This is a genomic window from Cobetia sp. PDI-23MA (assembly GCF_059507735.1).
In genome coordinates, this window is record NZ_CM183352.1 from 1 (window position 1) to 56603 (window position 56603).

At 63.6% G+C, this 56603-nt stretch carries 48 protein-coding genes, 1 other RNA gene and 1 pseudogene; 32 read left to right on the forward strand and 18 right to left on the reverse strand.

Features of this window, described 5'->3' with window-relative positions; all coding sequences use genetic code 11:
* The 4 genes from dnaA (at position 1) to gyrB (ending at position 6435) form a co-directional block, all read left to right on the forward strand.
* A complete protein-coding gene (dnaA, locus tag AC5WNJ_RS00005; RefSeq protein WP_253063486.1) occupies positions 1 to 1488 on the forward strand; it encodes a chromosomal replication initiator protein DnaA in 1488 nt (495 codons plus the stop codon).
* Positions 1489 to 1633: 145 nt separating this feature from the next.
* Entirely contained in the window at positions 1634 to 2737 is a 1104-nt protein-coding gene (gene dnaN / locus AC5WNJ_RS00010) for a DNA polymerase III subunit beta (RefSeq protein ID WP_495930284.1), read from the forward strand.
* 175 nt (positions 2738 to 2912) lie between these two features.
* On the forward strand, positions 2913 to 3998 hold the full coding sequence (gene recF, locus AC5WNJ_RS00015) for a DNA replication/repair protein RecF (RefSeq protein WP_495931070.1): 1086 nt from the start codon (positions 2913 to 2915) through the stop codon (positions 3996 to 3998).
* Positions 3999 to 4017: 19 nt separating this feature from the next.
* Positions 4018 to 6435, forward strand: a complete 2418-nt coding sequence (gene gyrB, locus AC5WNJ_RS00020) for a DNA topoisomerase (ATP-hydrolyzing) subunit B (protein WP_495930286.1) — start codon at positions 4018 to 4020, stop codon at positions 6433 to 6435.
* A 153-nt stretch (positions 6436 to 6588) separates the two neighbouring features.
* Here gyrB and AC5WNJ_RS00025 read toward each other — a convergent pair whose 3' ends face one another.
* The 5 genes from AC5WNJ_RS00025 to glyQ form a co-directional block, all read right to left on the reverse strand.
* A complete protein-coding gene (locus tag AC5WNJ_RS00025) occupies positions 6589 to 7536 on the reverse strand; it encodes an alpha/beta fold hydrolase (protein ID WP_495930287.1) in 948 nt (315 codons plus the stop codon).
* 124 nt (positions 7537 to 7660) lie between these two features.
* On the reverse strand, positions 7661 to 8173 hold the full coding sequence (gene luxS / locus AC5WNJ_RS00030; protein WP_043331647.1) for an S-ribosylhomocysteine lyase: 513 nt from the start codon (positions 8171 to 8173) through the stop codon (positions 7661 to 7663).
* 137 nt (positions 8174 to 8310) lie between these two features.
* Positions 8311 to 8940: a D-glycero-beta-D-manno-heptose 1,7-bisphosphate 7-phosphatase gene (gene gmhB / locus AC5WNJ_RS00035; RefSeq protein ID WP_495930288.1), complete on the reverse strand. Its 630-nt coding sequence runs from the start codon at positions 8938 to 8940 to the stop codon at positions 8311 to 8313.
* 376 nt (positions 8941 to 9316) lie between these two features.
* On the reverse strand, positions 9317 to 11386 hold the full coding sequence (glyS, locus tag AC5WNJ_RS00040) for a glycine--tRNA ligase subunit beta (RefSeq protein WP_495930289.1): 2070 nt from the start codon (positions 11384 to 11386) through the stop codon (positions 9317 to 9319).
* A 2-nt stretch (positions 11387 to 11388) separates the two neighbouring features.
* A complete protein-coding gene (gene glyQ, locus AC5WNJ_RS00045; protein ID WP_107335756.1) occupies positions 11389 to 12345 on the reverse strand; it encodes a glycine--tRNA ligase subunit alpha in 957 nt (318 codons plus the stop codon).
* Between the two features lie 169 nt (positions 12346 to 12514).
* On the opposite strand from glyQ, the gene rfaD reads away from it, so the two are divergent.
* From rfaD to AC5WNJ_RS00060, 3 genes are all read left to right on the forward strand, one after another.
* The gene (gene rfaD, locus AC5WNJ_RS00050; RefSeq protein WP_175088931.1) at positions 12515 to 13471 is read left to right on the forward strand and encodes an ADP-glyceromanno-heptose 6-epimerase; all 957 of its coding nucleotides are present in this window, start codon (positions 12515 to 12517) and stop codon (positions 13469 to 13471) included.
* A 146-nt stretch (positions 13472 to 13617) separates the two neighbouring features.
* Positions 13618 to 14637, forward strand: coding sequence for a lipopolysaccharide heptosyltransferase II (gene waaF / locus AC5WNJ_RS00055; protein ID WP_495930290.1), 1020 nt, complete (start codon positions 13618 to 13620; stop codon positions 14635 to 14637).
* Positions 14634 to 15551, forward strand: a complete 918-nt coding sequence (locus AC5WNJ_RS00060) for a hypothetical protein (RefSeq protein WP_495930291.1) — start codon at positions 14634 to 14636, stop codon at positions 15549 to 15551. The genes waaF and AC5WNJ_RS00060 overlap by 4 nt, the downstream gene beginning before the upstream one ends.
* 140 nt (positions 15552 to 15691) lie before the next feature.
* On the opposite strand, the gene AC5WNJ_RS00065 is transcribed toward AC5WNJ_RS00060, so the two are convergent.
* The 3 genes from AC5WNJ_RS00065 to AC5WNJ_RS00075 form a co-directional block, all read right to left on the reverse strand.
* Entirely contained in the window at positions 15692 to 16789 is a 1098-nt protein-coding gene (locus tag AC5WNJ_RS00065) for a glycosyltransferase family 4 protein (RefSeq protein WP_495930292.1), read from the reverse strand.
* 38 nt (positions 16790 to 16827) lie between these two features.
* On the reverse strand, positions 16828 to 17673 hold the full coding sequence (locus tag AC5WNJ_RS00070; RefSeq protein ID WP_495930294.1) for a glycosyltransferase family 2 protein: 846 nt from the start codon (positions 17671 to 17673) through the stop codon (positions 16828 to 16830).
* A 160-nt stretch (positions 17674 to 17833) separates the two neighbouring features.
* Positions 17834 to 18622, reverse strand: coding sequence for a 3-deoxy-D-manno-octulosonic acid kinase (locus AC5WNJ_RS00075; RefSeq protein ID WP_495930295.1), 789 nt, complete (start codon positions 18620 to 18622; stop codon positions 17834 to 17836).
* On the opposite strand from AC5WNJ_RS00075, the gene AC5WNJ_RS00080 reads away from it, so the two are divergent.
* From AC5WNJ_RS00080 to waaA, 3 genes are read left to right on the forward strand one after another with little or no spacing between them, the layout of a single operon-like run.
* Entirely contained in the window at positions 18621 to 19784 is a 1164-nt protein-coding gene (locus AC5WNJ_RS00080; RefSeq protein ID WP_084589231.1) for a glycosyltransferase family 9 protein, read from the forward strand. The genes AC5WNJ_RS00075 and AC5WNJ_RS00080 overlap by 2 nt on opposite strands.
* The gene (gene hldE, locus AC5WNJ_RS00085; protein WP_495930296.1) at positions 19784 to 21214 is read left to right on the forward strand and encodes a bifunctional D-glycero-beta-D-manno-heptose-7-phosphate kinase/D-glycero-beta-D-manno-heptose 1-phosphate adenylyltransferase HldE; all 1431 of its coding nucleotides are present in this window, start codon (positions 19784 to 19786) and stop codon (positions 21212 to 21214) included. Before AC5WNJ_RS00080 ends, hldE begins: the two co-directional genes overlap by 1 nt.
* A gap of 2 nt (positions 21215 to 21216) precedes the next feature.
* Positions 21217 to 22539, forward strand: coding sequence for a lipid IV(A) 3-deoxy-D-manno-octulosonic acid transferase (waaA, locus tag AC5WNJ_RS00090; protein WP_495930297.1), 1323 nt, complete (start codon positions 21217 to 21219; stop codon positions 22537 to 22539).
* Positions 22540 to 22688: 149 nt separating this feature from the next.
* Here waaA and AC5WNJ_RS00095 read toward each other — a convergent pair whose 3' ends face one another.
* The gene (locus tag AC5WNJ_RS00095) at positions 22689 to 23465 is read right to left on the reverse strand and encodes a DeoR/GlpR family DNA-binding transcription regulator (protein ID WP_495930298.1); all 777 of its coding nucleotides are present in this window, start codon (positions 23463 to 23465) and stop codon (positions 22689 to 22691) included.
* A gap of 319 nt (positions 23466 to 23784) precedes the next feature.
* Between AC5WNJ_RS00095 and AC5WNJ_RS00100 the strand changes: the two are divergent.
* Positions 23785 to 25053: pseudogene (locus tag AC5WNJ_RS00100) on the forward strand (NupC/NupG family nucleoside CNT transporter).
* Positions 25054 to 25403: 350 nt separating this feature from the next.
* Positions 25404 to 26258, forward strand: a complete 855-nt coding sequence (locus AC5WNJ_RS00105) for an outer membrane protein OmpK (protein ID WP_176675841.1) — start codon at positions 25404 to 25406, stop codon at positions 26256 to 26258.
* A 125-nt stretch (positions 26259 to 26383) separates the two neighbouring features.
* Here the strand turns inward: AC5WNJ_RS00105 and AC5WNJ_RS00110 are convergent, their stop codons facing one another.
* Entirely contained in the window at positions 26384 to 27109 is a 726-nt protein-coding gene (locus AC5WNJ_RS00110) for a DUF3157 family protein (protein ID WP_495930299.1), read from the reverse strand.
* 9 nt (positions 27110 to 27118) lie between these two features.
* Complete coding sequence (gene rpiA / locus AC5WNJ_RS00115; protein WP_054556388.1) at positions 27119 to 27790, reverse strand: ribose-5-phosphate isomerase RpiA; 672 nt, start codon at positions 27788 to 27790, stop codon at positions 27119 to 27121.
* 237 nt (positions 27791 to 28027) lie between these two features.
* Here rpiA and ilvA point away from each other — a divergent pair, with 237 nt between their 5' ends.
* A complete protein-coding gene (gene ilvA / locus AC5WNJ_RS00120) occupies positions 28028 to 29551 on the forward strand; it encodes a threonine ammonia-lyase, biosynthetic (RefSeq protein WP_495931071.1) in 1524 nt (507 codons plus the stop codon).
* Between the two features lie 766 nt (positions 29552 to 30317).
* Here the strand turns inward: ilvA and AC5WNJ_RS00125 are convergent.
* From AC5WNJ_RS00125 to AC5WNJ_RS00135, 3 genes are all read right to left on the reverse strand, one after another.
* The gene (locus tag AC5WNJ_RS00125; RefSeq protein WP_495930300.1) at positions 30318 to 31034 is read right to left on the reverse strand and encodes a 5-formyltetrahydrofolate cyclo-ligase; all 717 of its coding nucleotides are present in this window, start codon (positions 31032 to 31034) and stop codon (positions 30318 to 30320) included.
* A 22-nt stretch (positions 31035 to 31056) separates the two neighbouring features.
* Positions 31057 to 31239: non-coding RNA, 6S RNA (ssrS, locus tag AC5WNJ_RS00130), on the reverse strand.
* A gap of 73 nt (positions 31240 to 31312) precedes the next feature.
* Positions 31313 to 31690: a cell division protein ZapA gene (locus tag AC5WNJ_RS00135; RefSeq protein ID WP_064503224.1), complete on the reverse strand. Its 378-nt coding sequence runs from the start codon at positions 31688 to 31690 to the stop codon at positions 31313 to 31315.
* A gap of 259 nt (positions 31691 to 31949) precedes the next feature.
* Here AC5WNJ_RS00135 and AC5WNJ_RS00140 point away from each other — a divergent pair, with 259 nt between their 5' ends.
* The 4 genes from AC5WNJ_RS00140 to AC5WNJ_RS00155 all read left to right on the forward strand — a co-directional run bounded on the left by AC5WNJ_RS00140 (position 31950) and on the right by AC5WNJ_RS00155 (position 36886).
* A complete protein-coding gene (locus tag AC5WNJ_RS00140; protein ID WP_495930301.1) occupies positions 31950 to 32591 on the forward strand; it encodes a UPF0149 family protein in 642 nt (213 codons plus the stop codon).
* A 179-nt stretch (positions 32592 to 32770) separates the two neighbouring features.
* The gene (gene pepP / locus AC5WNJ_RS00145; protein ID WP_495930302.1) at positions 32771 to 34114 is read left to right on the forward strand and encodes a Xaa-Pro aminopeptidase; all 1344 of its coding nucleotides are present in this window, start codon (positions 32771 to 32773) and stop codon (positions 34112 to 34114) included.
* Between the two features lie 4 nt (positions 34115 to 34118).
* Positions 34119 to 35381 (forward strand): 2-octaprenyl-6-methoxyphenyl hydroxylase, encoded by a 1263-nt coding sequence (ubiH, locus tag AC5WNJ_RS00150; RefSeq protein ID WP_495930303.1) that lies wholly within the window; start codon positions 34119 to 34121, stop codon positions 35379 to 35381.
* A 191-nt stretch (positions 35382 to 35572) separates the two neighbouring features.
* Complete coding sequence (locus tag AC5WNJ_RS00155; RefSeq protein ID WP_495930304.1) at positions 35573 to 36886, forward strand: UbiH/UbiF/VisC/COQ6 family ubiquinone biosynthesis hydroxylase; 1314 nt, start codon at positions 35573 to 35575, stop codon at positions 36884 to 36886.
* Positions 36887 to 37105: 219 nt separating this feature from the next.
* Here the strand turns inward: AC5WNJ_RS00155 and AC5WNJ_RS00160 are convergent, their stop codons facing one another.
* From AC5WNJ_RS00160 to gpmI, 3 genes are all read right to left on the reverse strand, one after another.
* A complete protein-coding gene (locus AC5WNJ_RS00160; RefSeq protein ID WP_495931016.1) occupies positions 37106 to 38491 on the reverse strand; it encodes a S41 family peptidase in 1386 nt (461 codons plus the stop codon).
* A 235-nt stretch (positions 38492 to 38726) separates the two neighbouring features.
* Entirely contained in the window at positions 38727 to 39896 is a 1170-nt protein-coding gene (locus AC5WNJ_RS00165; RefSeq protein WP_043331626.1) for a murein hydrolase activator EnvC family protein, read from the reverse strand.
* 118 nt (positions 39897 to 40014) lie between these two features.
* Positions 40015 to 41577 carry a 2,3-bisphosphoglycerate-independent phosphoglycerate mutase gene (gpmI, locus tag AC5WNJ_RS00170; protein ID WP_176675851.1) on the reverse strand — a complete coding sequence of 521 codons (1563 nt, stop codon included), beginning with the start codon at positions 41575 to 41577 and terminating at the stop codon, positions 40015 to 40017.
* Between the two features lie 437 nt (positions 41578 to 42014).
* Here gpmI and AC5WNJ_RS00175 point away from each other — a divergent pair, with 437 nt between their 5' ends.
* From AC5WNJ_RS00175 to AC5WNJ_RS00225, 11 genes are all read left to right on the forward strand, one after another.
* Positions 42015 to 42434 (forward strand): rhodanese-like domain-containing protein, encoded by a 420-nt coding sequence (locus AC5WNJ_RS00175; protein ID WP_176675852.1) that lies wholly within the window; start codon positions 42015 to 42017, stop codon positions 42432 to 42434.
* Positions 42435 to 42560: 126 nt separating this feature from the next.
* The gene (gene secB / locus AC5WNJ_RS00180) at positions 42561 to 43064 is read left to right on the forward strand and encodes a protein-export chaperone SecB (protein ID WP_176675853.1); all 504 of its coding nucleotides are present in this window, start codon (positions 42561 to 42563) and stop codon (positions 43062 to 43064) included.
* Between the two features lie 165 nt (positions 43065 to 43229).
* Positions 43230 to 43976, forward strand: coding sequence for a 16S rRNA (uracil(1498)-N(3))-methyltransferase (locus tag AC5WNJ_RS00185; RefSeq protein WP_253063422.1), 747 nt, complete (start codon positions 43230 to 43232; stop codon positions 43974 to 43976).
* Between the two features lie 212 nt (positions 43977 to 44188).
* Positions 44189 to 45160, forward strand: a complete 972-nt coding sequence (gshB, locus tag AC5WNJ_RS00190) for a glutathione synthase (RefSeq protein WP_495930305.1) — start codon at positions 44189 to 44191, stop codon at positions 45158 to 45160.
* Positions 45161 to 45267: 107 nt separating this feature from the next.
* Positions 45268 to 46182 carry an energy transducer TonB gene (locus AC5WNJ_RS00195; RefSeq protein WP_495930306.1) on the forward strand — a complete coding sequence of 305 codons (915 nt, stop codon included), beginning with the start codon at positions 45268 to 45270 and terminating at the stop codon, positions 46180 to 46182.
* Between the two features lie 15 nt (positions 46183 to 46197).
* A complete protein-coding gene (locus AC5WNJ_RS00200; protein WP_043331610.1) occupies positions 46198 to 46755 on the forward strand; it encodes a YqgE/AlgH family protein in 558 nt (185 codons plus the stop codon).
* Positions 46748 to 47203, forward strand: a complete 456-nt coding sequence (gene ruvX, locus AC5WNJ_RS00205) for a Holliday junction resolvase RuvX (RefSeq protein ID WP_054556397.1) — start codon at positions 46748 to 46750, stop codon at positions 47201 to 47203. The genes AC5WNJ_RS00200 and ruvX overlap by 8 nt, the downstream gene beginning before the upstream one ends.
* Before the next feature lie 83 nt (positions 47204 to 47286).
* Entirely contained in the window at positions 47287 to 47835 is a 549-nt protein-coding gene (gene pyrR / locus AC5WNJ_RS00210; RefSeq protein WP_495930307.1) for a bifunctional pyr operon transcriptional regulator/uracil phosphoribosyltransferase PyrR, read from the forward strand.
* Positions 47832 to 48884: an aspartate carbamoyltransferase catalytic subunit gene (locus AC5WNJ_RS00215; RefSeq protein ID WP_176675858.1), complete on the forward strand. Its 1053-nt coding sequence runs from the start codon at positions 47832 to 47834 to the stop codon at positions 48882 to 48884. The genes pyrR and AC5WNJ_RS00215 overlap by 4 nt, the downstream gene beginning before the upstream one ends.
* Positions 48881 to 50146 (forward strand): dihydroorotase, encoded by a 1266-nt coding sequence (locus AC5WNJ_RS00220; protein WP_495930308.1) that lies wholly within the window; start codon positions 48881 to 48883, stop codon positions 50144 to 50146. Before AC5WNJ_RS00215 ends, AC5WNJ_RS00220 begins: the two co-directional genes overlap by 4 nt.
* 295 nt (positions 50147 to 50441) lie before the next feature.
* The gene (locus tag AC5WNJ_RS00225; protein ID WP_043331603.1) at positions 50442 to 50627 is read left to right on the forward strand and encodes a tautomerase family protein; all 186 of its coding nucleotides are present in this window, start codon (positions 50442 to 50444) and stop codon (positions 50625 to 50627) included.
* Between the two features lie 290 nt (positions 50628 to 50917).
* Here the strand turns inward: AC5WNJ_RS00225 and serA are convergent, their stop codons facing one another.
* Positions 50918 to 52168 carry a phosphoglycerate dehydrogenase gene (serA, locus tag AC5WNJ_RS00230; protein ID WP_253063416.1) on the reverse strand — a complete coding sequence of 417 codons (1251 nt, stop codon included), beginning with the start codon at positions 52166 to 52168 and terminating at the stop codon, positions 50918 to 50920.
* Positions 52169 to 52489: 321 nt separating this feature from the next.
* Here serA and xseB point away from each other — a divergent pair, with 321 nt between their 5' ends.
* From xseB to AC5WNJ_RS00250, 4 genes are all read left to right on the forward strand, one after another.
* A complete protein-coding gene (gene xseB / locus AC5WNJ_RS00235) occupies positions 52490 to 52774 on the forward strand; it encodes an exodeoxyribonuclease VII small subunit (protein WP_043331600.1) in 285 nt (94 codons plus the stop codon).
* Positions 52774 to 53706, forward strand: coding sequence for a polyprenyl synthetase family protein (locus tag AC5WNJ_RS00240; RefSeq protein ID WP_495930309.1), 933 nt, complete (start codon positions 52774 to 52776; stop codon positions 53704 to 53706). Before xseB ends, AC5WNJ_RS00240 begins: the two co-directional genes overlap by 1 nt.
* Before the next feature lie 12 nt (positions 53707 to 53718).
* Complete coding sequence (dxs, locus tag AC5WNJ_RS00245) at positions 53719 to 55641, forward strand: 1-deoxy-D-xylulose-5-phosphate synthase (RefSeq protein ID WP_176675862.1); 1923 nt, start codon at positions 53719 to 53721, stop codon at positions 55639 to 55641.
* A 238-nt stretch (positions 55642 to 55879) separates the two neighbouring features.
* Positions 55880 to 56509 carry a glutathione S-transferase family protein gene (locus AC5WNJ_RS00250; RefSeq protein WP_285460669.1) on the forward strand — a complete coding sequence of 210 codons (630 nt, stop codon included), beginning with the start codon at positions 55880 to 55882 and terminating at the stop codon, positions 56507 to 56509.
* Positions 56510 to 56603: the final 94 nt, after the last annotated feature.

The window sequence follows — 56603 nt, forward strand, 5'->3', positions numbered from 1 at the left end:
GTGTCGCTCGCACTTTGGCAACAATGTCTTGACGCCCTGCAAGACGAGCTGAATTCACAGCAGTTCAATACCTGGGTTCGTCCCCTGCAGGCCGAGGAAGGCGACAGCGGAGAGCTGTGCCTGCTCGCCCCCAACCGCTTCGTGCGTGATTGGGTCAATGACAAGTACCTCAAACGAATCCACGAGCTGCTGCGTGAGTTGGCACCGGGCAAGCCGCCCAAGGTCGAGCTGAGCGTCGGTAGCCGTCGGACCGTCTCGAACCCGCGTCCGGAAGGTGCGGCTGCGTCGCCGGTATCCGCCCAGGCGCCGGCGCCGGGTCAGATGCCGAGCCCGCGTGCCCCTTCCGTGCATACGCCACCGCGGGGCAATTTTGCGGAAGAGCGTGAGATGGCCGGCGATGGCGCCCAGGAACAGGTACCGCGTCGCAACACGCGCCAGGTGCAGGTAGAAGGTAGCCTCAAGCATTCCAGTGGCCTGAATCCGAACTTCACCTTCGAAACCTTTGTCGAAGGCAAGTCCAACCAGCTGGCTCGCGCGGCTTCGCGCCAGGTCTCCGAGAACCCCGGCGGCGCCTACAACCCGCTGTTCCTGTATGGCGGCGTGGGTCTGGGCAAGACTCACCTGATGCACGCGGTGGGCAATCATCTGGCCAAGCAGGGCGGCGAGAATGCCAAGGTGGTCTACCTGCACTCCGAGCGCTTCGTGGCGGACATGGTCAAGGCGCTGCAGCTCAATGCCATCAATGACTTCAAGCGTTTCTACCGTTCGGTGGATGCGCTGCTGATCGATGACATCCAGTTCTTCGCTGGCAAGGAGCGCTCCCAGGAGGAGTTCTTCCACACCTTCAATGCGTTGCTTGAGGGCGGGCAGCAGATGATCCTGACCTCGGACCGCTATCCGAAGGAGATCAATGGGGTCGAGGAGCGCCTCAAGTCGCGCTTCGGCTGGGGACTGACCGTCGCCATCGAGCCGCCGGAGCTCGAGACGCGCGTCGCGATCCTGATGAAGAAGGCCGATCAGGCCAAGGTCGATCTGCCTCACGATGCCGCCTTCTTCATCGCGCAGAAGATCCGCTCCAACGTGCGCGAGCTCGAGGGCGCCTTGAAGAAGGTCATCGCCGACTCCCACTTCATGGGGCGCGCGATCAATCAGGACTTCATCCGTGAATCCCTGAAGGACCTGCTGGCACTGCAGGACAAGCAGGTGGGTGTGGACAATATCCAGCGCACCGTGGCCGAGTACTACAAGATCAAGATTTCCGATCTTCACTCCAAGCGCCGCTCGCGCTCCGTCGCCCGTCCGCGTCAGGTCGCTATGGCGCTCGCCAAGGAGCTGACCAACCACAGCCTGCCTGAAATCGGCGATGCCTTCGGCGGGCGAGACCACACCACGGTACTGCATGCCTGTCGCAAGGTGGCCTCGCTGCGCGAAGAGAACGCCGATATCCGCGAGGACTACAAGAATCTGCTGCGTCTGTTGACCAGCTGATCGAATTGCAGCGGTAGGTCGGGTTGGAGACAATCACGCCATCGGCCTGCTGTGCTCCGGGCTTGCCTGTTGCGGCCCCGAATTTCTTTTGCGTGCGCGCTGCCTGTCAGCGAGCATTGCCCCGTTTCCAGAGAGTGGAGTCTCCATGAAATTTGCCATTTCGCGTGAAGCCCTGCTGCGCCCGCTGTCCCTGGTGGCGGGTGTCGTCGAGCGTCGCCAGACACTGCCGGTGCTGTCCAATGTGCTGCTTGAAGTGTCCGATCAGCAGCTGTCGCTGACCGGGACTGACCTTGAGGTCGAGCTGATCGGGCGCGTCGAGCCCAGCCGTGTCGACGAGCCGGGTTCCGCGACGGTACCGGCGCGCAAGCTGATGGATATCTGCAAGTCACTGCCCGAAGGCAGCGAGATCATTCTCGCGCTGGAAGAAGGCCGCGCCATTCTGCGCAGCGGCCGTTCACGCTTCACCCTGTCGACCTTGCCGGTGGCCGAGTTCCCGAACATCGATGATGGTCAGGGCGATATCACCGTCAGCCTGCCGCGCGGTACCCTCAAGCATCTGATCGACGCGACCTCCTTCGCGATGGCACAACAGGATGTGCGGTATTACCTCAACGGCATGCTGCTGGAACTGACCAGCAACCTGGTGCGTACCGTGGCGACCGATGGTCACCGCCTGGCCGTCTGCGAGCAGGCCGCTGACATCAGCGTGCCGGAAGCGCAGAAGCTGATCATCCCGCGCAAGGGTATCCTCGAGCTGACGCGCCTGCTCGACGGCAGCAACGAGCTGATGACATTGACGGTCAGCGGGACGCACGTGCGTGCCCAGACCGGCGACTTCACCTTCACCTCCAAGCTGGTGGACGGCAAGTTCCCGGATTACGAGCGCGTTGTCCCGCGTGGCGGTGACAAGGTCATCGTGGCTGAGCGTGCCGAGTTGCGTCAGGTACTGTCGCGTACCGCGATTCTCTCCAACGAGAAGTACCGTGGCGTGCGCCTCTATCTGGAGGCAGGCAACCTGCGCGTGCTGGCCAACAACCCCGAGCAGGAAGAGGCCGAAGAGAATATTGTCCTTGATTATCAAGGGGCTGGCCTCGAGATTGGCTTCAATGTCGGTTATCTGATCGATGTGCTGGGAGTGCTGGATGCCGATCGCGTGCAGTTGACGCTGTCCGATGCCAACAGCTCAGCGCTGCTGGAAGAGCCGGGCGGCGGCGATGCGCGCTACGTAGTGATGCCTATGCGCCTGTAATATCGTAATTGCTTTTAAATCAGTATCTTGAATCGTAATTGTGCCGCAATTGACGCGCGCAATCGCAGAATGAGCCTCGACAACACCCGCCATTTTCACTCCTGAATGGCGGGTGTTGTCGTATGTGAGCCCCGAAGGCGGCCATGGCTCTTTTTCTCTATCGAATGAGGCCGTCATGGCGCTTGAACGACTCCAATTCCAGAATCTGCGCAACCTGGCGACAGTCGATATGGCGCCGGGAAAAGGGGTGAATCTGGTCAGTGGTGCCAATGGCAGTGGCAAGTCGAGTCTGCTGGAAGGTATCCATGTGCTGGGGCTGGCGCGCTCTTTCCGCACGCACAAGCTCAAGCATGCCATTGCGCATGACACGGCAGGAATGACGCTGTTTGGCCGCCTGGCAGGCGATCCGCCGCGCCCCCTGGGGGTAAAACGTGATCAGGCCGCAGATGGGTTGGAGATGCGTCTGGATGGCGAGAGGGTCGAGCGGGTCGCCCAACTGGCTCAGGCCTTGCCGTTGCAGCTGATCAACCCTGATGCCTTCCGGTTGCTGGAGGGTTCGCCCTCTGCCCGACGTGAGTTCCTCGATTGGGGTGTGTTTCACGTGAAACACGACTTCTTCGACGTCTGGCGCCGCGTGCGTCGGGCGCTCAAACATCGGAACGCACTGCTCAGGCATGGTAAGATGGACGTTCAGGCACTTAACGTCTGGGATCGAGAGTTTGCTCACTGGAGCGAACGTCTTGATGCCCTGCGCATGGAATATATGCAGACGCTGGCACCTCTGTTTCAAGCCACGCTTGCCGAGCTGATTGATTTGCCCGAGCTGACTCTGCGCTATCAGCGCGGTTGGGATGCCAAGCGCCCTCTGGGCGACGTGCTGGCAGCAGGGCGCGACAGTGATAGCCATATGGGCTTTACCCAGACTGGCCCACAACGCGCCGACTTGCGTATTCGCCTGGGGCGACGCCCTGCAGTCGAGGTGTTGTCTCGCGGCCAGCAGAAGCTGGTGGTCAGCGCTCTCAAGCTGGCTCAGGGTCGCTTGCTCGAAGAAATGAACGGACGTACCTGTGTCTACCTGATCGACGATCTGCCGGCGGAACTGGATGGCGAGCATCGCCGTCTGTTCTGCCAGCTGTTGGCAGGCCTCGAGTGCCAGGTCTTCGTGACCTGCGTCGAACCCGAAACATTGGATCGGGTATGGTTGCCGAACACTGATGTCAGGATGTTTCACGTGGAACACGGGCGACTGCACACGGAATGATTTCACGACGGAGAAGCCAATGAGCGAACAGGCTTACGACTCATCAAGCATCAAGGTCCTCAAGGGTCTGGATGCCGTACGCAAGCGCCCCGGCATGTATATCGGTGATACCGATGACGGCACGGGGCTGCATCATATGGTGTTCGAGCTGGTGGATAACTCCATCGACGAGGCGCTGGCCGGTCACTGTAGCGAAGTCCGGGTCGTTATCCATGCCGACGAGTCAGTTTCCGTCAGCGACAACGGTCGTGGTGTGCCGACCGAGATCCATGAAGAGGAAGGCGTCAGCGCAGCGGAAGTCATCATGACCGTGCTGCACGCCGGCGGTAAGTTCGATGACAACTCCTACAAGGTCTCCGGCGGTCTGCACGGGGTAGGGGTCTCGGTCGTCAACGCGCTATCCGAAGAGCTCAAGCTGACCATCTGGCGTCAGGGCAATGTCCACGAGCAGATCTATCACCATGGCGAGCCGCAGTCGCCGCTGGCCATCGTGGGCCAGACCGAGAAGACCGGCACCCTGGTGCGCTTCAAGCCTTCCCCACAGACCTTTGCCAATATCGAATTCCATTACGATATTCTGGCCAAGCGTCTGCGGGAGCTGTCCTTCCTGAACTCTGGTGTCGCCATCCGTCTGATCGATGAGCGCTCCGCAAAGGAAGAGCTGTTCCATTATGAGGGCGGCCTCAAAGCCTTCGTTGACCATATCAACACCAACAAGGCGCCCTTGAATCCGGTGTTCCATTTCGAGATGGAGCGCGAGGATGGCATAGCCGTCGAAGTGGCGATGCAATGGAATGAAGGCTTCGCCGAGAACATCTTCTGCTACACCAACAATATTCCCCAGCGCGATGGCGGCACGCACCTGGCCGGTTTCCGTGCAGCATTGACGCGCACGCTCAATAGCTATATCGAGGCGGAAGGCCTGCTCAAGAAATCCAAGGTCGGCACGACCGGGGATGATGCCCGTGAAGGTTTGACCGCGATCATCTCGGTCAAGGTGCCGGACCCGAAGTTCTCCTCCCAGACCAAGGACAAGCTGGTCTCTTCCGAGGTCAAGACGGCGGTGGAGCAGGAAATGGGGCGTCTGTTCTCGGATTATCTGATCGAGAAGCCCAACGAAGCCAAGGCCATCGTCAACAAGATGCTGGATGCGGCTCGCGCACGTGAAGCCGCGCGCAAGGCTCGTGATATGACGCGGCGCAAGGGCGCGCTGGATATCGCCGGTCTGCCGGGCAAGCTTGCCGACTGCCAGGAGAAGGACCCGAGCCTCTCGGAACTTTACCTGGTCGAGGGTGATTCCGCTGGTGGCTCCGCCAAGCAGGGGCGTGATCGTCGCACTCAGGCGATCCTGCCGCTGAAGGGCAAGATCCTCAACGTCGAGAAGGCGCGCTTCGACAAGATGCTGTCGTCCGCCGAGGTCGGCACACTGATCACCGCATTGGGTTGTGGTATCGGTCGCGAGGAGTTCAACCCCGACAAGCTGCGCTATCACTCTGTCATCATCATGACGGATGCCGACGTCGATGGTTCGCACATCCGTACCTTGCTGCTGACCTTCTTCTTCCGTCAGATGCCGGAGCTGATCGAGCGCGGTCATATCTTCATTGCCCAGCCACCGCTCTACAAGATCAAGCGTGGCAAGCATGAGCAGTATCTGAAGGACGAGCAGGCGCTGCAGGACTATCTGACCGCCACGGCGCTGGACGGCGGCAAGCTGCACGTCAACGCCGATGCCCCGGGTATCGCCGGCGCTCAGCTGGAAGCACTGGTCAACCAGTATCGTGGCGTGATGAAGCGCATCGATCGTCTGGCGCGTGTCTACCCGTCTGCCGTGCTGCGCAAGATCGTGCACGCTCCGCATCTGGATGAGGCCGCTCTCACGGACAAGTCTCAGGTGCAAGGCTGGATCGACGGTCTCCAGAAGGAAATGGATGACCTGATCGCCTATGAGGGTGGCCCGCACTACAGCTTCACTCTCAGCCACGACAGCGAGCGCAATCTCTATCTCCCAGCAGTAACGCTGACGGCACATGGTGTCAGCAGCGATTACCTGTGGGATGTCGACTTCTTCAAGTCCGCCGACTACCGCGAGATGAGTGAGCTGGGCAACATGCTGGAAGGCCTGCTGGAGGCTGGCAGCTACGTCTCGCGCGGTGAGCGCAAGAAGGAAGTCGCCACCTTCTACGAAGCCCTCGACTGGCTGATGAAGGAAGCAGCACGTGGCTTCAGCATCCAGCGCTACAAGGGGCTGGGTGAGATGAACCCGGATCAGCTCTGGGAAACCACCATGGATCCGGAGTCCCGTCGCATGCTGCGTGTGACCGTCGAGGATGCGATCGGTGCCGATCAGATGTTCAACACCCTGATGGGTGACGAAGTCGAACCGCGCCGTGACTTCATCGAGCGCTTCGCGCTGGTGGCCAATCTCGACGTCTGATGGCGTTGAGCTAGCGTTTGGCGGATGTCTTGCCAAGTCAAGCCAGAAAAACGGCCCCTGATCGAAGATCAGGGGCCGTTTTTGCATGTGCGTGTTGCCGCAGTCTAGAGCAAGGACAACAGCGAGGGGCTCGGTCACGACCGTGGGGCAGTCTCAGCCGAGCGTGTCGTCCTGATCGGTGCGCTGCTCGCCCAGCCAGGCGGTGATCCGCTCTGCCGTGATAAAGGCTGTCGCAAGCCCCAGGTGATCGATCGTCTCGAGGATTTCCACCTGCGCCACGGAATGGTGGGGTTGCAGACATTGAGCAAGGCGCTCGGCATGAAACGCCTCGTCATGCTCGCCGATCAGCGCCAGCACTGGCAGCTGACGATGGGCGAGCGCCTTGAGGTCACCTTGGTAGTCGCGAGGATTGAGGCCCGTCATCAAGCGCCACGAGTAGGCGTCGGTGGTATGTGCATCGCGGTACTCTGGCGGGATATTGAAGCCAAGCACCTCAATATGATCCAGGCGATGGATGCCGAGCCGGTTCAGCAGCGCGCAGGCCAGCATCCGCGCGAGGCGTGGCTGTGCCCAGCGCGAATCACAGCGCATGTTGGGCGCGAGATGATGCAGGTACGGTGCCAGCAGTATGACGCCGTGCAGCGGAATGTTGGCACGCTGGCGCTGGCAGACAGCGGCCGAGAAGCGCAGTGCCAGGCCGCCCCCGGCAGAGTGGCCAGCGACAATGACTCTGGCATCGGCTGGTAGCTCTAGCGACAGGATCAGGTCCTCGAGATCCTCCTCGAGCTGGAGCAGGTGGTCGATGTCGCCACGTCGCTGCGGAGCTGGGCCGTGGCCGCGCAAGTCTGGCGTATGCACATGATGACCAGCCTCAGCCAGGCGCGTTGCCAGCGATGCGAGATAACGGCTGTCAGCACTGGAGCCATGCAGCAGGATGAGGTGTGAGCGGCTCCCTGACATGCCTGTTGCGGGATAATGGCGACAGCCCAGGCGGCTGTCATCGCGGCAGCGGTAGGGGACGAGTTCATTCGGCGCTGACCACGTTTCCTTGTCTGCCAGGAAGGTCGTGAAATCAAAGGCATGGCGGCTGGAATCTGGCATTGGCTACACTCGCTCGGATGTCGCGTCATGAAAAAGCCCGCTATCTGATCCGGTCAGATAGCGGGCTTTTTCGTTCAAGTGCTCGGCGCACTCGACAGGCTGATCAAGCCCCGTGCCTCAAGGCTCAGTGCGCCTGATTGAGGAAGCCTTCATCCAGCTTCAGCTCGTCATTGCGGTTGACGCCGATATCGCGGGACAGGATGTTGCTGGCGATCTGCTTGGCTTCTTCCAGAGAGTGCATCTGTGCGGTGCCGCACTGATAGACGTTGAGCTCCGGAATCTCTTCCTGACGCGCCACGTTGAGCACGTCCTGCATGGCAGCAGACCAGGCAGCGGCAACGCGAGCTTCTTCCGGTTCACCGATCAGGCTCATGTAGAAACCGGTACGGCAACCCATCGGTGAGATATCGATGATCTCGACATCATCACCGTTGAGGTGCTCGCGCATGAAGCCGGCGAACAGGTGCTCGAGGGTGTGAATGCCCTTCTCGGAGAGAATCTCTTCATTCGGCACGCAGAAGCGCAGGTCGAAGACGGTGATGTTGTCGCCTTTCGGGGTGCCCATCTTCTTGGCCACGCGCACGGCGGGCGCCTTCATGATGGTGTGATCGACAGTGAAGCTATCCAGCAGTGGCATGTGAAGCCTCCAGCATGAGGAAGTGAGACAGGCAGGCAGTTGCCCGCCCGGATTCATGTCTGAAGGGTAGCATATCGCCGCTGTTGATTAGAGAGGCAAGCGCGCCGTGCGCAGGGTTCTCGCCGGGCAGGCGCGCCTCACAGATAGCTTTCGGCAGCGGCTTCACAGCTCACGCAGCGGCGCTGGGACTTTCCCGGCTCACCATCCGACATGGGGTGGTTGAGCTCACCATCGAGCAGGCGGTTGGTGAAGTCGGCCAGGTTGGCCACTACCAGCACGTCCTTGAGCCCCTCGCCATCTGCCAGCGTCTTCTGGCCCTTGCCGGTCATCACCAGCGCGGCGCGACAGCCGGCCTTCTGGCCCGCGACGAGGTCACGCAGGCTGTCGCCCAGCATCCAGGCTCCTTCAAAGTCGGGAATCTGCAGGGCATCCTGGATCTGGTGGAGCAGGCCGGGTTCGGGCTTGCGGCAATCGCAGCCGTCGTCCGGGCCATGTGGGCAGTAGGCAATGTGAGCGATATCGCCACCGGCTTCCTTCACCAGCTGCATCATCTTGGTGTGCATCTGGTCCAGTTCGCGGTGGCCGAAATGGCCACGGGCGATGCCGGACTGATTGGTCGCCACGGCCACGGTGTAGCCAGCGCGGGTCAGACGGGCGATGGCCTGGATGGAAGTGGGGTATTCGATCCACTCCTCGGCGTTCTTGACGAAGGCATCTGAGTCTTCATTGATGACACCATCACGGTCGAGCACGATCAGTTTTTGCATGGTCAACTCTTCACTTCAGGGCAGTCAGGGGCGTCAGCCGGGCTGCTTGTCAGGGGTCGCCGCTTTGCCTGGGAAATTGTGAGCCGAGTCACAAGATGACGCTCGCACGTGGGGATGGGCAAATGGCGCCGAGTGCTCGAAGTGCGTGGTGCGACAGGCTGCCGCGCTTTTCGAACACTGTTTCTATACTGGAATACTAGTGCGACCTAGGTAGGGGATCAAGGCAGAAATTGTGACATCGCTGCCGTGTTGCGTGAAATCCTGTCACGCAACACGGCATTTCAGGACCCCGGATACAAAAGAACCCCGCCGTGGCGGGGTTCTTTTGCAGAGGCTGCGGTTCAACGATGTCAGGGACAGCGTGGATCGGCAGATCTCATTGGGTCAGCAGACTGATGTCGGCCACACCCATGAACAGGCCTTGCAGACTCGCCAGCATCGCCAGACGATTGGCACGCACGGCGTCATCGTCGGCGTTGACCATCACCTGATCGAAGAAGGCATCGACCGGCTCGCGCAGGCTGGCCAGTGCATCGAGGGCCTCCTGGTAGCGCGCCGCAGCGAACAGTGGTGCCACTTCCGCGCCACGTGCCGTCAGGGCGTCTGCCAGTGCCTGCTCGGCCGGCTCGCTCAACAGGCTCGCATCCACCTCGGTACGACCATCGTGCTCGGCCTTGGCGAGGATGTTGGAGACGCGCTTGTTGGCTGCCGCCAGAGCAGCGGCTTCCGGGCGTTCGCCGAAGGCGTGCACGGCACGCAGACGCCGTGCGAAGTCCAGCGGGTTGCTGATCTTCAGGGTACGCACGGCCAGGTACAGCTCGGCCCCCATGCCTTCGTCGTTGGCCCAGGCGCGGAAGCGATCGAGCATGTACTCGAGCACGTCCTCGGCCAGCCCTTCGGCCTTGGGCAGATCACGATGCTGCGCGGCGCTGACGCTCAGCAGCTCGCGCAGATCGAGGTCCAGCTCACCCTTGATCAGGATGTTGAGCACCCCGATGGTGGCGCGACGCAGCGCGAACGGGTCCTTGGCGCCGGTCGGACGCTGACCGATACCGAAGATGCCGGTCAGGGTGTCGAGACGGTCGGCCAGGGCAATCGCCATGCCGGCCTTGGTCGTGGGGATCGCATCGCCGGCGAAGCGCGGCAGATACTGTTCTTCCAGCGCGAGAGCGACGGTGGCATCTTCGCCATCGTGACGGGCGTAGTAGTGGCCCATGATGCCCTGCAGTTCCGGGAACTCCAGCACCATCTCGGTGACCAGGTCGGTCTTGGCCAGCTGTGCGGCACGTGCGGCGTGGTCGACATCAGCGCCGATGCGTTCCGCGATGTGGCGTGCCACGGCTTCGCTGCGACGGGCCTTCTCGGCCATGCTGCCCAGCTTCTGCTGGAAGACGACGCTCTCGAGCTTCTCGCGACGCGATTCCAGCGTGCTGCGCAGGTCGGTCTCGTAGAAGAAGGCGGCGTCGCCCAGACGCGGACGAATCACCTTCTCGTTACCGGAGATGACCTGTTGCGGGTCCTTGCTCTCGATATTGGAGATGGTGATGAAGGCCGGCTTGAGCTTGCCGTCGTTGTCCAGCAGGTGGAAGTACTTCTGATTGGCCTTCATGGAGGAGATCAGACACTCCGCCGGCACTTCCAGGAAGCGCTCGTCGAAGGTACCCGTCAGTGCCACCGGCCATTCCACGAGGCCGTTGACCTCGTTGAGCAGGGCCTCCTCGATGACGGCGTTGGCACCATAGACTTCCGCCTCGGCCTGGACCTGTTCGCGGATACGCTCACGACGCACCTCACGGTTGGCCAGCACGCGGGCGCCTTCCAGCGCGTCGAGGTAGTCCTCGGCGTGCGCCAGCGTGATGGCCTGCGGCGCATGGAAGCGGTGACCGAAAGTGGTACGACCGGAGTCGAGGCCGAGCACGCTGGCCTCGATCACTTCGCTGCCGTAGAGCGCGACCAGCCAATGCACCGGACGCGAGAACTCGATGCGTGAGGCACCCCAACGCATGTTCTTCGGCACCGGCAGGCGAGCCACGACCTGCTCCAGCATGGCCGGCAGCAGGGCAGAGAGATGCTCGCCCGGCTGGGTGTGACGATAGCCGAGCCAGGTGCCCTTGTCGGTTTCCAGCTCGATCAGGTCACTGACTTCGACCCCGCAGGAGCGGGCGAAGCCCTGCACCGCGCGAGTCGGTTCGCCATCCTTGAAGGCGGCGGCCTTGGCCGGTCCGCGCTTCTCGATCTCGCGGTCCGGCTGGCGCTCGGCCAGGGATTCGATCATCACCGCCAGACGACGCGGTGTGGCGTAGGCACGTACCTGACCGAAGGCGACTTCGGCGTCGCGCAGGCCATCGGCGAGGCCGTTGGCGAGGCTGTCAGCGAGTGCGTCGATGGCGCCCGGCGGCAGTTCCTCGCAGCCCAGTTCGATCAGCAGGGTATTCACGGAGGCCATGCTTACGCGTCTCCCTCGGTAGTGGTGTCATCGGCGGCGAGCAGCTCATCACGCAACGCCTGCGGGGCCAGCGGGAAGCCAGCAGCCTTGCGCGAATCGTAATAGGCGTGGGCCACATCACGGGCGAGAGTGCGCACGCGCAGGATGTAGCGCTGACGCTCGGTGACGGAGATGGCGTGGCGCGCATCCAGCAGGTTGAAGGTATGTGATGCCTTCAGTACCTGCTCGTAGGCCGGCAGCGGCAGGTTGGCGGTCAGCAGCTTCTGGCACTCGCTCTCGCAGTGATCGAAGGCAGCGAACAGCTCCGGCACGGCGGCGTGCTCGAAGTTGTAGGCCGACTGCTCCTTCTCGTTCTGCAGGAAGACGTCGCCATAGGTCACGACGGAGCCGTCCGGCGCAGTGGTCCAGATCAGGTCGTAGACGCTGTCCACGTCCTGCAGGTACATCGCGATGCGCTCGAGGCCGTAGGTCAGCTCGCCGGTGACCGGGAAGCATTCGATGCCACCTGCCTGCTGGAAGTAGGTGAACTGGGTCACTTCCATACCGTTGAGCCACATTTCCCAGCCGAGGCCCCAGGCGCCCAGCGTCGGAGATTCCCAGTTGTCCTCGACGAAACGGATGTCGTGGACCAGCGGGTCGATGCCCAGACGCTCCAGCGAGCCCAGATAGAGCTCCTGCAGGTTGGCCGGTGACGGCTTCATCACCACCTGGAACTGATAATAGTGCTGCAGGCGATTGGGGTTTTCGCCGTAGCGGCCGTCGGTGGGACGGCGGGAAGGCTGCACGTAGGCAGCGTTCCAGGTTTCAGGACCGATGGAGCGCAGGAAGGTCGCCGGGTGGAAAGTCCCCGCGCCAACCTCCATATCCAATGGTTGCAGGATGATGCAACCCTGTTCGGCCCAGTATTGCTGCAGGGCCAGAATCAGGCCCTGGAAGGTTTTCACGTCTGGCTGTGTCATTGGTGAAGCCCGTTGGCCCATGAATTCGAGAACTGCCGAGTATACAATCCCCGCTTATCGGGTTATAGGCCGCAGACGAAACCGAGTGCGTGCCATTTCCAAATTCTGATGTGTCGCGTTCCCGAACGCGCGCGTTGCCTACAAGCCTCTAGAGGCTCTGGGAGCTCAAATGATCGTCGTTACCGGAGGCGCCGGCTTCATCGGTGCCAATATCGTCAAGGCACTCAACGACCGCGGCCGTACCGATATCCTGGTGGTGGATGACCTGAGTGACGGCACCAAGTTCGTCAATCTGGCGGACCTGACCATCGCCGATTACCTCGACAAGGACGACTTCCTGATTCGTGTCCAGTCGAGCCTGATGGGCGAGTATGCCGAGTTGCCGAAGATCGAGGCGATCTTCCATGAAGGTGCCTGCTCGGACACCACCGAGTGGGACGGCCAGTTCATGCTCGAGAACAACTTCGAGTACTCCAAGGTGCTGCTCAACTTCTGCGAAGCGAACCGGATTCCCTTCCTCTACGCGAGCTCCGCGGCGACCTACGGCGACAGCCAGGTCTTCAAGGAAACGCCGGAGTTCGAAGGTCCGCTCAACGTCTACGGCTACTCCAAGCTGCTGTTCGATCAGCACGTGCGCCAGCGCTGGGACAGCCTGACCACCCAGGTCGTCGGCTTCCGCTATTTCAATGTCTACGGCCCGCGTGAGCAGCACAAGGGCAAGATGGCCAGCGTTGCCTATCACCATCACACCCAGGTGAAGGCGGGCGAGAACCCCAAGCTGTTCGGTGCCTACGATGGCTTTGAAGCCGGCATGCAGAGCCGTGACTTCGTCTATGTCGGTGATGTGGTCGACGTGAACCTGTGGTTCCTCGACCACCCGGAAGCCTCCGGCATCTTCAACCTGGGTACCGGTCGCGCCGAGCCGTTCAAGGCGATCGCCGAGACCGTCATCGAGTATTACGAGAAGGGCGAGATCGAGTACATCGACTTCCCGGAAAACCTCAAGGGCCGCTACCAGAGCTTCACGCGTGCCGACATCGGCAAGCTGCGCAAGGCCGGCTGCAACGTCGAATTCAAGACCGTTGCCCAGGGCACCCGCGCCTATCTCGAATGGCTGAATCGCTGAGTCTAAGCGCGTGTGACTGAGTACGTGTGGACTGAGCACGTGTGGACTGAGCGCGTGTGGACTGAGGGTGAGCGCCTGCCTCGCAAGGGCGATGGGGCAGGGCAAGCGCACCCGCAAGGAGGATTGGCCGTGAAGAGGAGCAAGGCATGAGTGAGCGCATTCTGGTGGTCGGGCCCAGCTGGGTCGGCGACATGGTGATGGCGCAGAGCCTGTTCATGACGCTGAAGCAGCGCTCGCCCGGCTGCCGGATCAGTGTGCTGGCGCCCGCCTGGTCGCAGCCGATCATCGAGCGCATGCCCGAGGTCGAGGAGGCACTGGCGTTGCCGGCGGGGCATGGTGACTTCGCCCTCAAGGCGCGCTGGCAGCTCGGGCGTTCGCTGCGTGGACGCTTCGACCGCGCCATCGTGTTGCCGCGCTCGTGGAAGTCAGCGCTGGTACCGTTCTTCGCGCGCATTCCGGTGCGGGTCGGCTTCACCGGTGAGCAGCGCTACGGCCTGCTCACCGAGTGCCGCAGGCTCGACAAGTCGGTGCTCGATCAGACCGTCAAGCGCTTCACGTCACTGGGCCTGCCCGTTGAGGAGGCCAATCCGCCAGTGGGCATCCCGGAGCCCGCTCTGGTCACCGACAGCGCCAATCAGCGGCGTCTACGCGATGAGCTTGGTCTGGTAGCGCCGCCGGCGCCCATCATCGGCATGATGCCCGGGGCGGAATATGGCCCGGCCAAGCAGTGGCCGCTGGCGCACTTTCGCGCGCTTGCCGAGTCATTGATCCGCCAGGGGGCCGAGGTGCGCATCTTCGGTGGCCCCAAGGATGTCGCGGCGGGGGAGGAGATCGCTCAAGGGCTTGCGGGCGTTCACAACCTGTGTGGCAAGACGCGGCTGGCGGATGCGGTGGATCTGATCGCCGAGTGTCGGGAAGTAGTCAGCAATGACTCCGGCCTGATGCATGTGGCGGCCGCGGTAGGGGCCCGTATCCAGGGCATCTACGGTTCCTCGTCGCCGCATTACACGCCGCCGCTGACGGCCAATCGCGAGATCCACTGGCTGGCGCTGGAGTGTTCCCCCTGCTTCAAGCGCGTCTGCCCGCTGGGGCATACCAACTGTCTGAATCATATTGCTCCCGAGCGACTGTTGACGGCGATCTCGCTGGATGAGGATGCGCGGTGAACCTGCCGAGAAACCGCACGACGGATGATCTGATCCACCCGCGCATGCGCGGGGCCATGCAGCGTGCTCAGCGGATAGAGGCGCTGCGTGCCTGGTGCGAGCACCACCTGATACTGCCGTTCAGTCGTTGCTGGTTGATGCGCTGGAAGCGCCAGCGTGCACGCCATCAGTCCCTTGAGCGCCGTGGCCTGCCGCGTCATGCGCTGGAAGACGTGATGGGGCAGGAGGCGCTGACGGTCTGGGTCAATCCGCGGGAGCTGGTGCGCGACGTCAACTTCGGGCGTGACAAGCGCAAGCGGCCATCCTCCAACGCCTTCATCTGGGACGGCGATTGGGACCTGCGGCGTGGTGCCTTCCGCTTCGGTTCACGCTCGCGGCTGATGCGGGACCTGATCGAGCATGGCGATGACCTGACGGTGACGGAGCGTTATCAGCACTTGAAGGCCTTGCTGGAGGCGGGCAAGCCGTGGTCGTCACCGCGTGATGGACTGTTGATGGACAGCGAGGAGCAGATTCTCGGCTATCTGCGCTGTTATCGCGGCTATCTGCAGGACATGGCCAGCAATGGCTTTCGTCAGGGCATCACCAAGGACGAGATGGGCGTCGCGGTGACGCGCGATGGCCGTCTGCTCAAGATCAATCGTGGCCTGCATCGTCTGGCGATGGCGCAACAGGTCGGTGTGCCTCGCGTGCCTGTCGTCATCAAGGCGGTACATCGTGAGTTCTGGGACAGGGTGACCGCCGGCGCCGAAGGCGATGAGGCCCTGCAGCGGCTGCAGGCTGCGCTGCAAGAGTGTCGCCCCGAAAGCGAACCCGGCCCGCTGGATCCCAGAACCTATCCCGTGCTGGGAGTGGATGAGGGTTGGCCCGATCTGCGTGGCCTGGAGGACGGGGATTCGCGCTTGAGTCGCTAACCTGCTGTTTATAAAAATGAAAAAAGCCCTGTTTCATTGTGATGTTTCACATGAAACAGGGCTTTTTTCGTTCTTTAGCCGAGCGATAGGTACCTGGACGATAGGTGCTTGTGGGCCAAGTGTCTGAGATGAAAAGCGGTCTAGCGTGCCAGCCGCTGATAAAGCCCCAGATAGGCCTCGCCCATGGCGCTGGGAGTGAAGCGTGCCAGATGCGCACGCGCCCCCGCGACCAGCCGCTCCCGACGTGGCGCATCAGCGACGAGTGCCACGATGGCGGCAGCCAGTGCCTGTGCATCGCCGCTGGGCACCAGCACGCCGGTGCTGTCGTCATGCACGATATCGGGGATGCCATCCACATCGCTTGCGATGATCGGGACGCCGTGGTCCATCACGTCGAGCAGAATCGAGCCGAGCCCCTCGTTGCGTGACGGAAAGGCGAACAGATCGAAGGCTTCCAGATAGTCGCCGACATTGGTGTGGAAGCCTTCCCAGAGCAGATTGTCGAGATCGACGCTCTCTGCCTTGAAGGCCGCTTCGTCCTCGCCGGCGCCCAGGCAGACGAACAGCAGCTGCGGGTGACTGTCGCGCAGTCTGCGGGCCGCCTCGATCAGCACTCGTTGGCCCTTGTGGCGGTCCACCAAGGCGCCGACATGCCCGATGACGAAGCGACCTCCTGTGGGCGTATGGCCGAAGCGCTCACGTAATCGGGACACTGTCTCGGCATCGCTGGGCAAGTGGGCGAGGGTGCTGGGAATCAACGCCGTCTCCCCCCATTGGCGCTCGCGCAGGTGAGATTCGATTACCGACGAGATCGCCACCCGGCAGGCGGCCGCGCGATAGGTCAGGCGATTGAAGGGCTTGTCCTTCACCGGCTGGGGCACCCGGCGTGTCAGCAGGTAGGGCGTGCCGGTGAGGCGCTGATGCAGCCATGCCCAGTGCACGGCCTTGGCTTCATGAGCATGCACGATATCGGCGCGTGGCTGACCGAGATGGCCCCTGAAGCGTCCGCTGATCTCGATCACGTCTACCGTGACAGCCAGCTCGAGCGCCGCCAGTTCGCGGATCAAGGGCGACCCTTGCAAACACACCAGTGACTGGCGGATCGGCGCGCCGGCTTCGCCGTTCTCCCTCGGGCTTGCGCGTCGCGCCAGGTCTGCGATCAGATTGAGTGTCTGGCGCTCACCGCCGCGAAAGCCACGTGCCAGATTGACGTGGCGTACATGAAGCGGGCGCGTCATACCTCGCGCGGCAGTCGGCTCACGGCTAGAGGTCATGGTCACCATACCTTGTTGAAATCTTCGGCCTCACGCACCTTGGCGTCGCGCTGGAATTCCAGCAGCTTGGCGTATTTCAGGTAGGCATTGACGCTGGCCGACAGCGCCACCGAGAAGCCATCGACGCCATCACGGAAGCCGGCCTGGAAGACGAACTTGCGCATGAAGGCATTGCTGGCATGCAGGAAGGGCGTGAAGGCGTTGGCGCGTTTTCCCTTCTGATACATGATCTTGGCGGCGCGGTTCGAGAAACGGCCACTGGCCTTGACGAACAGCTCACCGAGATTGGCGAAGCTGTAATGCTCAAGATCGGCGTCCAGTTCACAGGGATGGTTGGCCTGCACCGAGCTGTGCTGACGCGAATCGCGGAAGGCGAGTTTCTCGCGGTCATACAGGCGCAGGCAGTAATCGGGGTACCAGCCGGCATGGCGCACCCAGCGCGAGCCGATGAAGTTGCGACGGCGCAGCGCGAAGCCGTCGTGGGGCGTGCTGTCGAGTGCCAGTTCGCGGATGGCGCTGACGGCACCGTCGGTCAGGCGCTCATCGGCATCCAGTGACAGCACCCAGCGGTGACTGGCATGGCTCGGCCCGACATTCTTCTGCGGCCCGTCGCCCAGGTAGGGTTGATCGATCACCACGGCACCCATGTTGCGCGCCAGTTCGCAGGTGGCATCGGTGGAGCCGGAATCGACCACGATCAGCTCCTCGCAGACCTGGCCCAGCGAGCGCAGGCAGTCCTCGATGTTGTGGGCTTCATTGAGGGTGATGACACAGCCGGTGATGGGTACGGCAGTGCGCAGCTCGCCATCGGGTGAAGGGGCGGCCGAGGCCTCGTCGCTCGTGTTCATGACGGTCTCTGTCTTGAGAGCGCCTGCAATACGACGGGGCGTGGCAGGCGCCGATGGGATGCAGTGGCAGGCGGGAATCGGATGATGCGCTTGCCGACGATTCATCTCGCTATCCTACACTGCATGGGCGTCGATGCCTGCAGGGCGATACGCTGCAGGTTCAGGCGTGATAGGCGCTGCGAATACGGGCCAGGCACGCCGCGTGATGCGTCGGCGTGAAGCGCGCCAGTGAACGCCCCAAGCGGGAGAGATTGTTCTTGCGCCAGCGTGCGCCGGCAGGTGCCTCGGCATGCAGCTGGCAGCGGTCGAGATCGATCACGTAGACGCGTTCGTTTTCGTCGACCAGCAGATTGCGTGCATTGAGATCGACATGCTCAAGCCCCGCGTCATGCACGCCGCGGATGGCGTGGCCAGCCGTATCGAGCAGACGGAGCAGGGCTTCGGGCAGCTCGGCCCCGGCAGGCAGGCGCTGTGCTTCGAGGGCGATCAGGTCATCGGCGAAGGCGCGTGCGCCGGGAATCAGCACCGTGATCAGGGCGGCCTCGTAGGTCAGACCATGCCGCCACACGCAGGCACCGACGGGCTCTGGCACCGGCAGCCCCTGGCGATACAGACGCTCCGTCAGGCGCAGTTCGGCGAAGGCGCGGGTGCGCTCAAGGCCGGTGTAGAGGTAGCGCTGACTGGCGAGCTTCGCGATCAGGCCGCCGCGACGATAGGGTCGCAGTGCCCAGCGGCGGGCGGGGCTTTCCGTTGTCTGGACGGGTTGCAGTGCGGCCGGCAAACGACAGACATCGAGGAACAGACTCGCCCCGCGCCCCGGCGCTTCGCCGGTCACGGCGTCGTGTTGACGCCAGAACGATGGCATGAACCAGTCCGGCGTCATTTGTGGCGCTGTTTCGCCATCATATAGAATGTGGGCATTCTCATTTCGGAAAACTGCCATCCGCATGAAGCATCCTCTCCCTGCCCAGCCCGCACATATCTGCGTGCTCCGGCTCTCCGCTCTCGGCGATGTCTGCAATCTTGTGCCAACGGTACGCGCCTTGCAGCGTCAGTGGCCTGAGGCCCGCATTACCTGGATCGTCGGCAAGGGGGAGCACAGTCTACTGTCCGGCCTGACCGGGGTCGAGTTCGTGGTCTATGACAAGTCCACCGGCCTTGCGGGCATGCGCGCCATCTGGCGGCAGCTCAAGGACACACATTTCGATGTCCTTCTGCACATGCAGCAGGCGCTGCGTGCCAGCGCGCTGTCGCTGGGGCTCAAGGCCAAGGTACGCATCGGTTATGACCGTGCGCGTGCCAAGGATTGGCAGTACCTCTTCACCTCGCACCAGCTGGCGCCGCGTGAGCGCGCCCACGTGCTGGAGTCGTTCATGGACTTCGCGCGCACGCTGGGTGTCGAGGACTGCCGCCTCGACTGGCGTCTCGATGTGCCGCCCGAGGCCTACACCGAAGCCGCACGCGTCACCGGTGAGGCGCCGTATCTGATCATCAGTCCGTGTGCCAATCCGCGACTGCGCAACTTCCGCAACTGGTCGCCGGAAGGCTATGCGGCGGTCGTAGACCATGCCTGGCAGCAATATGGCATCCGCAGCGTGATGACCGGTGGCGGCAGCCCGCAGGAGCGTGAAATGGGCGCGCGCATCAAGGCGCTGGTCAGCGAAGGCGCGGTCATCGATGCCATCGGTGGCACCTCGCTCAAGGGCCTGCTGGCGATGATCGATCGCGCCGTGGCGGTGATCGCGCCGGATTCCGGCCCGGTGCACATGGGCAATGCGCTCAACACCCCGGTGATCGGTCTGTACGCCACCACCAATCCCGAGCGTGCGGCGCCGTACTGCTGGCAGCACCTGGTGGTCAATCGCTATCCGGACGCCGTGAAGACCTATCTGCACAAGCAGATGGACGAGATCAACTGGGGCCAGCGCGTACGTCATCAGGACGCCATGAGCCTGATTCGCGCCGAGGATGTCATCGCGCGCCTCGCTGAGCTGCTGGCGGACACCGATGGCGTCATTCGCGGCCAGAGCTGCGAACGTCTGCCGGTCGCGGCTGTCTCCTCTACGGATACCACTTCTTCCCAATCCCCCTCTGCACGCGGAGACGCCTGATGAAGCTTGATCTGACTGCGCTTGAACAGGCTCGCCTGCTGGTCGTGGGTGATGTGATGCTCGACCGCTACTGGCACGGTGGCACCTCTCGCATCTCGCCGGAAGCGCCGGTGCCGGTGGTACGGGTCGGCGAGAGCGAAGACCGCCCCGGCGGTGCCGCCAACGTCGCGCTCAACATCGCCTCGTTGGGCGCACATGCCACCCTGGCGGGCGTGGTCGGTGAGGATGACAACGCTGCCATCCTCACGCGCGCGCTGGAAAACGCCAATGTCATCACGCGCTTCCAGGCCAGTGACAGCGTGCCGACCATCACCAAGTTGCGTGTGATGAGCCGCAATCAGCAGCTGCTGCGCCTCGATTTCGAGGAGCCGTTGCACGAGGTGGACACCAGCGCGCTGGTGAGCCAGGTCGAGGCCGAGCTTGGCGCCAGTGGCGTGATGATTCTCTCCGACTACGGTAAGGGCTCGCTGAATCAGGTCGAGGCGCTGATCGCCGCCGCGCGTGCGGCGGGCAAGCGTGTGCTGGTCGACCCCAAGGGCAGTGATTTCTCGCGTTATCGCGGTGCCAGCATCATCACCCCCAACCTGACCGAGTTCGAGACCATCGTCGGGCCGTGCCGCAGCGATGAGGAACTGGCCGAGAAGGGCGAGGCGCTGCGTGCCGAGCTCGAGCTGGAAGCCCTGCTGGTGACCCGCAGCGAAAAGGGCATGACCCTGATCCGCGAGGGCTATCAGCCGCTGCACCTGCCGACGCATGCGCGTGAGGTCTACGACGTCACCGGTGCCGGCGATACCGTGATCGGCGTGCTGGGTCTGGCGCTGGCGGCCGGTCACGCCTTCCCGGAAGCCGTGATGCTGGCCAACCTGGCCGCGGGCCTGGTGGTCGCCAAGCCGGGTACCGCGACCCTGTCGGTGGCGGAGCTCTACACCGCGCTGCACGGCGACAAGCTGGCGGAATTCGGCGTGATCCAGGAGTCCTCGCTCATCCCGGCAGTGAAGGCCGCCCAGGCACGCGGCGAGCGTGTGGTGATGACCAATGGCTGCTTCGACATCCTGCACGCCGGTCACGTGGCCTACCTGCAGGAAGCGGCGCGCCACGGTGATCGCCTGATCGTGGCCGTCAACGACGACGACTCGGTGGCACGCCTGAAGGGGCCGACACGTCCGATCAACCCGGTGCTGCGCCGCATGCAGGTGCTGGCGGGCCTCGGTGCGGTCGCCTGGGTGGTGCCCTTCAGCGAGGACACCCCGGCACGCCTGATCGAGGCCGTGCTGCCGGATGTGCTGGTCAAGGGCGGCGACTATCGTCCCGAAGAGATCGCCGGGGGAGAGGCGGTGATCGCCAATGGCGGTGACGTCCGCGTGCTCGGTTTCGAGGACGGCGTCTCCACCACCGCGATGATCGCCACCATTCTCGATCGCGAGGACTAGGAGTGAGCCTTGTCCGTGGCCTATACAGCACCGCGCTGACCCTGCTGTCGCCCCTCATCTGGCAGCGGGTCTGGCGCGAGCACGATGCCGAGCATCCGCGCCTGGAGCGGCTGGGCATCATCCCGCCCACACCGAATACCACGCCCGACAGTGAGCGCCCCATCTGGCTGCACGCCGCCTCGCTGGGCGAGGTGGTGATGGTGGCGAGTCTTGTCGAGGCGCTGCGTCAGCGCTACCCACGGCGCCCGCTGGTGCTGACGACCATGACGGCCACCGGCGCTGCGCAGGCCGCACGTCTGCTGCACACCCCGCAGGGCTCGTCGGAGCTTGCCCCGGCCCGACACCATTACCTGCCGCTGGATTTCCCGTTGAGCGCGCGGCGCTTCGTGCGCCGGCTGCGTCCGGCGCTGGCGATCATGGTGGAAACCGAACTGTGGCCCAACCTGATGGCCGCCTGCGCGCGGGATGACATTCCGCTATGCGTCATCAATGGCCGCCTGTCACCGCGCGCCTTCCAGCGCTATCGCAGGATCGGCGCCCTGATGCGCGATAGCCTCGCCCATGTCAGTGGTCTGTCGGCCAAGTCGCAGCAGGATCTGGAGCGTTTCATGGCGCTTGGCCTGGTGCCCGCGCGTGGCACGGCCGTCGGCTCGCTCAAGTTCGAACTGGACATTGCTGAACAGGTCGTTGCCGACGGCCAGGCGCTGCGCCAGTCATTCACGCAGCGGCCGGTATGGATCGCCGCCTCGACGCATGACGGCGAGGACGGCCAGATACTCGCGGCGCATGCTGCGGTGCGTGACCAGCACCCTCAGGCCTTGCTGCTGTTGGTGCCGCGCCATCCGCAACGCTTCGAGGCAGTGGCCGTTCAGGCGGCGCAGTGGTGTCAGACGCGCGGCGAGAGCAGCCTGCGGCGCAGTGTCATGTCAGAGAGCGGCACCGATGTGGCTGATGCCGTATCGGTACTGGTCGGTGACAGTCTCGGGGAATTGCTGACGCTGTATGCGGCCAGTGATATCGCCTTCATCGGCGGCAGTCTGGTACCCATCGGCGGGCACAACCTGCTCGAGCCCGCTGCGTTGGGGCTGGCACTGCTGAGTGGCCCATCGCTGGACAACTTCAGCGAGATCGCCGAGGTGATGGCCGCGGAAGGCGCGCTTCAGGTCGTCGCGGATGACGCGGCATTGGCCGCAGCGGTGAATGCGCTGTTCTCGGATCAGGCCGCGCAGCAGAAGGCAGGTCAGGCGGCCAGCCAGGTCGTGGAGCGCAATCGTGGCGCGCTGAATGGCACCTTGGCGATGCTCGAGCACCACCTGCCGCTGTGACGTCCCCGCGCACGCAAAGTGTGCATTGACTGTCTGGTCAGACAGAAAGCGCCGCACAATCGTGCGGCGGTTATTCTATGTATCCAGGTGTTTGGCAGTGGTCTGGCGCTGCGAGTGGCCTGGCTCCTTCCTGCAAGACAATCAGCTGCTCAGCAGTCGACAAGCTCGGCCGTCACGCCCATTTCTGCCTCCAGCGCTCCCAGACAATCACGTGCGGCGGGGCTGGCATTGCTGATCACCACATCAAAGTCACTCAGCGGGGCGATGAAGGCGGGGCGCACCATCTCGAACTTGCGCGCATCGACGATCAGGAAGCGCTGCATCGCGCTTTCCAGAGCGGCCTGCTTGGCCGCGACCTCATGGAAATGGAAGCAGCTGACGCCTCGCTCGGCATGTACTCCGCCCGCCGAGAGAAAGGCCTTGTTGATGCCGAGACGGCGGATGGCCTCCGGCATGTCGGTGGCGGTGAATGACTGGGTGGCCGGGTGAAACAGCCCCCCCAGCATCACCAGCCGCACCCCGGGCAGATGGCCGACCGCATTGGCCACATTCAGGGCGCAGGTCACCAGGGTCAGCGTCTGCTGGCGGTCGATGGCGGCCGCCAGATGGACCAGCGTGGTGCCGCAATCCACGAACAGGGTGTCGCCATCCTCGATATGACTGGCCAGTTGCTGGCACAGCGCTTGCTTGATCGGGGCGCTGGCGTCGATCTCGCGATCCAGGCGATAGACGCTGCCGGCGGAGGAATCGACCAGCAACAGGCGGCCACCCAGAATTTCCAGCAGTCCGTTGCTGTGCGCCACGTCGCGACGAATGGTCATCTCCGAGACGGCGCATAGCCGTGCGGCGTCGCTGAGTTGCAGAGGGCTGCCTTCGCGCAGAATGGCCTGCAGGCGGTCGAGTCGGGCGGCGCTGTGATTGTTCATGCGGCTTTTGTCCTTTGGTGCCGGTTCCGATGAGGGAGCGTTGGCGAAAAACTGGGCTGAAGCGCCACGTCCCACGTCAGAAGCAGATGATAAACCACTGACACACAGGGAGAACCTCAAAACTGCCCCTGACATTGCCAGTCTGGCGCTGGAAGACAAGTGGACGTGAGGTAAAACGGACGTATTGACTATTTGGTCAGGTTGTGACTTTTTGAACATGGTGAGAATGCAGGATAACACTGCATGACGTTGATGACGGCGCATCGCAGCCCTGCAGGCAGCTTCTATAACAACCACAAGAACCCTCAGGATCTTCCCAATGAATCCCCTCATGAGTCTCGTCGGGATGGCTTCGCTCATCCTCATTGCCGTGGCGCTGTCGTCGAATCGACGCGCCATTCGCCTGCGCACCGTGGGTGGTGCCTTTGCCATCCAGCTGGCCATCGGCGCCTTCGTGCTCTACACCTCCTTCGGCCAGGGAGTGCTGGCCGGTGTCTCCGGTGCCGTCAGTCAGGTGGTCAACTATGCCGATCAGGGCATCAACTTCCTGTTTGGCAGCCTGGCCAATCCGGGCAGTGGTGTCGGCTTCATCTTCGCGGTCAAGGTGCTGCCGATCATCATCTTCTTCTCGTCGCTGATCGCGGTGCTCTACTACCTCGGCATCATGCAGTGGGTGATTCGCCTGCTGGGTGGCGGCCTGCAGCGTGTGCTGGGCACGTCGCGTACCGAGTCGCTCTCGGCCACGGCCAACATCTTCGTCGGTCAGACCGAGGCGCCGCTGGTGGTCAAGCCGTATCTGGCCAGCATGACGCGCTCCGAGCTGTTCGCGGTGATGTGCGGTGGCCTGGCCTCCGTCGCCGGTTCGGTGCTGGGCGGCTATGCGGCGCTGGGCATTCCGATGGAGTACCTGGTGGCGGCATCGTTCATGGCCGCGCCCGGCGGGCTGTTGTTCGCCAAGCTGCTGTTCCCGGAGACGGAGAAGCCGGACGACTAGATCGCCGTCGCGGATGCCTCGCTCAAGGATGATGATGCGCCTTCCAATGTGCTGGACGCCGCGGCCTCCGGCGCATCCTCCGGCCTCAAGCTGGCGGCCAATGTCGGGGCGATGCTGCTGGCCTTCATCGCGCTGATCGGCCTGATCAACGGCATTCTCGGCGGCGTGGGTGGCTGGTTCGGCATGGACACGCTGAGTCTCGACATGATTCTCGGCTGGTTGTTCGCGCCGCTGGCCTTCCTGCTGGGCGTGCCGTGGAGCGAGGCGACCCTGGCGGGTTCCTTCATCGGCCAGAAGCTGGTGGTGAACGAGTTCGTCGCCTACATCAATCTGGCGCCCTACCTCAGCGGTGACAGCATCGTGGCGGCCACCGGCGCGGTGATGACGCCCTACACCATGGCAGTGCTGTCGTTCGCGCTGTGCGGCTTCGCCAATCTGTCGTCGATTGCCATTCTGCTGGGGGGGCTGGGTAGCCTGGCACCGACACGCCGTCATGAGATCGCAAGCCTGGGGCTCAAGGCGGTACTCGCCGGCACGCTGTCCAACCTGATGTCGGCGGCGATTGCCGGTTTCTTCCTGGCGCTGGCGGCCTGATACATGTCTCGCGCTCCGCCCGGTCAGTCGACGGGAGCCATCCTGCCGGCATGCGTCGGCGGCAAGCTAAAAAACATCGGGACGTCAGCTCGGGAAAGCCGGGGGTGACAAGGTGCCTGACGAGAGTGTGAAAAGGTTCACATTGTCGTCGATGGCACGTTGATCATCCCTGAAATGTCGCTCTGTCGTTTTTGCGAGGAAGTGCTAACATCGCCGCCTTTCCGGAGGACTGGGCTCCTGCGAGTTTCACTCCCGCGCCTTCGTCGGACTTCATAGCGACAAGACCCGCTCAGCGGGCAAGACCACAAGAATTCGAACAGTCTCAACATTCAGGACAGGATCGTTACGCGATGACCATGCTCAAGACCCTCGCGGCCAGCACTCTGGCTGCCACCACGCTGCTGACTGCTGCCGCTCCGGCGCAGGCGACTGACTTCAATGGCGATATCCACGCCAATGATTACAAGTGGCTGACCTTCAACCTGATGCGCAGTGAAGACAACCGCCTGCCGTTCCGCAACAGCGAAGATACCTACCTGGAGATGGAGTTCGGCGGCCGCTCAGGCATCGTCGATCTCTACGGGTATGTCGACTTCTTCGACCTGCTGGACGACAGCTCGGATGACCTGAATGACGGCGACAACTTCTTCGCCAAGCTGGCGCCGCGCTTCTCGCTGGACGCCATGACCGGTTATGACCTGTCGTTCGGCCCGGTGGATGAGCTCTACATCGCCACCGTCACCAACATCGGTGACAATGGCGCATTCGGCGGTCTGTGGGAGCACTACGTTGGCTTGGGCAGCGATGTGCAGGTGCCGTGGTTCGGCAAGATGGGCTTCAACCTCTACGCGCGTTACGTGCGTGAGAACTACGGCGGTGAAGATGAGAGCAAGTGGGACGGCTACATGGCCTCCACCAACTGGTTCAAGCCGTTCGTCAACTTCGATGATGGCAGCTTCGTCGCCTATCAGGGCTATCTGGACTACAAGTTCGATGCCGATGAGGTGGGCAGCCAGGCGGGCCGCAGCGTCAACAGCATGGAGTGGTTCAATGGCATCTACTACCACACCCAGCGCTATGCGATCGGCTATGGTCTGAAGTACTACAACAACATGGCGTTCTTCACCGATGGCTCCACTGCCACCGGCGTTCGCCAAGACACCACCGGCTTCGGCAACTACTTCAGCATCAACTACAAGTTCTGATCACCGCATCGCTCTCGCTGGGCGACCGGCGCTAAAACAGAAACGGGAAGCCCTCAGGGCTTCCCGTTTTTCGTCTGGCTGCTGTGGTATCTGACACCTGGGATCCGGCATCCGGCATCTGGTGATCAGCGGAACTCCACCTCGGTGACTTCCACGCGCACCAGCTGGCGTGACCACTCACCCTCCGGCAGCGAGACGCGCACTTCGCGGCTATCGCGTGTCTGGCCGGGGCGCAGGTAGGTCTGGGGCAGACGATATTCACCGACCCACAGTGGCACCTCACGCGTCGCGAGCAGATGGCCATCATCGGCATACAGGCGGAGTCTGGCCTGCACGCCGATGACACTCTGGCCGGCCGTGTTGTCGAGGCTGAACTGCAGAAGCGCCTCGTCATCCTCTTCGCTCACCGAGGACAGACGCGCGACCAGACCATCGCGGTGGCCTTCACTCAACAGGCGCGGATTGGCCAGCGCGCTGCGGTTGAGGCGCGACGCGCTGTCAGGTGCTGCGTTGCTGGCGCTGGCGGCGGCCGCTCCGGCTGATGGTGAGGCCGAGTCGTCAGCCGGAGTGACCGCCGCCGTCACCGGCACGGCCGTCGAGGTCGGCACCAGCGCGTTGCCAGCGCCAGCTTCCCCGGATGGGTGTGTGGCCGGGGGGGAAGCGGCCTGCACCTCATCCAGCTGATATTCCCAGCTGTGGTCCGGCTTGAGCAGGATCCTGACGCCACTGTCGAGCGTCACGGTGACGGGCTGGCTGATCGGCAGACTATCGGCCAGCGCCAGCGGACTTGTGCCTGCTGCCAGCAGCAGTGCGGTCGCCAGGCGCAGTCGTGGGCGCAGATTCATCGTCATGCCAGCTCCTCAGGCAGTGATGCGTTCGACGCCACTTTCGCGTCCCACCAGCAGCACATCAGCACCGCGTGCCGCGAACAGGCCGTTGGTGACGACACCGACGATGGCATTGATGCGCGCTTCCATGGCGATCGGGTCCTCGATCAGGAAGTTGTAGCAATCGAGGATGCGGTTGCCGTTATCGGTCAGCACGCCATCGCGGTAGACCGGGTCGGCGCCCAGCTTGACCAGCTCACGCGCGACATAGGAGCGCGCCATCGGAATGACTTCCACCGGCAGCGGGAAGCCGCCGAGAATATCCACCTGCTTGGAACCATCGGCGATGCACACGAAGCGCTCGGCGCAGGCCGCGACGATCTTCTCGCGGGTCAGCGCGGCGCCGCCGCCCTTGATCATCGCCAGGCGCGGGTCGATCTCGTCGGCACCATCCACGTAGACCGGCACGGTGCCGACATGGTTGAGTTCGAAGACGTCGATGCCATGGCCCTTGAGGCGCTCGGCAGTGGCTTCGGAGCTGGCGACGGCGCCGGCGAAGTCGTGGCGCACTTCCGCCAGCGCATCGATGAACAGATTGGCCGTCGAGCCGGTGCCGACGCCGATGATGGTGTCGCGGCTCAGCAGTGGGCGAATCTCGTCAAGGGCGGCGCGGGCCACGGCCTGCTTCAGCTCATCCTGGGTCATGTGATACCTCGGGTCGGTGGGGCGGTGGTGAAAGTGGGCATTGGCGCGGTCTTCCCCGCGTGGCCAGCAGTTTACCGCCGACAGGCACTGGAAAACGGCTTGACGTGAAGCGCAACGCCGGAAAACGCCACATTATAACGGCAAACCCGGCGATGGCGCTGGACGCTCTCGCCAGCGGTCTGATAACAATGGGGGTTCGGTCGCGCTCATGCGGCCCGCGCTGTGACACATCAGGACATTCCTATAATGCTCGAACATTACATCAAGAAAATCCTGTCGGCTCGTGTCTACGAAGCCGCCCATGAAACTCCGCTCTCACCGGCACCCTTGTTGTCGCGTCGTTTCGGCAATCACATCTTCATCAAGCGTGAAGACCTGCAGCCTGTCTATTCCTTCAAGATTCGCGGCGCCTACAACAAGATGGCCCAGCTGACGGATGAACAGAAGGCGTGTGGCGTGATTGCGGCCTCGGCCGGCAATCATGCGCAGGGCCTGGCGATGGCGGCCAAGCTGATGGGCGTCAAGGCAGTGATCGTGATGCCGCGCATTACGCCGGAAATCAAGGTGCAGGCCGTGCGCGAGCGCGGCGCGCGGGTGATTCTCAAGGGCGACGCCTTCCCCGAGGCTCTGGCCCACGCGCGTACCCTGATGGACGAGCACGGCTATACCTTCATTCCGCCCTATGATGACCCGGATGTCATTGCCGGCCAGGGCACCGTCGGCATGGAAATCCTGCGTCAGCATCCCGGCAAGATCGATGCGATCTTCGTGCCGGTCGGGGGCGGTGGCCTGATCGCCGGGGTCGCGGCCTACGTGAAGTACCTGCGCCCCGAGATCCGCGTCATCGGGGTCGAGGCGGAAGATGCCGCCTGCCTCAAGGCCGCCATGGAAGCCGGCGAACGCGTGGTGCTGGACCAGGTCGGCGTGTTCGCCGAGGGCGTGGCGGTCGCGCAGATCGGCGCGGCACCGTTCGAGCTCATCCAGCACACCGTCGATGAGGTCATCACCGTCAATACCGATGAGATGTGTGCGGCGGTCAAGGATATCTTCGAGGATACGCGCGCCGTCTCCGAAACCAGTGGCGCACTGTCACTGGCGGGCCTCAAGAAATACGTCCAGCAGTCAGGCGCGGAAGGGGAGACGCTGGTCTGCATCAACTCCGGCGCCAACACCAACTTCGATCGCCTGCAGCACATTGCCGAGCGCACCGAGCTGGGCGAGCAGCGTGAGGCGATTCTGGCCGTGACGCTGCCGGAGCGCCCGGGGGCCTACAAGCAGTTCTGCAAGGTGATCGGCAAGCGCATGGTCACCGAGTTCAACTATCGCTATGCCAACCCGGAGGAAGCGCATGTCTTCGTCGGCGTGCAGGTCAAGCCGGGCGGTGAAGACCGCGCTGCTGTGGTCGAGAAGCTGCGTGAGGTGGGCTATGCGGTGGAAGACCTGACCGACAACGAACTGGCCAAGTTGCACACGCGTCATCTGGTCGGTGGGCGCACGACCAGCGATCTCGAGGAAGAGGTCTATCGTTTCGAGTTTCCGGAGCGTCCCGGCGCCCTGATGAATTTCCTCACCCACCTGCCGGCGGACTGGAACATCTCGCTGTTCCACTATCGTAACCACGGCGCGTCGCATGGGCGGGTGTTGATCGGCATGCAGATCCCCAATGGCGACCGCGCGCGGGTCGAGGAATATTTCAATGAGATCGGCTATCGCTTCTGGAAAGAGAGCGACAATCCCGCCTATCGCCTGTTTCTGTCCTGAGCGAGGCAAGCGATGGGGCGATGATGGCTATATGAGTCATTTGCGTTGAAGGCGGCGAGCTGAGGCGCAGCTCATCATGCTGCATTGGTCATATTCGTGGAAAGAAAAGCCCCGGCCTTCGCGTGGAAGGTCGGGGCTTTTTCATGCGTATCCGGCGGGCATGCCGCAGGAAATTCCACATTTCATGCCAAGCGCGAAAAAGAACGGTGTTTCTGGATGAAGCTCTTGTCGGCTGGGGTGACCAGACATCAAAAGCTGCGTGGAAAAGCGTCCATTCAAACGATTGCATGGTGATTGTCATACAGAAGTCAGATGCCTATCATCTGGTCACTGTCAGGAAGACAGTCATCGACAACCGTCACGCGAAAGCCACTGACGATATAAGAAGAAGCCCGCTCTCATGAAACGTAAGCCCGATCTGGTCATGGCCCTGGTATTCATTTTCGGGATTGGTGTAGTGGCAACCGGCTACGCCCAGACCGTAATGGGTTCCTGAATCCTGCGCTGCTGCCCTCACCGGCGGTAGCGGTGCTGCTGGCGTCAGTCTCTGGCGCCACGCACCCATGCCATGACCCTCCTGCCAGGCTTTCCAGCGTTTCTGCTCCCAGCTTTCCAACTTTTCTGCTCCCGGCTCCTCCTCAGCTTGACGCCTCGTCTGGCTTCGCTGTGCTGCTGCTTCGCCTCCTCACAGATAGCCTCTTTCTGCCTGCCTTCACCCTCGACATCTCGCGGTCGTGCCATCGATCTCGTCATAAAGCCCAGCGCCTCATTCGGCACGGGCAGGGCGCACGACTTCGCGATCACTGACGATGGCGTCCAGCGGGACATCCCAGGGCTGTACCGGCAGGGCGGGGACCTTCTGACAGTGGTGAGCGAGACCGATCAGCAGCGGCCTTGGGCCGGGGCGGCGGGTAAAGGCGAAGCTGCGATCGTAGAAGCCGCCGCCCATGCCGATGCGAGCCCCGCGCCCATCGAAGCCGACCAACGGCATCAAGACAACATCCAGCGCCCAGGCAGGCAGGCGCCGCACCCTGGAAGCCCCATGACGGGTGTCCGGTTCGGCGATGCCGAAGCGGTTGCTGACCAGGGGTGTCTGATCGTCGTAGCGCACGAACCATAGCGAATTGGCCGCGAACGGACGCAGTACCGGCAGATAGACCTTCGCCCCTCGTCGCTGTAGCCAATCGCACAGACGCGTGGCATCGATCTCGCCATCGTAGGGCAGATACAGGGCGATGTGGCGGGCGCGCAACAGTTCCGGCAGCCGTTTCAGCTGACGCAGGAGCGCATCTTCGGCTTGCAGGCGAATGGCAGGGGGTAGCTGACGGCGGCGTTGGCGCAGCAGACGGCGAAGCGCACGACGGTCGGCCTGAGGGTGATCAAGCTCGCTGGGCAGCGCCCAGAGCGTGGTATCGAGTGCTGCAGAAGGGAGTGGCGAGCGTGGGCTCGCGGGTGCGGCATAGACCGCGGGGGGCTTGTGCATGCCTGACAATCTCCGTCAGACAGGGTTCTCCAAGGTGCCGGTGTTACCGGGGGCCCTTGAACCCAGCGGTTCAAGGTGGGTAGTCCCGCGCAGCGCATCAGGCGTTCCGACGCACGGACATGCACACAGCACTGCGCAGTGGACTCCCTGGGAATAGCTTATAAGCTCGAGGGACATCGGCAACTGTCGTACACCCCAGAGAACCCATTCAGTTTACCAAACCCCGCCTGCCTGCCCAAGGGCTAATCCTGTCGGGAACAATCTGTTGCCTGAATGTATCAGTTGTTTGATTCTGAAGCGTTTTTACGCTCAGCGGCGCGCGCCTTCGCCTGATCGGCATAGTCGGCTGGCAGCTGACTGAGCGCGGCATCCAGTTGACGGTCCAGCGCGGTGAGGCGAGTCTCGAAGTCGCGCTGCAGGGCGCGCTCGCTGTCACGGCTGTTGATCAGCTCATGCGAGATATTGAGCGCGGCCATCAGGGCGACCTTGTCGGCGCTGATGGTGTTGCCGCGCTGCTGGATGCCTTGCATGGCGAGATCCAGATAAGCCGCCGCACGGGTCAGGCCATCTTCCTCGCCGGGCTGACAGCTGACGGTATAGCTGCGGCCGAGCAGGCTGATCTCGGTGGTATTGCGTGGGGTGGCGGAATCGCTCATGTAGATCCTCTCGGGCCTTGTCCGGCGTCATCCAGATTGATGCCGACGTCCTGCTGTCAATGCGTCACCGTCGCAGTCAGGACGGCAAGCCAGAAGGAGGGCCAGTGCGGTAAGATGGGGCATTCTCGAGCCACTATAGAGAGCCGCTTCTGGAGGGTCAACGCGCCGCGCGGCGCGGCTGCCTTGTGTTGCAGCACATCCTTCAGATGCCATTCTCCCGCTACAGAACCACTTCTCACTGACTCAATGGGGCCGCATCATGGCGATCATCAACGATACCTTCGACTTCTCGCTCGTCGCTGACCACTTCCTGGCTCACGGCAGTCTCAACAATCCCTCCTTCCTCGACGGTCAGCTGGTAGCCGCCCTGGCGCTGGATGACATCAGTGCCGAGGATTGGCTGGCGCGTGTCTGCGCCTCGCTGGGGGTCGAGCAACCGGCCACGCGTGAAGCAGGTGAAGTCTTCCTTACCTGGCGTACGCGCAATCAGGAGCGTCTGGCCGCCAGCGAGATGAGCTTCGAGCCGCTGCTGCCGGATGACATGTTCTCGCTGGCCGAACGTGGTCAGAGCCTGCGCGAATGGACGCTGGGCTTCCAGGAAGAACTGGCCGGTGCCGATGACGATGTCCGCAGTGGCTGGGGTCAGGCGCTCAAGGATGCGCTGAGCGATGTCGAAGCCATCTCGAGTGGCCTAGCCAACGCCGAAGACCTCGACGACGACAACACCGAGGACGAGGCCGACCTGTTCGCGCTGGCTGACCATGTGCGCATGGCGGCCTTGCTGTTGTATACCGAGCAGCACCCGGGCAACCCGGACGTCGAGAAGCCCAGCGATGACCAGCTGCCGGAAGGCGGTCTCGAGGGAAGCCTTGGCGTCAGCTCGCGTACCGATACCCACTGAGTCAGTATCTGTAGCATCAGTATCTGCTCAGCCGCTAGCCACTGAATAGAAGGTCACCCACCACTTGCGCCGCGTCTGACGCAGGGCTGGTGCAAGAGGGCGGGTGACCCCATCTACAGCATCACGCCTGTTTGTCACTCGAACGCGCCATGCCCGGCGGGTTCTCGACGGAGATTGCCATGACTGCCCCAGCCATCCTGCCCGCACCTGCTGCCCTGACGGCAGAGGATTTTCGTGCACGCCGCCAGCGCCTGATCGCGCAGCTGCCGCAGGGGGCTGCCGCATTGGTGGTCTCTTCGGGCCTGGCCCAGCGCAACCGCGACAGTGAATACAGCTTCCGTCAGAACAGCGACTTCCACTATCTGACCGGCTGGCCGGAACCCGAGGCCGCCTTGCTGTTGCTGCCCGGGCGCGCCGAAGGCGAGAGCGTGCTGTTCTGTCAGGAGAAGGACCCGCTGGCCGAAGCCTGGACCGGCATCCGCATCGGTGCCGAGGGTGCCGTCGCCACGGCAGGCTTCGATCAGGCCTTCACCAATGAGGCCCGTGATGAGGTGATGGCCAGCCTGCTGGATGGCCGCGAGCGTCTCTATGTGCTGTTCGAGGATGATGAAGCTCTGGCGCTGGCTCAAGCGCTGCGCGATGAGCTGGCGGCAGCGGTGCGGCGTGGAGCCCGGCCGCCGGTAGCGTTCGAGGACCTCGCGCCGTTGCTGCATGAGCAGCGCTTGATCAAGGATGAGCGTGAACTGGCGCTGATGCGCCACGCCGCCGAGATTTCCGCGCGCGCGCATGTGCGTGCGATGCAGATCAGCCGTCCCGGCCTGCACGAGTATCATCTGCAGGCCGAGATCGAGCATGAATTCCAGTGGCAGGGCGCGCCGGCCCCGGCCTACACCAGCATCGTCGGGGCGGGTGTGAATGCCTGTGTGCTGCACTACATCGAGAATCGCGCGCCGCTGGAGAATGGTCAGCTGGTGCTGATCGATGCCGGCGCCGAGTACGCCCTGTATGCCGGCGACATCACGCGTACCTTCCCGGTCAATGGCCGCTTCAGTGAGCCGCAGCGCCGTCTGTACGAGATCGTGCTCAAGGCCCAGGAGCGCGCGGTGGCCGCCGTGGTGCCGGGTGCAACGTTGGTGGGCATTCACCAACAGGTGGTGCATGACCTGACCACGGGGCTGGTCGAACTGGGCCTGTTGCAGGGCGAGGTCGAGGAATTGATCGAGAGCGATGCCTACCGTCGCTTCTATCTGCACTCCACCTCGCATTGGCTGGGGCTGGATGTGCACGATGTTGGCAGCTATCGCGAAGCGGGTGAGCCGCGTCCGCTGGTGCCGGGCATGGTGCTGACCATCGAGCCGGGTCTCTACATTCCGCAGGACGCCGACATTCCTGCCGAATATCGCGGCATCGGCATTCGCATCGAGGACGACGTCGCGGTGACTGCCGCTGGCCACGAGGTGTTGAGCCATGGCGTGCCCAAGTCCGTCGAGGCCATCGAGGCGCTGATGCGCGCGGAGGCCTGACGCCATGAGCGAGCCTGAAGCCATGAGCGGGCGTGATGCCGAACACTTCGACATCGTGATCATCGGCGGCGGTCTGGTGGGTGCCAGCCTGGCCTGTGCGCTGGCGCCGCTGATGGCGCGTGTGGCCGACGAGAAGGGCCGTGAGGCCGCAGCGTTGCGTGTCGCCGTGATCGAGGCCAATGAGCTGCCCGCGGCGACGGCAGACGCCCAGCGCTTCCAGCCCAGTTTCGATGCACGTGCCAGCGCCATCGCGGCGGGCTCACGCCAGCGGTTCACCGCCTTCGGGGTCTGGGAGGCGATGTGCGAGCACGCCACGCCGATTCGCACCATCCATGTCAGTGAGCGCGGCCACCTGGGCGCGACACGCATGCGAGCCTCCGAACTCGAGGTAGCCGCGCTCGGCCACGTGATTCCCAATGCCTGGATGGGGCAGGTGCTGCATCGCCAGCTAGCCGAGCTGCCGCTGGCCTGGTATTGCCCGGCGCGCGTGGCAGAAATCGCTGTCACGGCACAAGGCCATCGCCTCACGCTCGAGGATGGTCGTCTGATCGAGGCTGAGCTGACCGTGCTGGCGGATGGCGGTCGTTCCGGGCTCAAGGAGCGCCTCGGCATCCACAGTGCGGCGCAGGACTATGAGCAGCATGCCTTGATCGCCACGGTGGAGATGAGCCAGCCTCACCTGGGGGTCGCCTACGAGCGCTTTACCAGTGAAGGCCCGATGGCGCTGCTGCCGCTGGCCGGCAAGCGCATGGAGCTGGTGTGGACTCGCTCGCCCGCTGACACGGAAAGCCTGATGATGCTGCCCGACAGCGACTTCCTGCAGGCGCTGCAGCGCGCCTTCGGTGAACGCGCCGGCCGCTTTCGCCGCGTCGGGCAACGCCACGCCTATCCGCTGTCGTTGGTGCGTGCCAGCGAAGGCACGCGCCCCGGCCTTGCGGTGCTCGGCAATGCCGCCCACGCACTGCACCCGGTGGCAGGGCAGGGCTTCAATCTGGCGCTGCGCGGCGTGACCGACCTGGTCGCGGCCATCGAGGCGGGCCTGACGCGTGGCGAGTCGCCGGGGGCCACCAGCGTGCTGAGTGACTTCGAGGAGCGGCGCGGCGCGGATCGCGACAATGTGGTGCTGTTCAGCGATGGCTTGATCCGCCTGTTCGGGGTCGAGAGTCGCTGGCTGGGGCATGCACGGGCAGCGGGCCTGATCGGGCTCAATCTGGTCTCGCCGCTCAAGCGCTTGTTGGCCAGACGCTCGATGGGCATTGAGCGCTGAGATTGGTGGGCACTCACTGACTTGGCTCGTGGGCAGAGCCTCGCAGGCAGGGCGTCACTGACAGGGCCTCACTGACAGCACCTTGGTGTCGAGCCACGCGACGGGGCTTCGAAATCAGGGCACGAGATTGGTCTTCGAGATCAGGCTACGAGACTGAACTTCGAGACAGTACTACGAGACAGGGAGCAGGCATGAAGGACGGTCGATCAGCAGGTAGCGCACATGACGCCGATGTCGCCATCGTCGGTGCCGGTATCGTCGGTGCCACCCTGGCACTGCTGCTGGGGCAGGCGGGACTGCGGGTCATGCTGGTCGAGGGGCGTGAGTCCGCGACCCGCTGGCAGCCAGATAGCGCCCCCGAGTCACGGGTGAGTGCATTGACGCCGGTCTCTCAGCAGCTGTTGAGCGGTCTGGGTGTGTGGCCGACGATCGCCGCCAGTCGCCTGATGCCCTATACCGGCATGCAGGTGTGGGACGCAGAGGGCAATGGCGAGATCCAGTTCAGCGCCGAGGACAGTGGCGTGCCGGTGCTGGGGCATATCGTCGAGAACCGGGTCACGCTCGCCGCGCTGGAGCAGGCCATCGATGCCTGCCCAGCGATCACGCGCTGCTTCGGGGCGCGTGTGGCAGGCATGGCACTGCCACGCTCGGGCGCTACATCGGTAGTGAATGCTTACCAGCTCGACGAGGCGGAAGCGACCAGCCTGACGCTGACCGATGGCCGGACAGTCACCGCGGCGCTGGTGGTCGCGGCGGATGGTGCGCGCTCACGGCTGCGCGAGCTGGCCGGGATCGCCACGCGGGAACACGACACCGGCCAGGTCGCGCTGGTGGCCACGGTGCGCACCGAACTCGCGCATCAGGCCGTCGCGCGTCAGCGCTTCCTGCCGACCGGGCCGCTGGCCTTCCTGCCGCTGGCCGTCAATGACGCCCTCGAGGGAGCCTCGGCTGCAGAGCGGCATTGCTCCATCGTGTGGTCGACTACGCCAGAAGAGGCCGAGCGCCTGCTGGCACTGTCACCGGCGGCCTTCTGTAGTGAGCTGGAAGACGCCTTTGAAGGTCAGCTCGGCGCCATCGAATGGGCGAGTGAGCGCTTCAGTTTCCCGCTGCATCAGCGCCACGCCGAAGACTATGTGCTGCCGGGGCTGGCGCTGGTGGGGGATGCTGCGCATGCCATTCACCCGCTGGCAGGGCAGGGCGTCAATCTGGGTTTGATGGATGTGGCGGTGTTGGCAGACGAGCTGCTGGCAGGACATCGCCGCGGGGTGGCGCTTGGCGACGAGCGCTGGCTGGCGCGCTATCGCCGCCGGCGTCGCAGCGACAATGCCATGATGCTCAAGATGATGGATGGCTTCCGGCTGTTGTTCGGCAGCCGTCAGCCGGGCGTGCGGCTGCTGCGCAACTTCGGGCTTGGTTTCGTCGACGGCCAGGGCGAGCTGAAGCGTATCCTGATGCGTCAGGCGATGGGGCAGCGGGGTGAGTTGCCCGCCAGCTGCAAGCCGTAACAAGAGTGAAGATGATGTAGTGTCTGTGCCGTCGGGTATGTGAGCGCCAACTATCATTGCTTGGGCACAGGTGGTCACAGGATGGCCGATCGCTGCCACACATGCCGCTATATGCCTCTATACAAGTGCGCATGTCATGCCCCCTGCAACGACAAGGCCCCGCCAGATGGCGGGGCCTTGTCGTTGTGGCCTGATGATCAAACGATCATGGCGTGAGGCTTACTCGTCGCTTGTGGGCACGGTGGCCTTGAGTGCCGCGCTGCGCCCCAGCACGTTCATGCCCTTGAGCAGATTGAGCGCTTCACCCAGCTGATAGTCGCTTTCCGCCACCACCGGGCTGTCGGGTGCCTTGCTGCTGGCGGACTCGCTGGCGGCGTTGGCATTGTCGAGGCGCCCGTCGAGGTCTGCCTCGCGCACGCTGAAGTCACGTCGCGTGTCGCGCTCGAGACGGCCTCGCACGACCTCGACATCCGGGCGTATGCCCTCGGCCTGGATTGAACGACCGCTGGGCGTGAAGTAGAGCGCGGTGGTCAGCTTGAGCCCATCGCCATTGCCCAGCGGCATCACCGTCTGGACCGAGCCCTTGCCGAAGCTGTCGGTGCCCATGATGATGGCGCGGTGTTGATCCTGCAGCGCGCCGGACACGATTTCCGCGGCCGAGGCCGTGCCGCCATTGATCAGCACCACCAGCGGGGTGTCGCCCGCCGGGGTATCGGGCTTGGCCGAGAAGGACAGCTCGCTGTCGGGCAGGCGGCCTTCGGTGTAGACGATGCGGCCACTGGACAGGAACAGGTCACTGATCTCGACGGCGGCCGAGAGAAGCCCGCCGGGGTTGTTGCGCAGATCCAGCACCAGCCCCTTGAGCGGCTCGCCATCATTGTCTTCCCGCAGTCTGGCCAGAGCCGTGTGGGCCTCGTCACCGGTCGCGCTCTGGAACTGGCTGATGCGCAGATAGCCATAGCCCGGGTCCAGCAGGCGCTGACTGACGCTGCTGCTCTTGATGATGGCGCGTTCCAGCACCACTTCGCGCGGCATGTCGGCGCCCTCGGACAGAATCAGCAGCCGAATGCGAGAGCCTGCCTCACCGCGCATCAACTTGACCGACTCCGACATCGACAGGCCGTCCAGCGGCGTATTGTCGATCTTGAGGATGACGTCTCGCGGCTGCAGGCCCGCGCGCGCCGCCGGGGTGTCGTCGATGGGGGCGATGACGGTCAGCTGGCCATCGTCGCCGGTGCCGACCTCGATACCGATGCCGCCAAACTCGCCATCGGTATTCTCGCGCAGGTCCTGCCAGTCTTCCTGATCCAGATAGGCGGAGTGCGGGTCCAGCCCTTCGAGCATGCCGCGCATGGCATTCTTGAGCAGCGTGCGGTCATCGACCTGATCGACGTAGGTGCGCTTGATGCGCTCGAAGACCTCGGCAAAGGTGCGCAGCTCATCCAGCGGCAGGTCCGTGCCCTGACGGGCATCCTGAGCGCTGTCGGCCGGTGAGGTGACATCTTCTGCACTGGCCGGCAGTCCGCCACCCAGCAGGGCAAGGCTCAGCGGCACGCTGACCGTCAGCTGACGCAGGCGGCGCGGGGCAGGACGGAACGGCGACATTGCAGACATGCGATTTCCTTCTCGACGGATACTGACTCGACTGGTACCGAAATGCGCTGAGCGCCGGGGCCGGATGTCGAGGCATGGCAGGGGGAACACCGCCCAGCATGCTCGCAGTCACAGGCTACTGCGAGCATATCCCGCGCGAGTGCCTGGCGACTAGCCCGCTGGCTAGCGGTAGCATTCAGCGCTGGCTGACTATCAGACGCTGCGCGAGGTGCCGCTGCCAGGCACTTCAGCGGCGCGAGAGCCAGCGACTCGGGTCTGTCGGCTGACCGCTGCGGCGCACTTCGAAATAGAGCGCCGGGCCATCACGCCCGCCGCTGCTGCCGACACTACCCAGCTGCTGGCCGCGTGACAGGCTGTCGCCCGGACCCACGCTGAAGCTTGCCAGGTGGGCGTAGAGCGTCAGCACATTGTCACCGTGATCGAGTATCAGCAGGTTGCCATAGCCACGCATCCAGTCCGCGAAGACCACGCGACCGGCGTGCGGCGCCGTGACGGCGGTGCCCTGAGTCGCGCGAATCAACACGCCATCACGGTTGACGCCCTCGCCACGCCCATAGGCGGAGATCACCTTGCCCGGCGCCGGCCAATCCATCTTGCCCATCGCACGCGTGATGCGGGTCTTGGGTGGCGGCGCGCTCTTGATCGACTTGAGGCGCTTCTCGAGGGTCTGGATCAGCTGATTGGCATGCGCGCGGTCCTGGTCCAGTTCGGCGATCTTCGCCTCATGGCTGGCATAGCGCGCATCCAGCTTGCGCAGCAGGGCAGCGCGTTCATTCTGTTGCGCGATCAGCTGACTGGCCTGCCGCTTGAGTCCTGCCTGCACGTCATCCAGGCGTGTCTGGCGGGCCAGCAGTTGCGCGCGGGTGTCGGCCAGTGACTGGTTCAGCTCGGCCAGGCGCTCCAGCGCTGCGCGTCGTGATTCGCTCAGGTGGTTCAGATAGACCTGCAGGCGCTCAAGACGTGCGGGATCATCCTGATTGAGCAGCAATTTCAGTTCAGGCTGACGACCGAGGCGATAGAGGGCGGCCATCTCTTCGGCGACCGCCGCCTTCTGGGCCGTCTGCTGCTGACTGAGGGCTTCACGCTTGCGCGTCAGTGCCACCAGCTGCTGCTTGATGTCATCGCGCTCATCCTCGAGCTTGCCGGTCTGCTGGCGCGTGGCGTTGAGCTGGCGCTCGATCTTCTCCAGCCCGTTGCGGGTGTCGCTGCGCCGCGCTGCCGTGGCCTTGAGCTCGCCCTGCATCGCCTGGATCTCGCGCTTGAGGCGCTTGAGGTCTTCCTGGGAGGCCTGCTTCTTCTGGGTCAGGGTGGCGGTGTCGTCAGCGGCCTGCGCGGTGGTCGCCACCACGGGGCCGAGTGCCAGCGGGGCGAGACTCAGCAGCCAGGCAGACAGCACAACGCCGGAGACTCGGCTCCGGCGCTTGAAGATTCGGGGGCGGTCGCCCAGCCCGAGCGGCTTGCTCGGGCTGGGCGAGAGGCACGACGCACCGAAGGGTGCGCCATGCAGCCTGCTATCAGGCCTCGGCATAATCGACCAGCACCTTGCCATCCATCTCTTCCGGCACCGACTGGCCCATCATGGTCAGCAGGGTCGGGGCGAGATCGCACAGACGCCCGTCGGCGGCCAGCTTGGCATCGCGCTGCGTCACGTAGATCAGCGGCACCTCGAAGGTGGTGTGCGCGGTCTGCGGGTTGCCGGTTTCCGGGTGCACCATCTGCTCGGCGTTGCCGTGGTCGGCGGTGATCAGGCATTCGCCCCCGACCTTCTCCAGCGCCTCGACCACGCGCGCCACGCATTTGTCGAGGAACTCGACGGCCTGGACGGCGGCGTCGAACTTGCCGGTGTGGCCGACCATGTCGCCGTTGGCGTAGTTGCAGACGATGAGGTCGTAGCTGCCGGACTCGATGGCTTCCACCAGCTTGTCGGTGACTTCGCCGGCGCTCATTTCCGGCTTCTCGTCGTAGGTCTTCACGTCCTGCGGGGACGGCACGAGGATGCGCGTCTCGCCGGGATATTCCTCTTCGCGACCACCGGAGAAGAAGAAAGTGACGTGCGCATACTTCTCGGTCTCGGCGATGCGCAGCTGGGTCAGGCCACGGTCGGACACGACCTCCCCCAGGGTATTGTGCAGCTCGGTCGGCGGGAAGGCTGCCGGCGCCGGGATGTCGGCGGCGTACTGGGTCATCATCACCAGGCCGTCGTGGGCCAGCTTGGGCGGCGTGCGCTCGAAGCCTGCGAAGTCCGGCTCGACGAAGGCGCGGGTCAGCTCGCGGGCACGGTCGGCGCGGAAGTTCATGAAGATGGCCGCATCGCCTTCCTGCATGGCGACGGAATCGCCGATACGGGTGGCGGTCACGAATTCATCGGTCTCGTCGCGCTCGTAGGCGGCAGCCAGCCCGGCGACGCCGGTGGCGGCTTCATGCTCGGCTTCGCCGTTGGCGATCAGGCGGTAGGCCTGCTCGACGCGGTCCCAGCGGTTGTCGCGGTCCAGTGCGAAGTAGCGACCGACCAGCGTGGCGACACGGCCGTCTTCCAGGCCCAGACCCGCGAGGTGTTCATCGGCACGCACGATGGAGGCCTCGGCGCTCTTGGGCGCGGTGTCACGGCCATCGGTGATGGCGTGGATATAGATGCGCGTGGCGCCCCGCTCGGCGGCCAGGTCGGCCATGGCCAGGGTGTGGTCTTCGTGGGAGTGGACGCCACCCGGTGACAGCAGGCCGATCAGGTGCACGGCACGCCCAGCCTTGACGGCGGCATCGATGGGCGCGGTCAGGACGTCATTGTCCTTGAGGGCATTCTCACGCACCGCCTTGGTGATGCGCGTGAAGTCCTGATAGACGATGCGTCCGGCACCGAGGTTCATGTGGCCGACTTCGGAGTTGCCCATCTGGCCGTCCGGCAGGCCGACGAAGCCACCATCGGTGTGAATCAGTTCGCTGGGATATTCACGACGCAGGCGGTCCATCACCGGCGTGTCGGCAGCGAGGATGGCGTTGTCCTTCTCCTCTTCGCTGTGACCGTAGCCGTCCAGAATGATTAGGGCGACGGGACGCGGACCTTGTGCTTGAGCTGCCATGACTTCCTCGCTGTGATGACGAATGATCTGGGGTGAGCAGGGGCCGGGATACCAGGATGATGCTCGGCGGGTGACACATCATGCAGCTGTCATGTCCTGTGGCCATGCTGTGGCGCATCCGCGAGGCGGAGACGACATGACATGTAGTGATAAAACTACCTGCTCGTTCTGCCCTCTATTAGAGGGGTGGTAAGGTGCCGAGTGCAAGTGTCGCAAGTGTATCGCCGGGATTGGGTCGCGCTATCGGTGGATCGCTCCGGCCTGACTGAGCCGACAGCAGCCGGCGCATCGCCCGGCTACGCCTTTTTGATGCCATGCAGCGGCATTCATGCTTGGGCCTGTCATGTATAATGCTGGCTCCGTTACCTCAGGTAGCGGTCTATTTCCTTTGCCGCGTACGCGTCGGCATGCACGTCACAGCGGAGTTAGCCCGTCTCATGATCGAACAGCTGCTTCAGTTCGCGCAGAATCATCCCTTGCTGGTCGGCGCCTTCATTGCCCTGCTGGTCGCCCTCATCGTCATGGAAACCATGCGTGGCAACCACGGTGTCAGCGTCAGCGAGGCCACGCGACTGGTCAATCGCGAAGAGGGTGTCTTCATCGACATCCGCGACAGCAAGGAATTCAAGGCCGGTCATATCGCCGGTGCCGTCAATGTTCCCAGCAGTCAGCTGTCCAGCGAGACCACTCCGCTGGCCAAGTACAAGGAACGCCCGGTGATCATCGTCTGCAAGCACGGCCAGACGGCGGGACCGCTGGTGGCTCGCCTCGAGAAAGATGGCTTCAAGCAGGCCGTCAAGCTCAAGGGCGGCATGGGCCAGTGGGAAGCCGACAGCCTGCCGGTCGTGACTCGCTGAGTCGCAGGCTCGCTCGCCGAGTGTCTGCCAGCTGTCATTGCCTCCGCTGGCTGGGCAAGTTTGCGGGCCTGCTGGAAGCCGGCTCGCAACCAAGAATAAATCTCCGAACCCTCAAGGATATGTCTCATGGCTGAAGAACAGAACGCACAGGCTGCAGCAGGTGCAGAACAGGCTCAGGAACAGCTCCAGTTTGCCCTGCAGCGCATCTACGTGAAGGACGTGTCCTTCGAAGCCCCAAATTCTCCGGCGGTCTTCTCCCAGCCGTTCCAGCCGAAGGTCGCGCTGGAGCTGGACACCGAGCATCAGCAGGTCGGTGAAGAGCTGTTTGAAGTCGCCATCAAGGTCACCGCTCAGGTCACCAACGGCGAAGACAAGACCACTGCCTTCCTGGCGGAAGTCGAGCAGGCTGGTTTGTTCCGTATCGCTGGCCTGTCTGCCGAGCAGCTGGACCACACCCTGGGCGCCTTCTGCCCGAACGTGCTGTTCCCGTATGCCCGCGAAGCCATCGACAACCTGGTCAACCGTGGCAGCTTCCCTCCGCTGATGCTGGCCCCGGTCAACTTCGAGGCCATGTACGCGCAGCGCAAGCAGCGTGAAGCCCAGGGCGCCGCCGAGGCGACCGCTCACTGATCAGTGAGCCGGCCTTGATTGGCCACATGACAGGTACGACCAGCGACGGGCCCCAGTGGCCCGTCGCTGCGTTTCTGAGCGACAATGACCGCCGCCTTGCCTGCGATGCTGCATCGACTCATCGCGGTTCTCTTTCACTGCTTCTTAGTCCGCGAGACCCCGTCCATGGCCATCCGTCTGCACTGCCCCGATCTTGATCTCAATGTCAGCGCCGGGGTGTCCTTCGCGCTCCCTGAGGGGCCTGCACGTCATCTCGGGCTGGTGCTGCGCGCCAAGGTTGGCAGTGAGGCGCAGCTGTTCGATGGCCGTGGCCAAGAGGTGCGCGTGGTGCTGGAGGAGGTGACCCGCAAGGGCGTCAGCGTGCAGGTGATCGAGGCGGTGCCCAATGATCGCGAGGCACCGCTGGCGGTGCATCTTGGGCAGGCGATCTCCAAGGGCGATCGCATGGATTACGCCATCCAGAAGGCCTGTGAGATGGGCGTAGCTGCCATCACGCCACTCTATACCGCGCGTGGCGACGTCAAGCTCAAGGGCGAGCGCGCCGACAAGAAGCTGGCGCACTGGCAGGGCGTGGCGGCCAGCGCCTGCGAACAGTGCGGAAGAAGTGTCGTGCCGGTCGTGCATGCCCCGGTGGCGATGACGCAGTGGCTGGCCGAGCGTGATGAGCCGCTGCGCCTGATTCTGCAGCCGGGCGGTGCCGAGGCGCTGAACGTGGCCGAGGCCGAGGGCGGCGTGGCCCGCGCCAGCCTGCTGATCGGACCGGAAGGCGGCTTCACGCAGGAGGAGGTGGCAGAAGCGGCCGCCGCCGGTTGTGAGGTGCTCGGCCTGGGGCCGCGTATCCTGCGCACCGAGACGGCGCCGGTGGTGGCGCTGACCTTGCTCCAGCAGCGATTTGGTGACCTGCCGCGCTGATCTCCCCTCATCGGGCACCCGGGCGGAATTGTTGATCTGCCGGCAACACAGCGTGCGCCGGCAAGGGCGTTTCGCCAGTGGTGAGCAGCACGGCGCTGCTGCATACTTGTCCCATCGCTCCCGCGCCATGGTGTCATGTCGCGACGGGAGTCTCCGTTATCCCCGCTGCCGGCCGCGTGCCGGGCTGGCAGTGTCGTCACAAGGTTGCCTCAATGACTGCTCGCAAGCTCAAGATCGGCGTGGTGATGGACCCGATGTCCAGCGTCGCCTACAAGAAGGACACCACTCTGGCCATGTTGTGGGCCGCCAGCCAGCGTGGCTGGTCGCTGCACTATATCGAGCAGGAAGATCTCTATCTCGAGAATGGTCGCGCCATGGGCCGGATGCGTGATCTGGAGGTCTACCACGACCCGGACAACTTCCATCAGCTGGGCGAGGTCGTCGCGACTCCGCTGGCCGAGCTTGACGTGATCCTGATGCGCAAGGATCCGCCCGTCGACGAACACTTCCTGAATGCCGTTCACCTGCTGGGCTTTGCCGAGCGGGAAGGCGTGCTGGTGGTCAATCCGACGGCCGCGCTGCAGACCTGCAACGAGAAGCTCTTCGCTCAGCAGTTCCCGCAGTGCATCCCGCCGACCACCGTGTCGGCCAACGACAAGGTGCTGCGTGCCTTCCATGCCGAGCATGGCAACGTGATCTTCAAGCCGCTGGATGGCATGGGTGGCAGCGGCATCTTCCACGTCGCCGAAGATGGCCGCAATCTCGGCTCGGTGATCGAGCAGCTGACGCTGCAGGGCACCCGTCAGATCATGGCCCAGCGTTATGTGCCGGAAATCAGCGCCGGCGATACGCGCATTCTGCTGGTGGATGGCGAACCGGTTCCGTTCGGCTTGGCGCGCATTCCGAGCGCCGGCGAGACGCGCGGCAACCTGGCGGCTGGCGGACGTGGTGAATCGCGTGAGCTGACTGACCGCGATTACTGGCTGATCGAGCAGGTCAAGCCGGTAGTGAAATCATTGGGTCTGATGTTCGTCGGCCTGGACGTGATCGGCGACTACATCACCGAGATCAACGTCACCAGCCCGACCTGCGTGCGCGAGATCGATACCCAGCGCGGCACTGATATCGCCGGTCTGTTGATGGATGCCATCGAAGCGCGTCTGGCGGCTCAGCCCTCCGCCTGAGCAACATCGCGGTGAGGCCGGCGCCAGTGGCTGACCCGCAATGGATTCGCAGTAAACGGCAGGGAAGCCGAAGCTGCCAATGAGGTTCCGTGGACAGGGAGTGGGGTATGGCAGCACCCGTCGAGTGGTGGGCAGGCAATCATGGCGTCACCGACCCGATCACCTATGTTCCGGTGACGCGGGGGCATCGCCGTGTGGTGGCATGGAGCGCGGCACTGGCTGTTCATGCCGTCATCGGCTGGTGGTTGCTGGGTAGCGGCCTGCTGACGCCGCCCGAGGTGCCGCCGATGCCCAAGCCGGTGATGCTCGATGTGACGCTGGTCAGTCAGGCCAGCGCCACTGCCGTCGACTCGCAGGTGGTGGCCGAGCAGGACCAGCAGGCCAGTGGCAGCGGGCGCGAGGCGGCGGTGCAGGCCGGGCCAACCAATCAGGTGCCCCCGCAGCCGGGCGAGCAGAGTGCGTCCGAGGCCAGCGAGCCGGCCGTGGCGCAAGCCCAGGCTCCGGCCACGCAGGCGCTGGTACTGCCGGAGCGCATCCCCGAGGTCATCGCGACCCAGCAGGCGTCGTCACAGCAGGTGGCGCGTTCCGAACTGCTGCCGGATACGCCGGACAACGAACAGCAGGCCAGCGAGCAGGACGTCCAGCGAGTCCAGGCCTCCGGCCAGTCACGAGAGGTGGTGGGCGACACCGCCTCACGGAAGGCGGCGCGTGCCTCGGCCCGCGCGCGCTATATCAACGACTGGACCGGCACGGTGCAAACGTTCGGCAACCAGTACTATCCGGCGCCTGCTCATCTGAGCGGCGAGCTGCGGATTCGCGCCGTCGTGCTGCCCAGCGGTCAGCTTGAGTTCGCGGAAGTGTTACAATCCTCGGGACATGCTGAACTCGACCAGGCGGCTCTGGATACGGTCTACGGCGCGGCTCCTTATGCGCCCTTTGATGAAAGTCTCAAGGGCATGAGCCAGCTGACCATCACCCGCATCTGGCGATTCGGCCCCGGCAACGATTCTGGCGCGCCCTGACGCCTCGGGAGGACCATGCAAAGTCTGCGAGACTATTTCCTGCTGGCGATGCCGCATCTCGATGATGACAATTTTTCCGGCTCGCTCAGTTACCTCTGTGATCATGATGACAAGGGCACCCTTGGTGTCATCGTCAACAAGCCGATCAAGCTGACCATGCGCGGTCTGTTCGAGCAGCTCGAGATTGCTGCCGACAGTTGTGAGCGCCTCGATGAGGTGGTCTATTACGGCGGCCCCGTCCACAAGGACCGCGGCTTCATCCTGCATCGCGGCAAGGCCAGTGAGTGGGATTCCAGCCTGCAGGTCACCGACGAGCTGGCGCTGACCACCTCGTTGGACATCCTGAAGGCGATCGCCGGCAACGAAGGCCCTGATGACTTCATGGTCTGCCTCGGCTGCGCTGGCTGGGAGCCGGACCAGCTCACCAACGAGCTGAAGGAGAACAGCTGGCTGATCGTCGAAGGCGACAGCGGCATCCTCTTCGATGCCGACAGTGAGTCCCGTCTCGAAGCGGCTGCCAGCAAGCTGGGCGTCGACATGAATCTGATGTCGCGGGAGATCGGGCATGGCTGAGCGGCAAGTCAGCCGTACGGCGCTGGCGTTCGACTTCGGCACGCGCCGTATCGGTGTCGCGGTGGGCACCGAGATGCTCGGCACCGCGACGCCTCTGGTACCGCTGCATGTGCGGGACGGCATTCCGGACTGGAATGTCGTCAATCGCCTGATCGAGGAATGGCAGCCCGACCTGTTCGTGGTCGGCCTGCCCCTTGAGCTGGATGGCAGCGAGACACTGATGTGCAGCCGAGCCCGCAAGTTCGGCAAGCGCCTGTATGGCCGCTACGGCAAGCCGCTGGAAATGTGGGACGAGCGTGGCTCCACCAAGGCGGCCAAGGGCTTGGCGCGCGAGCGCGGCCACCGCGGCAATTATCGCGATGATGGCGTGGACGGCCTCGCCGCTCAGCTGATTCTCGAGAGCTGGTTTGCAAGCCAGCGAGGCGAGGGCGACCTTGTCGGTTACTGAATACTCCACCCGCTTCCTTTCCGGAAGCGGGTTTTTTTTGTCTGTTTGCCGCCATCCGGCAGGGAAGATAGGAAGCGATATCCATGCAAGAGTCTGAGATGCACGAAGAACATGAAACGCTGCCAGAGGTCGAGGCATTGCTCGAGGCCATGACCGAAGAGCTCGAATTGCTGTTCGAGCGCCGTGAACTCGATCGTGAACGTCTGATTCCGGTCGGCATTCATACCGGCGGTGTCTGGGTCGCCCAGGCACTGCGAAAGCGGCTGGGGCTTGAGGAGCCCCTCGCGACACTGGATATCGGTTTCTGGCGCGACGACTTCGGCCACAAGGGCCTGCCGGATGGTGGCCAAGGGTCACAGCTGCCGGATATCGAGAACCGCGATCTGCTGCTGGTGGACGATGTGCTGATGAGCGGACGTACCGTGCGCGCGGCGCTCAATGAGCTGTTCGACTATGGCCGTCCGCGCCGCGTGCTGCTGGCCTGTCTCGTAGAGCTGCCGGGGCGTGAGCTGCCGGTGCAGCCCGATGCCCTGGGTGCCAACCTGGCGCTGGCGCCAGGCAAGCGCATCAAGCTGGAAGGCCCCGACAACCCGCGCCTGACACTGGTCGATACCGGCGAGGTGACGGCATGAACCTGTTTGATCTCTCGCAGGCCAGCGCGGACGTGCGGGCTGCCTCGCCGGCACAGGTCCAGCTGGATGAGCAGGGTAGACTGCGTCACTTTCTGGATATCGAAGGCCTGCCGCGCAGCGTGCTGACCGAGATTCTCGACACCGCCGATCACTTCCGTGGCATCGGCGATGCCGAGGTCAAGAAGGTGCCGTTGCTGCGCGGGCGTACGGTGGCCAACCTGTTCTTCGAGAACTCGACCCGGACGCGTGCCACCTTCGAGCTGGCCGCCAAGCGTCTGTCGGCGGACGTGCTCAATCTGGACATCAAGACCTCATCGGCCGCCAAGGGCGAGTCGCTGATGGACACCCTGGTCAATCTCGAGGCCATGCAGGCGGATGCTTTCGTGGTGCGTCATGGCGACTCCGGTGCGGCGCATTTCATCGCCAGCCAGATCACGCCGCATGTGGCGATCATCAATGCCGGCGACGGTCGTCACGCGCACCCGACCCAGGCGATGCTCGACATGCTGACCATTCGCCGCCACAAGGGCGAGTTCGCCCATCTGCGCGTCGCGATCGTCGGTGACATCCTGCATTCACGCGTCGCTCGCTCGCAGATTCAGGCGCTCAATACGCTGGGCGCAGCGGAGGTGCGGGTGGTCGCGCCGCAGACGCTGCTGCCCATCGGGGTCGAGACGCTGGGCTGTCAGGTCTTCACTGAGCTGGCAGCAGGGCTGAAGGATGTTGATGTCGTCATCATGCTGCGCCTGCAGAAGGAGCGCATGGATGGCGCGCTGCTGCCCTCGGAATCGGAATACTACCGCCGCTATGGCCTGACCCGCGAAAGCCTGGCACACGCGCACCCTGACGCCGTGGTGATGCATCCGGGGCCGATCAACCGGGGTGTCGAGATCGAATCCGCCGTCGCGGATGGCCCGCGCTCGCTGATACTCGATCAGGTCACCAACGGTATCGCGGTGCGTATGGCGGTGCTGTCGATGGCGGTCTCCGGACAGATGAAGGCGCGCGCCGAGCGCAGGGGTGAACGTTCACGAGGAGCTGGCGCATGAAACGCAGCCTGATCAATGCACGGGTGATCGACCCGACCAACGGCCGCGATGGCCAGTACGACCTCCATCTGGACGGTGGCCGTCTGATCGCGATCGGCGAAGCGCCGGCGGATTTCAGTGCTGAGCAGCGCGATGACCTGGCGGGCAAGCTGGTCACGCCGGCCTTCATCGATCTTGGCGCACACCTGCGCGACCCGGGCCCGCGCTACAAGGGCAGCCTGGTCAGTGAGTCGGCTGCCGCACTGGCGGGTGGCTACGCGACCATCCTGCCGCGCCCCGATACCAGCCCGGTGCTCGACAGCGCCTCGCATATTCGTACTCTGCTGGACCGCGCGCGTGATGTGGCGGGGGTGCGTCTTGCACCCTTGGGGGCACTGACGCAGGGGCTGGAAGGTGAGCTGCTTGCCAATATGGCCGCGCTCAAATCCGCAGGCTGTGTGGCACTGACCAACCTTCGCCAGCCGATACGCGATCTCGGTGTACTGCGGCGTTGTCTGGAATACGCGCGGACCTTTGATATCACCGTCGTGTTCCAGGCCCAGGAGGCCGCCTTGGCCGGGCAGGGCTGCGCCCATGAGGGTGCCATTGCCTCACGTCTCGGGCTGGCTGGCATTCCGGAATCCGCCGAGACGGTCGCTCTGACCCAGTGGCTGCTGTTGATCGAGCAGACCGGCGTGCGGGCGCATGTGTCACTGCTCTCCAGTGCACGAGCCGTGGAGCTGGTACGTGATGCCAAGGCCAGAGGGCTGGATATCAGCGCGGATGTGTCGATGGCGCAATTGCACTGGACCGATGAGCAACTGGAAGGCTTCAATGCCAACTTCCATCTGGAGCCGCCACTGCGCAGCGCGGCAGACCGGGATGCACTGCGGGCCGGTGTGGTCGATGGCACCATCGACGCCATCGTCAGTGATCATCTGCCCCATGAAGCCGCTGCCAAGAGCGCGCCCTTTGCAGTGTCCGAGCCCGGTATGACCAGCCTGGAAACCATGCTGCCGCTGGGGCTGGCGCTCGTGAAGGCCGAGCTGCTCAGCCTGCCTCGCCTGATCGAGACATTGACGTTCAGTGCCAGACGCTTCGGACTCAAGGGCGGCATGCTGGCAGTAGGTGAGTACTGTGATCTGGCAGTAATCGATATGGCGCATGAGTGGCGTGTCTCAAGCGAGACGCTGGTCAGTGCCGGCCATAACACGCCGCTGCTTGGCATGCTGTTGAATGGTCGCGTTGAAGAGGTGCTACTGGGCGATACCTGCTACGCCTAAGCCGTGTTTCACGTGGAACATGATGCTTGAGATATTTGGCTCAAGATCGCCAACAGGCTGATATAAAAGCAATTCTTGGATGGTGTGTGGTGAGGATTGGCTGCTTTATCGTAAAGCAGCCAATTTCTTTACCAGCCTATGCCGCAGAGTGACACCGCCGGGCTGCGCTTATTGCTGCCGGTTGATGTTTCACGTGGAACATAGGCAGCAGCGCCATAAGGCGACTATGGCAATCGCGAGTCGAGGCTGGCCAGGCACGCTGAAAAAGAGACATGAATAACAAGGAGAGACAACCATGCCGATGATTCGTGCGGAATTTCTGACTGGCAAGACACAGGAACAGAAGCGGGAGCTGGTGGAGGCGTTGACGCGCGAGACGGCTCGCGTGCTGGGCGTACGTGAGCAGTCCGTCTGGGTGGTGCTGCAGGAAGTGGAGCCGGAAAACTGGGCCGTCGCTGGTACGCCATTGTCGGAGCGCTGAGAAACGCGCTGTCAGCTGGGCGCTCGATCTCAACTTGCTGATTCACAGTATGTTTTATAGGGACATGAGATGTTCCACGTGAAACACGCCCTTGGTCTTGGTCGGCAGTGCCAGAGTATGGGAAGTCGGCTGAGGGATGGCAGAGGCATGAAAGGAGGGGAGTGGGAAGCAAGACACGCGACGAGCAATACGCCTGATAATCCGCAACAAAAAAACGCCGCAGCCATTTCTGGCTGCGGCGTTTTCATTTGCCTGCCCTCTGCTCCACGGCCATGAAGCAGAGCGCGGACTCAGTTCTCGAAATCAGCTTCCGAGTAGAGAGTCCGGATACGCAGGGTATGGTCGACGGTCTTGAGCGCTTCGAGCGCTTTCTTGCCATAGGCCTTGTCGACATCGATGACCACATAGCCGACCGTGTTGTTGGTCTGCAGGTACTGGCCAGAGATGTTGATGCCTTCCTCGGACAGCACCTGGTTGATGTGTGACAGCACGCCCGGGACGTTGTCGTGGATATGCAGCAGACGGTGCTTTTCGGGGTGTGCCGGCAGGGCGACTTCCGGGAAGTTGACCGAGCCGATGGTGGTGCCGTTGTCGGAGTAGGTCACCAGCTTCTCGGCGACTTCGATACCGATGTTCTCCTGGGCTTCCATGGTGGAGCCACCGACGTGCGGCGTCAGGATGACATTGTCGAACTCGCGCAGCGGAGACACGAACTCTTCGCCGTTGCCTTTCGGCTCTACCGGGAAGACATCGATGGCGGCGCCCAGCAGCTTGCCGCTGGAAAGGGCTTCGGCCAGGTCTTCGATGACGACGGTGGTGCCGCGTGCCGCATTGATGAAGACGCTGTTCTGCTTCATCAGCGCGAACTGCTGCTTGCCCATCATCCACTTGGTGGAGGGGATTTCCGGCACATGCAGGGTGACGATGTCAGCGCGCGCCAGCAGCTCTTCCAGGCTTGCCACCTGACGGGCATTGCCCATGCCGAGCTTGGTGACGGCATCGTAGTAGATGACGTCCAGGCCCAGGGATTCGCTGAGCACGGACAGCTGGGAACCGATGCTGCCGTAGCCCACGATGCCCAGCGTCTTGCCGCGGACTTCATGGCTGTTCTTGGCGGATTTCATCCACTGGCCACGATGTGCCTTGGCGCTTTTCTCCGGCACGCCGCGCATCAGCATGATGGCTTCAGCCAGTACCAGCTCGGCAACCGAGCGAGTGTTGGAGTAGGGCGCGTTGAACACGGGGATGCCGCGCTTCAGTGCGGCTTCCAGGTCGACCTGGTTGGTGCCGATACAGAAGCAGCCGATGGCGGTGAGCTTCTCGGCAGCGGAGATCACGCGCTCGTTGAGCTGAGTGCGGGAACGAATGCCGATGAAGTGCACATCGCGGATCTTCTCGATCAGTTCTTCCTCGGCCAGCGAGGTCTGAAGCAGTTCGATATTGGTGTAACCCGCGTTGAGGAAACTATCCACGGCGGATTGGTGGACACCCTCGAGCAATAGAATCTTGATCTTGCTCTTGTCCAGGGACGTCTTGGCCATTGTCGGATCAACCCTCTCGCCGGTCATGCCGGCGTTTCTGTTCGTTTGGTCTTTTTCATGACCTGCTGGCGTGTCACACCTCAAGAAAATGCCAGAGAAACAGCGGGGCGTGCTGTCAACAGGGGAGCAAAGAATATCACAGCCGGCGGGGCCTCCGGATGAAATGTCCGCGTGCCGGGCATGAAAAATTCACAGCACAGCCGTTTGATGTGACTCTTCCACCGTGCGCAGGGGGTGGGCAGCGTCGTGAAGCCCTTCGGGTTATACTGGCGCTCCACACAGAGACACCGGGCCCGCCCGGTCGGATGAGCGAGAGCACCCATGGCCGAAAAGGAAGTGCCACAGGATTTCGCCGCCACCCTGGCCCGTCTTGAAGGGTTGGTGACGCGGCTCGAGGCTGGCGACATGTCGCTGGAAGCGTCACTGGGCGCTTTTGAAGAGGGCGTGAGCCTGGCGCGCGAGGCGCAGCAGCGGCTCGATAGCGCCGAGTTGCGCCTGCAGGCATTGGTGGAAGGCCCGGAAGGTGCGCTGACGCCCACGGCGTTTACGGCGCCCGATGCCGCAGGCAGCATGGCGGGTGAAGCGGACGAGGAGAAGGACTGGTGATGTCAGGTGGATTGAATGCGCAAGTCACGCCGACTGCATCGCAGGCCAGCGAGCTGATCCGTTCTGGACAGGCGCGCAGTGAGGCCGTGCTTGAGGCGTTGTTGACTCCCGGCAGTGCGGCGGTGAGTGAGCGTCTCGAGGACGCCATGCGCTACAGCGTGCTGGGTGGCGGCAAGCGTCTGCGCCCCGTGCTGCTGTATGCGGTGGGTCGTGCCCTGGGTTGCGATGAAGAGGCTGCTGACAGCGCTGCGCTGGACGCGGCGGCAGCGGCGCTCGAATTGGTGCATGCCTATTCGCTGGTCCACGATGACCTGCCGGCCATGGACGATGACGACCTGCGGCGTGGCCGTCCCACCGTGCATCGCGCCTTTGATGAGGCGACCGCCATTCTCGCGGGCGATGCCCTGTTGACGCTCTCCTTCGAAGTGATGGCGACGACCGGCCATGTACGCACCCCTGCCCTGGTGCGTACCCTGGCCGAGGCCTCCGGGCGGCGCGGCATGGTGGCCGGTCAGGCGCTGGATCTCGAAGCGGTCGGGCAGTTCCGCGAGGTAGAGGCGCTGTCACGCATGCATGCCTACAAGACCGGCGCGCTGATTCGCGCCGCGGTCCGTCTGGGCGGATTGGTGGCAGTCGACGAGCAGGATTCGCGTCTTGCTGCCCTAGAGCGCTACGCTTCGGCTATCGGCCTGGCCTTCCAGATCCAGGATGACATTCTGGACGTGACGGGCGACACCGCAACGCTTGGCAAGACGGCCGGTGCTGACGCTGCGCGCGACAAGCCGACCTATCCCTCGCTGCTTGGACTCGAAGGTGCTCAAGAGCGAGCAGGTCAGCTACTGCAAGAGGCCCTGGATGCCCTGGCACCGTTGGGAGAGGCCGCAGAGCCACTCGCGGTGCTGGCGCGCTACATGATCGAGCGAGACCACTGATTCCTGACGCCTATGAAGCTGTTTGACGAGATACCTCAGGCGCGCCCCGCGACGCCACTGCTCGATGCGGTCGAGACACCTCAAGCGCTGCGCGCCATGAGCGCGGCACAGCTGCGCCAATTGGCTGACGAACTGCGCGCCTACCTGCTGTACAGCGTCGGCTGTACCGGCGGGCACTTCGGTGCCGGGCTCGGTGTGGTCGAGCTGACCGTGGCCCTCCACCATGCGCTGGAAACGCCCCATGACCGTCTGGTGTGGGACGTGGGTCATCAGGCCTATCCGCACAAGATTCTGACCGGTCGTCGTGAAGCCATGTACAGCATGCGCCAGTACAACGGCCTGTCTGCCTTCCCCAAGCGTGCCGAGAGCGAGTTCGACACCTTCGGGGTAGGCCATTCCAGCACCTCGATCAGTGCGGCGCTGGGCATGGCGCTCGGCGCCCGCACGGCGGGTGAGTCACGGCGTGCCTGTGCGGTGATCGGCGATGGTGCCCTGACGGCTGGCATGGCGTTCGAGGCGCTGGCGCATGCCGGGCATGTGAAGGCCAATATGCTGGTCGTGCTCAACGACAACGAGATGTCGATCTCCGAGAACGTCGGCGGCCTGGCAAGTTACCTGGCACGTATTCTGGCCAGCAAGCCGTATACCCAGATGCGTGCCAACGGCAAGCGACTGCTGTCGCCCTTGCCGGGCGCGCTGGAGCTTGCCAAGCGTACCGAAGAGCACATGAAAGGCTTCATCAGCCCGGCGACGCTGTTCGAGGAGATGGGTTTCAACTACATCGGCCCCATCGACGGCCATGACCTGCCGGCGCTGGTGCAGACGTTGCGCAACATGCGTGATCTGGATGGCCCGCAGTTCCTGCATGTGGTGACGCGCAAGGGCAAGGGCTTCCTGCCGGCGGAGCGTGACCCGATCGGCTATCACGCCATTACCAAGCTCGAGAAGGCCGCGCCTCAGGCCGCCGAGCAGGCGCCTGCCGTCACCGACGCGCCGGCTCCCAAGCCGCAGAAATACTGCAGTGTCTTCGGCAACTGGCTGTGTGATGCCGCTAGCGCTGATGCGCGCGTCATCGGCATCACGCCGGCCATGCGGGAAGGCTCGGATCTGGTGCGCTTCTCGAAGGAATATCCTGATCGCTACTACGATGTCGCCATCGCGGAGCAGCACGCGGTGACAGTGGCAGCGGGCATGGCCTGTGAGGGCATGAAGCCGGTGGTGGCGATCTATTCCACCTTCCTGCAGCGTGGCTATGATCAGCTGATCCACGATGTCGCGGTGCAGAAACTGGACGTGACCTTTGCCATCGATCGTGCCGGTCTGGTCGGCGAGGACGGCCCGACGCATCACGGCAGCCTGGACATGTCCTTCCTGCGCTGCGTGCCGGAGCTGGTGCTGATGGCGCCGGCCGATGAAGCCGAGTGCCGTGGCATGCTGAGCGCGGCACTGGCGCATCCCGGGCCGGCCGCGGTGCGCTATCCGCGCGGTACCGGGCCGGGGGTGGCCACCGATGCCGACCTGACGCCAATGGCCATCGGTCAGGGGGAATACCGTCGTCGTATCAGCGGCAGCCCCGAGGTGCGTGTCGCCATCGTCGCCGTGGGCAGCATGAATACGCCGGTGGCCGAGGTCGCCGAGGCGCTGGACGCGACCCACTTCAACCTGCGCTCCATCAAGCCGCTGGATCGCGAGGCATTGCTCGAGATCGCCGCGGAGCATGACCTGGTGGTGACGGTGGAAGAAAACGCCATCGCGGGTGGCGCGGGAGCCGGCGTGGCCGAGCTTTACCTGAACGCGGGACTGGCTCAGTCAATGCTGCTGCTGGGGCTGCCGGATGGCTTCGTCGAGCATGGCAAGCCGGTCGAGCTGCTGCGTGATTGCGGTCTGGATGCCGCCGGCATCCGCGCCAGTATCGAGGCTCGCCTCGCCAGCTGACCCTGGCGGCATGCCATACCGAAACGCCTGTGGATGACTCGAGAGTTCGAGTTGTCCACAGGCGTTTTCGTTGCATGACTGCCTGCGCCGAGACGGCGAAGGATGCATGGCATCTCCGCGACTTCCCGCCCATGCTGGATGACCATCAAGCCCTCTGCCCAAGCAGCCAGGGCCTGGCCGGCGCGAAAGCCGCCACCTGCGCCAGTCACCACCGCAACGCCACGGAGTGCGCCCGACCATGTTGACTCTATACAGCTATCCAAATTCCCGCTCGCTGCGGGTCGCCTGGACACTAGAGGAACTGGGGCTCGAATACCGGATTCATGGTCTGGATCTGAAGGCCGGTGAGGGGTACAGCCCTGAATACCTGGCCATTCATCCCGATGGCAAGGCGCCAGCCCTGGTGGATGGTGAGCTGGTCCTGTTCGAGTCCAGTGCCATCTGCCGCTACCTGGCGGCGCGAGAAGGGCGACTGCTGCCACAATCGCTGGCTGGACAGGCACAGATGGATCAATGGCTCAGTTTCCTCACCACCGAGCTTGAGCAGCCGCTGTGGACATTGGCCAAGCACACCTTCGCGCTGCCGGAGGACCAGCGCTGTGATGCCATCAAGCAGACAGCCCAATGGGAATTCCAGCGTGCTCTCAAGGCACTCCAGCGCCGCTTCGGTGGTCAGGGGTGGCTGGTGGCCGATGAATTCAGTGTCGCCGATATCTTCCTCGCCCAGACCCTCAGCTGGGCGCAGATGGCCGGGCAACCTCTGCCGGCCGTGCTTGAGCAGTGGGGCGAAGAGGTGCGGGCGCGTCCGGCCTGCGAGCGGGCCCGTCAGCGAGAGCAACAGGCCGCCGAGGAGCGTCAGCAGCACTGAGCCCTGTTGCCATAACTGATGTCGAAAGCCGTCGTCGAACGCCGCCACAGGCCAAGCTGACGGGCTGATCTGTCCTGCCTGTCCTGCAATGAAG

What these genes read in the sequence shown, in the direction of transcription:
- glyS (WP_495930289.1), bottom strand. Translation starts at nt 11,386, where the DNA reads ATGGCCTCCGTGAATACCCTGCTGATCGAACTGGGCTGCGAGGAACTG.
- waaF (WP_495930290.1), top strand. Translation starts at nt 13,618, where the DNA reads ATGAGTGAGCGCATTCTGGTGGTCGGGCCCAGCTGGGTCGGCGACATG.
- AC5WNJ_RS00025 (WP_495930287.1), bottom strand. Translation starts at nt 7,536, where the DNA reads ATGCCAGATTCCAGCCGCCATGCCTTTGATTTCACGACCTTCCTGGCA.
- AC5WNJ_RS00185 (WP_253063422.1), top strand. Translation starts at nt 43,230, where the DNA reads ATGGCCATCCGTCTGCACTGCCCCGATCTTGATCTCAATGTCAGCGCC.
- ubiH (WP_495930303.1), top strand. Translation starts at nt 34,119, where the DNA reads ATGAGCGAGCCTGAAGCCATGAGCGGGCGTGATGCCGAACACTTCGAC.
- AC5WNJ_RS00160 (WP_495931016.1), bottom strand. Translation starts at nt 38,491, where the DNA reads ATGTCGCCGTTCCGTCCTGCCCCGCGCCGCCTGCGTCAGCTGACGGTC.
- gpmI (WP_176675851.1), bottom strand. Translation starts at nt 41,577, where the DNA reads ATGGCAGCTCAAGCACAAGGTCCGCGTCCCGTCGCCCTAATCATTCTG.
- AC5WNJ_RS00110 (WP_495930299.1), bottom strand. Translation starts at nt 27,109, where the DNA reads ATGACGATGAATCTGCGCCCACGACTGCGCCTGGCGACCGCACTGCTG.
- gmhB (WP_495930288.1), bottom strand. Translation starts at nt 8,940, where the DNA reads ATGCAAAAACTGATCGTGCTCGACCGTGATGGTGTCATCAATGAAGAC.
- dxs (WP_176675862.1), top strand. Translation starts at nt 53,719, where the DNA reads ATGAAGCTGTTTGACGAGATACCTCAGGCGCGCCCCGCGACGCCACTG.
- dnaN (WP_495930284.1), top strand. Translation starts at nt 1,634, where the DNA reads ATGAAATTTGCCATTTCGCGTGAAGCCCTGCTGCGCCCGCTGTCCCTG.
- serA (WP_253063416.1), bottom strand. Translation starts at nt 52,168, where the DNA reads ATGGCCAAGACGTCCCTGGACAAGAGCAAGATCAAGATTCTATTGCTC.
- gyrB (WP_495930286.1), top strand. Translation starts at nt 4,018, where the DNA reads ATGAGCGAACAGGCTTACGACTCATCAAGCATCAAGGTCCTCAAGGGT.
- hldE (WP_495930296.1), top strand. Translation starts at nt 19,784, where the DNA reads ATGAAGCTTGATCTGACTGCGCTTGAACAGGCTCGCCTGCTGGTCGTG.
- AC5WNJ_RS00240 (WP_495930309.1), top strand. Translation starts at nt 52,774, where the DNA reads ATGTCAGGTGGATTGAATGCGCAAGTCACGCCGACTGCATCGCAGGCC.
- AC5WNJ_RS00215 (WP_176675858.1), top strand. Translation starts at nt 47,832, where the DNA reads ATGAACCTGTTTGATCTCTCGCAGGCCAGCGCGGACGTGCGGGCTGCC.
- luxS (WP_043331647.1), bottom strand. Translation starts at nt 8,173, where the DNA reads ATGCCACTGCTGGATAGCTTCACTGTCGATCACACCATCATGAAGGCG.
- AC5WNJ_RS00140 (WP_495930301.1), top strand. Translation starts at nt 31,950, where the DNA reads ATGGCGATCATCAACGATACCTTCGACTTCTCGCTCGTCGCTGACCAC.
- AC5WNJ_RS00195 (WP_495930306.1), top strand. Translation starts at nt 45,268, where the DNA reads ATGGCAGCACCCGTCGAGTGGTGGGCAGGCAATCATGGCGTCACCGAC.
- glyQ (WP_107335756.1), bottom strand. Translation starts at nt 12,345, where the DNA reads ATGACACAGCCAGACGTGAAAACCTTCCAGGGCCTGATTCTGGCCCTG.
- pepP (WP_495930302.1), top strand. Translation starts at nt 32,771, where the DNA reads ATGACTGCCCCAGCCATCCTGCCCGCACCTGCTGCCCTGACGGCAGAG.
- gshB (WP_495930305.1), top strand. Translation starts at nt 44,189, where the DNA reads ATGACTGCTCGCAAGCTCAAGATCGGCGTGGTGATGGACCCGATGTCC.
- AC5WNJ_RS00155 (WP_495930304.1), top strand. Translation starts at nt 35,573, where the DNA reads ATGAAGGACGGTCGATCAGCAGGTAGCGCACATGACGCCGATGTCGCC.
- AC5WNJ_RS00065 (WP_495930292.1), bottom strand. Translation starts at nt 16,789, where the DNA reads ATGACGCGCCCGCTTCATGTACGCCACGTCAATCTGGCACGTGGCTTT.
- xseB (WP_043331600.1), top strand. Translation starts at nt 52,490, where the DNA reads ATGGCCGAAAAGGAAGTGCCACAGGATTTCGCCGCCACCCTGGCCCGT.
- AC5WNJ_RS00135 (WP_064503224.1), bottom strand. Translation starts at nt 31,690, where the DNA reads ATGAGCGATTCCGCCACCCCACGCAATACCACCGAGATCAGCCTGCTC.
- AC5WNJ_RS00080 (WP_084589231.1), top strand. Translation starts at nt 18,621, where the DNA reads ATGAAGCATCCTCTCCCTGCCCAGCCCGCACATATCTGCGTGCTCCGG.
- AC5WNJ_RS00075 (WP_495930295.1), bottom strand. Translation starts at nt 18,622, where the DNA reads ATGCGGATGGCAGTTTTCCGAAATGAGAATGCCCACATTCTATATGAT.
- AC5WNJ_RS00125 (WP_495930300.1), bottom strand. Translation starts at nt 31,034, where the DNA reads ATGCACAAGCCCCCCGCGGTCTATGCCGCACCCGCGAGCCCACGCTCG.
- AC5WNJ_RS00225 (WP_043331603.1), top strand. Translation starts at nt 50,442, where the DNA reads ATGCCGATGATTCGTGCGGAATTTCTGACTGGCAAGACACAGGAACAG.
- pyrR (WP_495930307.1), top strand. Translation starts at nt 47,287, where the DNA reads ATGCAAGAGTCTGAGATGCACGAAGAACATGAAACGCTGCCAGAGGTC.
- AC5WNJ_RS00200 (WP_043331610.1), top strand. Translation starts at nt 46,198, where the DNA reads ATGCAAAGTCTGCGAGACTATTTCCTGCTGGCGATGCCGCATCTCGAT.
- AC5WNJ_RS00095 (WP_495930298.1), bottom strand. Translation starts at nt 23,465, where the DNA reads ATGAACAATCACAGCGCCGCCCGACTCGACCGCCTGCAGGCCATTCTG.
- secB (WP_176675853.1), top strand. Translation starts at nt 42,561, where the DNA reads ATGGCTGAAGAACAGAACGCACAGGCTGCAGCAGGTGCAGAACAGGCT.
- recF (WP_495931070.1), top strand. Translation starts at nt 2,913, where the DNA reads ATGGCGCTTGAACGACTCCAATTCCAGAATCTGCGCAACCTGGCGACA.
- AC5WNJ_RS00175 (WP_176675852.1), top strand. Translation starts at nt 42,015, where the DNA reads ATGATCGAACAGCTGCTTCAGTTCGCGCAGAATCATCCCTTGCTGGTC.
- AC5WNJ_RS00250 (WP_285460669.1), top strand. Translation starts at nt 55,880, where the DNA reads ATGTTGACTCTATACAGCTATCCAAATTCCCGCTCGCTGCGGGTCGCC.
- AC5WNJ_RS00105 (WP_176675841.1), top strand. Translation starts at nt 25,404, where the DNA reads ATGACCATGCTCAAGACCCTCGCGGCCAGCACTCTGGCTGCCACCACG.
- AC5WNJ_RS00070 (WP_495930294.1), bottom strand. Translation starts at nt 17,673, where the DNA reads ATGAACACGAGCGACGAGGCCTCGGCCGCCCCTTCACCCGATGGCGAG.
- rpiA (WP_054556388.1), bottom strand. Translation starts at nt 27,790, where the DNA reads ATGACCCAGGATGAGCTGAAGCAGGCCGTGGCCCGCGCCGCCCTTGAC.
- rfaD (WP_175088931.1), top strand. Translation starts at nt 12,515, where the DNA reads ATGATCGTCGTTACCGGAGGCGCCGGCTTCATCGGTGCCAATATCGTC.
- AC5WNJ_RS00220 (WP_495930308.1), top strand. Translation starts at nt 48,881, where the DNA reads ATGAAACGCAGCCTGATCAATGCACGGGTGATCGACCCGACCAACGGC.
- ruvX (WP_054556397.1), top strand. Translation starts at nt 46,748, where the DNA reads ATGGCTGAGCGGCAAGTCAGCCGTACGGCGCTGGCGTTCGACTTCGGC.